This window comes from Pseudonocardia sp. DxW (assembly GCF_058448985.1).
The window spans coordinates 170,856-225,927 of record NZ_JBZFLK010000001.1 but is presented as its reverse complement, the minus strand read 5'-3'; the positions used below and the strand labels follow the sequence as shown (position 1 = coordinate 225,927).

Annotated in this window: 56 protein-coding genes, 1 tRNA gene and 1 pseudogene (1 of these 58 running past the window's edge); 38 read left to right on the top strand and 20 right to left on the bottom strand. The window is 74.9% G+C overall.

The features are described 5' to 3' along the window. The first annotated feature begins 195 nt into the window (after positions 1-195). Positions 196-930 carry a DsbA family protein gene (locus ACVJO7_RS01080; protein WP_491671323.1) on the top strand — a complete coding sequence of 245 codons (735 nt, stop codon included), beginning with the start codon at positions 196-198 and terminating at the stop codon, positions 928-930. A 38-nt stretch (positions 931-968) separates the two neighbouring features. On the opposite strand, the gene yczE is transcribed toward ACVJO7_RS01080, so the two are convergent. Further along, complete coding sequence (gene yczE / locus ACVJO7_RS01075) at positions 969-1,559, bottom strand: membrane protein YczE (protein ID WP_344022812.1); 591 nt, start codon at positions 1,557-1,559, stop codon at positions 969-971. Positions 1,560-1,670: 111 nt separating this feature from the next. Between yczE and yczR the strand changes: the two genes are divergently transcribed. Further along, positions 1,671-3,116, top strand: coding sequence for a MocR-like transcription factor YczR (yczR, locus tag ACVJO7_RS01070; protein ID WP_491671322.1), 1,446 nt, complete (start codon positions 1,671-1,673; stop codon positions 3,114-3,116). A gap of 3 nt (positions 3,117-3,119) precedes the next feature. Here yczR and ACVJO7_RS01065 read toward each other — a convergent pair whose 3' ends face one another. Next, entirely contained in the window at positions 3,120-3,638 is a 519-nt protein-coding gene (locus ACVJO7_RS01065; protein ID WP_491671321.1) for a gluconokinase, read from the bottom strand. Between the two features lie 134 nt (positions 3,639-3,772). On the opposite strand from ACVJO7_RS01065, the gene ACVJO7_RS01060 reads away from it, so the two are divergent. From ACVJO7_RS01060 to ACVJO7_RS01045, 4 genes are all read left to right on the top strand, one after another. Next, a complete protein-coding gene (locus tag ACVJO7_RS01060) occupies positions 3,773-4,507 on the top strand; it encodes a FadR/GntR family transcriptional regulator (protein ID WP_491671320.1) in 735 nt (244 codons plus the stop codon). Between the two features lie 140 nt (positions 4,508-4,647). Beyond that, positions 4,648-5,484, top strand: a complete 837-nt coding sequence (locus ACVJO7_RS01055; RefSeq protein WP_491671319.1) for a TrmB family transcriptional regulator — start codon at positions 4,648-4,650, stop codon at positions 5,482-5,484. A 250-nt stretch (positions 5,485-5,734) separates the two neighbouring features. Then, positions 5,735-5,807, top strand: a tRNA-Ala gene (locus ACVJO7_RS01050). Positions 5,808-6,145: 338 nt separating this feature from the next. Beyond that, positions 6,146-6,502, top strand: coding sequence for a hypothetical protein (locus ACVJO7_RS01045; RefSeq protein ID WP_491671318.1), 357 nt, complete (start codon positions 6,146-6,148; stop codon positions 6,500-6,502). A 70-nt stretch (positions 6,503-6,572) separates the two neighbouring features. Here the strand turns inward: ACVJO7_RS01045 and ACVJO7_RS01040 are convergent, their stop codons facing one another. Then, the gene (locus tag ACVJO7_RS01040) at positions 6,573-7,556 is read right to left on the bottom strand and encodes a glucosyl-3-phosphoglycerate synthase (protein WP_491671317.1); all 984 of its coding nucleotides are present in this window, start codon (positions 7,554-7,556) and stop codon (positions 6,573-6,575) included. A 59-nt stretch (positions 7,557-7,615) separates the two neighbouring features. Next, positions 7,616-9,577 (bottom strand): acetoacetate--CoA ligase, encoded by a 1,962-nt coding sequence (locus ACVJO7_RS01035; protein ID WP_491671316.1) that lies wholly within the window; start codon positions 9,575-9,577, stop codon positions 7,616-7,618. Positions 9,578-9,747: 170 nt separating this feature from the next. Here ACVJO7_RS01035 and ACVJO7_RS01030 point away from each other — a divergent pair, with 170 nt between their 5' ends. Then, entirely contained in the window at positions 9,748-10,737 is a 990-nt protein-coding gene (locus ACVJO7_RS01030) for an LLM class flavin-dependent oxidoreductase (protein WP_344022555.1), read from the top strand. A 31-nt stretch (positions 10,738-10,768) separates the two neighbouring features. Here ACVJO7_RS01030 and ACVJO7_RS01025 read toward each other — a convergent pair whose 3' ends face one another. After that, positions 10,769-12,040 (bottom strand): lipopolysaccharide biosynthesis protein, encoded by a 1,272-nt coding sequence (locus ACVJO7_RS01025; RefSeq protein ID WP_491671315.1) that lies wholly within the window; start codon positions 12,038-12,040, stop codon positions 10,769-10,771. Positions 12,041-12,245: 205 nt separating this feature from the next. Here ACVJO7_RS01025 and ACVJO7_RS01020 point away from each other — a divergent pair, with 205 nt between their 5' ends. The 5 genes and pseudogenes from ACVJO7_RS01020 to ACVJO7_RS01000 all read left to right on the top strand — a co-directional run bounded on the left by ACVJO7_RS01020 (position 12,246) and on the right by ACVJO7_RS01000 (position 16,691). Continuing rightward, complete coding sequence (locus tag ACVJO7_RS01020; RefSeq protein ID WP_491671314.1) at positions 12,246-12,974, top strand: DUF3159 domain-containing protein; 729 nt, start codon at positions 12,246-12,248, stop codon at positions 12,972-12,974. Further along, positions 12,971-14,281: an MFS transporter gene (locus ACVJO7_RS01015; RefSeq protein ID WP_491671313.1), complete on the top strand. Its 1,311-nt coding sequence runs from the start codon at positions 12,971-12,973 to the stop codon at positions 14,279-14,281. The genes ACVJO7_RS01020 and ACVJO7_RS01015 overlap by 4 nt, the downstream gene beginning before the upstream one ends. Before the next feature lie 73 nt (positions 14,282-14,354). Beyond that, a complete protein-coding gene (locus ACVJO7_RS01010) occupies positions 14,355-15,071 on the top strand; it encodes a helix-turn-helix domain-containing protein (RefSeq protein ID WP_491671312.1) in 717 nt (238 codons plus the stop codon). A 71-nt stretch (positions 15,072-15,142) separates the two neighbouring features. Further along, a pseudogene (locus ACVJO7_RS01005) lies at positions 15,143-15,604 on the top strand (ATP-binding protein); the annotation flags it as partial. 148 nt (positions 15,605-15,752) lie between these two features. Further along, a complete protein-coding gene (locus ACVJO7_RS01000; RefSeq protein ID WP_491671311.1) occupies positions 15,753-16,691 on the top strand; it encodes a helix-turn-helix transcriptional regulator in 939 nt (312 codons plus the stop codon). Between the two features lie 13 nt (positions 16,692-16,704). Here the strand turns inward: ACVJO7_RS01000 and ACVJO7_RS00995 are convergent, their stop codons facing one another. Next, positions 16,705-17,058 (bottom strand): nuclear transport factor 2 family protein, encoded by a 354-nt coding sequence (locus ACVJO7_RS00995; protein ID WP_491671310.1) that lies wholly within the window; start codon positions 17,056-17,058, stop codon positions 16,705-16,707. Between the two features lie 195 nt (positions 17,059-17,253). Here ACVJO7_RS00995 and ACVJO7_RS00990 point away from each other — a divergent pair, with 195 nt between their 5' ends. The 8 genes from ACVJO7_RS00990 (at position 17,254) to ACVJO7_RS00955 (ending at position 25,251) form a co-directional block, all read left to right on the top strand. Beyond that, on the top strand, positions 17,254-17,397 hold the full coding sequence (locus ACVJO7_RS00990) for a hypothetical protein (RefSeq protein ID WP_491671309.1): 144 nt from the start codon (positions 17,254-17,256) through the stop codon (positions 17,395-17,397). Beyond that, positions 17,394-18,401, top strand: a complete 1,008-nt coding sequence (locus ACVJO7_RS00985) for a zinc-dependent alcohol dehydrogenase (RefSeq protein WP_491671308.1) — start codon at positions 17,394-17,396, stop codon at positions 18,399-18,401. Before ACVJO7_RS00990 ends, ACVJO7_RS00985 begins: the two co-directional genes overlap by 4 nt. A 109-nt stretch (positions 18,402-18,510) precedes the next feature. Further along, positions 18,511-19,389, top strand: a complete 879-nt coding sequence (locus ACVJO7_RS00980) for an SMP-30/gluconolactonase/LRE family protein (protein WP_491671307.1) — start codon at positions 18,511-18,513, stop codon at positions 19,387-19,389. 58 nt (positions 19,390-19,447) lie between these two features. Further along, positions 19,448-20,641 (top strand): LacI family DNA-binding transcriptional regulator, encoded by a 1,194-nt coding sequence (locus tag ACVJO7_RS00975; RefSeq protein WP_491671306.1) that lies wholly within the window; start codon positions 19,448-19,450, stop codon positions 20,639-20,641. A 351-nt stretch (positions 20,642-20,992) separates the two neighbouring features. Further along, on the top strand, positions 20,993-22,135 hold the full coding sequence (chvE, locus tag ACVJO7_RS00970; protein WP_344022578.1) for a multiple monosaccharide ABC transporter substrate-binding protein: 1,143 nt from the start codon (positions 20,993-20,995) through the stop codon (positions 22,133-22,135). 121 nt (positions 22,136-22,256) lie between these two features. Then, on the top strand, positions 22,257-23,774 hold the full coding sequence (mmsA, locus tag ACVJO7_RS00965; RefSeq protein ID WP_344022814.1) for a multiple monosaccharide ABC transporter ATP-binding protein: 1,518 nt from the start codon (positions 22,257-22,259) through the stop codon (positions 23,772-23,774). Continuing rightward, the gene (mmsB, locus tag ACVJO7_RS00960) at positions 23,771-25,012 is read left to right on the top strand and encodes a multiple monosaccharide ABC transporter permease (RefSeq protein ID WP_344022580.1); all 1,242 of its coding nucleotides are present in this window, start codon (positions 23,771-23,773) and stop codon (positions 25,010-25,012) included. The genes mmsA and mmsB overlap by 4 nt, the downstream gene beginning before the upstream one ends. A gap of 56 nt (positions 25,013-25,068) precedes the next feature. Then, a complete protein-coding gene (locus ACVJO7_RS00955; protein ID WP_344022582.1) occupies positions 25,069-25,251 on the top strand; it encodes a hypothetical protein in 183 nt (60 codons plus the stop codon). Positions 25,252-25,275: 24 nt separating this feature from the next. Here the strand turns inward: ACVJO7_RS00955 and ACVJO7_RS00950 are convergent, their stop codons facing one another. Together ACVJO7_RS00950 and ACVJO7_RS00945 are read right to left on the bottom strand one after the other, a co-directional pair. Next, the gene (locus ACVJO7_RS00950) at positions 25,276-26,448 is read right to left on the bottom strand and encodes an acetyl-CoA hydrolase/transferase C-terminal domain-containing protein (protein ID WP_491671305.1); all 1,173 of its coding nucleotides are present in this window, start codon (positions 26,446-26,448) and stop codon (positions 25,276-25,278) included. A 37-nt stretch (positions 26,449-26,485) separates the two neighbouring features. Continuing rightward, the gene (locus ACVJO7_RS00945) at positions 26,486-26,917 is read right to left on the bottom strand and encodes an ATP-binding protein (RefSeq protein WP_344022584.1); all 432 of its coding nucleotides are present in this window, start codon (positions 26,915-26,917) and stop codon (positions 26,486-26,488) included. 142 nt (positions 26,918-27,059) lie between these two features. Here ACVJO7_RS00945 and ACVJO7_RS00940 point away from each other — a divergent pair, with 142 nt between their 5' ends. The 7 genes from ACVJO7_RS00940 (at position 27,060) to ACVJO7_RS00910 (ending at position 32,281) form a co-directional block, all read left to right on the top strand. Continuing rightward, complete coding sequence (locus tag ACVJO7_RS00940; RefSeq protein ID WP_491671304.1) at positions 27,060-27,899, top strand: SigB/SigF/SigG family RNA polymerase sigma factor; 840 nt, start codon at positions 27,060-27,062, stop codon at positions 27,897-27,899. A gap of 217 nt (positions 27,900-28,116) precedes the next feature. Beyond that, positions 28,117-28,593, top strand: a complete 477-nt coding sequence (locus tag ACVJO7_RS00935) for a hypothetical protein (RefSeq protein WP_491671303.1) — start codon at positions 28,117-28,119, stop codon at positions 28,591-28,593. Positions 28,594-28,785: 192 nt separating this feature from the next. Then, a complete protein-coding gene (locus ACVJO7_RS00930) occupies positions 28,786-29,487 on the top strand; it encodes an energy-coupling factor ABC transporter permease (RefSeq protein ID WP_344022590.1) in 702 nt (233 codons plus the stop codon). Continuing rightward, entirely contained in the window at positions 29,484-29,786 is a 303-nt protein-coding gene (locus ACVJO7_RS00925) for an energy-coupling factor ABC transporter substrate-binding protein (RefSeq protein WP_344022592.1), read from the top strand. Before ACVJO7_RS00930 ends, ACVJO7_RS00925 begins: the two co-directional genes overlap by 4 nt. Beyond that, positions 29,786-30,517 carry a cobalt ECF transporter T component CbiQ gene (cbiQ, locus tag ACVJO7_RS00920; protein ID WP_491671302.1) on the top strand — a complete coding sequence of 244 codons (732 nt, stop codon included), beginning with the start codon at positions 29,786-29,788 and terminating at the stop codon, positions 30,515-30,517. The genes ACVJO7_RS00925 and cbiQ overlap by 1 nt, the downstream gene beginning before the upstream one ends. Further along, positions 30,514-31,398: an energy-coupling factor ABC transporter ATP-binding protein gene (locus ACVJO7_RS00915; RefSeq protein WP_491671301.1), complete on the top strand. Its 885-nt coding sequence runs from the start codon at positions 30,514-30,516 to the stop codon at positions 31,396-31,398. Before cbiQ ends, ACVJO7_RS00915 begins: the two co-directional genes overlap by 4 nt. A gap of 67 nt (positions 31,399-31,465) precedes the next feature. Then, complete coding sequence (locus ACVJO7_RS00910) at positions 31,466-32,281, top strand: SAM-dependent methyltransferase (protein WP_491671300.1); 816 nt, start codon at positions 31,466-31,468, stop codon at positions 32,279-32,281. Here ACVJO7_RS00910 and ACVJO7_RS00905 read toward each other — a convergent pair. Continuing rightward, positions 32,269-33,078, bottom strand: coding sequence for a crotonase/enoyl-CoA hydratase family protein (locus tag ACVJO7_RS00905; protein ID WP_491671299.1), 810 nt, complete (start codon positions 33,076-33,078; stop codon positions 32,269-32,271). The two genes, ACVJO7_RS00910 and ACVJO7_RS00905, sit on opposite strands and share 13 nt — an antisense overlap. A 79-nt stretch (positions 33,079-33,157) precedes the next feature. Between ACVJO7_RS00905 and ACVJO7_RS00900 the strand changes: the two genes are divergently transcribed. From ACVJO7_RS00900 to ACVJO7_RS00875, 6 genes are all read left to right on the top strand, one after another. Then, positions 33,158-34,339 carry an MFS transporter gene (locus ACVJO7_RS00900; RefSeq protein ID WP_491671298.1) on the top strand — a complete coding sequence of 394 codons (1,182 nt, stop codon included), beginning with the start codon at positions 33,158-33,160 and terminating at the stop codon, positions 34,337-34,339. Positions 34,340-34,369: 30 nt separating this feature from the next. Beyond that, positions 34,370-35,173: a TrmH family RNA methyltransferase gene (locus tag ACVJO7_RS00895; protein WP_491671297.1), complete on the top strand. Its 804-nt coding sequence runs from the start codon at positions 34,370-34,372 to the stop codon at positions 35,171-35,173. A gap of 36 nt (positions 35,174-35,209) precedes the next feature. After that, entirely contained in the window at positions 35,210-36,304 is a 1,095-nt protein-coding gene (locus ACVJO7_RS00890; protein WP_491671296.1) for a sensor histidine kinase, read from the top strand. After that, positions 36,301-36,969, top strand: coding sequence for a response regulator (locus ACVJO7_RS00885; protein WP_491671295.1), 669 nt, complete (start codon positions 36,301-36,303; stop codon positions 36,967-36,969). Before ACVJO7_RS00890 ends, ACVJO7_RS00885 begins: the two co-directional genes overlap by 4 nt. Before the next feature lie 121 nt (positions 36,970-37,090). Beyond that, positions 37,091-38,590: a multicopper oxidase family protein gene (locus ACVJO7_RS00880; protein ID WP_491671294.1), complete on the top strand. Its 1,500-nt coding sequence runs from the start codon at positions 37,091-37,093 to the stop codon at positions 38,588-38,590. Continuing rightward, positions 38,583-39,005 (top strand): hypothetical protein, encoded by a 423-nt coding sequence (locus tag ACVJO7_RS00875; protein WP_491671293.1) that lies wholly within the window; start codon positions 38,583-38,585, stop codon positions 39,003-39,005. Before ACVJO7_RS00880 ends, ACVJO7_RS00875 begins: the two co-directional genes overlap by 8 nt. A 30-nt stretch (positions 39,006-39,035) precedes the next feature. Here the strand turns inward: ACVJO7_RS00875 and ACVJO7_RS00870 are convergent, their stop codons facing one another. Then, positions 39,036-40,265 (bottom strand): MFS transporter, encoded by a 1,230-nt coding sequence (locus ACVJO7_RS00870; protein ID WP_491671292.1) that lies wholly within the window; start codon positions 40,263-40,265, stop codon positions 39,036-39,038. A 45-nt stretch (positions 40,266-40,310) separates the two neighbouring features. Here ACVJO7_RS00870 and ACVJO7_RS00865 point away from each other — a divergent pair, with 45 nt between their 5' ends. Further along, a complete protein-coding gene (locus ACVJO7_RS00865) occupies positions 40,311-41,495 on the top strand; it encodes an ROK family transcriptional regulator (RefSeq protein WP_491671291.1) in 1,185 nt (394 codons plus the stop codon). A gap of 614 nt (positions 41,496-42,109) precedes the next feature. Next, positions 42,110-42,265 (top strand): hypothetical protein, encoded by a 156-nt coding sequence (locus ACVJO7_RS00860; protein ID WP_085913989.1) that lies wholly within the window; start codon positions 42,110-42,112, stop codon positions 42,263-42,265. A 194-nt stretch (positions 42,266-42,459) separates the two neighbouring features. Here ACVJO7_RS00860 and ACVJO7_RS00855 read toward each other — a convergent pair whose 3' ends face one another. Next, entirely contained in the window at positions 42,460-43,356 is an 897-nt protein-coding gene (locus ACVJO7_RS00855) for a beta-keto acid cleavage family enzyme (protein ID WP_491671290.1), read from the bottom strand. A 76-nt stretch (positions 43,357-43,432) separates the two neighbouring features. Here ACVJO7_RS00855 and ACVJO7_RS00850 point away from each other — a divergent pair, with 76 nt between their 5' ends. The 3 genes from ACVJO7_RS00850 to ACVJO7_RS00840 all read left to right on the top strand — a co-directional run bounded on the left by ACVJO7_RS00850 (position 43,433) and on the right by ACVJO7_RS00840 (position 45,947). After that, the gene (locus ACVJO7_RS00850) at positions 43,433-44,056 is read left to right on the top strand and encodes a chorismate mutase family protein (RefSeq protein ID WP_491671289.1); all 624 of its coding nucleotides are present in this window, start codon (positions 43,433-43,435) and stop codon (positions 44,054-44,056) included. 98 nt (positions 44,057-44,154) lie between these two features. Beyond that, the gene (locus tag ACVJO7_RS00845; protein WP_491671288.1) at positions 44,155-45,201 is read left to right on the top strand and encodes a 2,5-dihydroxypyridine 5,6-dioxygenase NicX family protein; all 1,047 of its coding nucleotides are present in this window, start codon (positions 44,155-44,157) and stop codon (positions 45,199-45,201) included. Further along, positions 45,198-45,947: a maleate cis-trans isomerase family protein gene (locus ACVJO7_RS00840; RefSeq protein ID WP_344022628.1), complete on the top strand. Its 750-nt coding sequence runs from the start codon at positions 45,198-45,200 to the stop codon at positions 45,945-45,947. Before ACVJO7_RS00845 ends, ACVJO7_RS00840 begins: the two co-directional genes overlap by 4 nt. Before the next feature lie 136 nt (positions 45,948-46,083). Here ACVJO7_RS00840 and ACVJO7_RS00835 read toward each other — a convergent pair whose 3' ends face one another. From ACVJO7_RS00835 to ACVJO7_RS00795, 9 genes are all read right to left on the bottom strand, one after another. After that, complete coding sequence (locus ACVJO7_RS00835; protein WP_491671287.1) at positions 46,084-47,682, bottom strand: monocarboxylic acid transporter; 1,599 nt, start codon at positions 47,680-47,682, stop codon at positions 46,084-46,086. Beyond that, positions 47,679-48,047, bottom strand: a complete 369-nt coding sequence (locus ACVJO7_RS00830) for a DUF485 domain-containing protein (RefSeq protein ID WP_344022632.1) — start codon at positions 48,045-48,047, stop codon at positions 47,679-47,681. Before ACVJO7_RS00830 ends, ACVJO7_RS00835 begins: the two co-directional genes overlap by 4 nt. Before the next feature lie 403 nt (positions 48,048-48,450). Then, positions 48,451-49,302 (bottom strand): alpha/beta fold hydrolase, encoded by an 852-nt coding sequence (locus tag ACVJO7_RS00825; RefSeq protein ID WP_491671286.1) that lies wholly within the window; start codon positions 49,300-49,302, stop codon positions 48,451-48,453. Continuing rightward, positions 49,299-49,952, bottom strand: a complete 654-nt coding sequence (locus ACVJO7_RS00820) for an isochorismatase family protein (protein WP_491671285.1) — start codon at positions 49,950-49,952, stop codon at positions 49,299-49,301. Before ACVJO7_RS00820 ends, ACVJO7_RS00825 begins: the two co-directional genes overlap by 4 nt. Beyond that, on the bottom strand, positions 49,949-50,494 hold the full coding sequence (locus ACVJO7_RS00815) for a (2Fe-2S)-binding protein (protein WP_491671284.1): 546 nt from the start codon (positions 50,492-50,494) through the stop codon (positions 49,949-49,951). Before ACVJO7_RS00815 ends, ACVJO7_RS00820 begins: the two co-directional genes overlap by 4 nt. Further along, a complete protein-coding gene (locus ACVJO7_RS00810; RefSeq protein ID WP_491671283.1) occupies positions 50,491-52,845 on the bottom strand; it encodes a xanthine dehydrogenase family protein molybdopterin-binding subunit in 2,355 nt (784 codons plus the stop codon). The genes ACVJO7_RS00815 and ACVJO7_RS00810 overlap by 4 nt, the downstream gene beginning before the upstream one ends. Beyond that, complete coding sequence (locus ACVJO7_RS00805) at positions 52,838-53,653, bottom strand: FAD binding domain-containing protein (protein ID WP_491671282.1); 816 nt, start codon at positions 53,651-53,653, stop codon at positions 52,838-52,840. Before ACVJO7_RS00805 ends, ACVJO7_RS00810 begins: the two co-directional genes overlap by 8 nt. Next, positions 53,650-55,059 (bottom strand): MFS transporter, encoded by a 1,410-nt coding sequence (locus tag ACVJO7_RS00800; RefSeq protein WP_491671281.1) that lies wholly within the window; start codon positions 55,057-55,059, stop codon positions 53,650-53,652. Before ACVJO7_RS00800 ends, ACVJO7_RS00805 begins: the two co-directional genes overlap by 4 nt. 12 nt (positions 55,060-55,071) lie before the next feature. Then, position 55,072 carries a 1-nt sliver of an FAD-dependent monooxygenase gene (locus tag ACVJO7_RS00795; RefSeq protein WP_491671280.1) on the bottom strand. 1,268 nt of this gene lie beyond the right edge of the window, so just 1 of its 1,269 coding nucleotides falls inside the window; the start codon falls outside the window, past its right edge — the gene reads right to left on this strand; only part of the stop codon is in view: it crosses the right edge, with 1 base visible at position 55,072.

The window sequence follows — 55,072 nt, the reverse complement described above, 5'->3', positions numbered from 1 at the left end:
GGGCAGAGCAGAGCCGGTAGGTGAGCAGAGCCGGTGGGACGCCGGTGGGTCCGGGAGCGGCGGGCGCGGTACCGGCCCGGTGGTGAGCAGAGCAGGAGCGGGTCCGGACCGGAACCGGGCGGGGGACCCCGACCGGCCGGCCCCCGGGACCGGTGACACGTCCGGTGCGAACCGGCGGCACGAAGGGGAACAGCGATGGGACAGTCGGAGCGGGAGCGGCGGGCAGCCGCACAGGCACGGCTGCAGGCGGCCGGGATCACCCCGCCGAAGAAGTCCGGCGGCGCCACCCGCGGCCTGGTGATCGGCGCCGTGGTCCTGGTGTTCGCGGTGGTCACGGGCCTCTACCTGGCGTGGCAGAGCTACACCGCCGGTGCCGAGCCCGCGTACCCGGTCGCCCGGGACGGCGCCGTGGTCAGGGCGGGCGACCAGGCCGCGCCGGTCACCGTCGACGTCTACGAGGACTACCTCTGCCCGACCTGCCAGCAGTTCGAGCGCATCTACCGCGACCAGCTCACCCGGGCCATGAACGACGGCACGATCAAGGTCAACTATCACACGATCGCCATCCTGGACGACCGCTCGACACCCCCCGGCTACTCCACCCGGGCCGGCAACGCGGCGCTCTGCGCGGTCGACGCCGGGATCTACCCGGCGTACCACTCCCGGCTCTACGTCGACCAGCCGCGCCAGGGCACCGCGGGCCTGTCGGTCGAGCAGCTGACCGCACTCGGCACCGAGCTGGGCGCGACCGGGGACTTCGGCGGATGTGTCGCGGGCCAGGCGGGGACGCAGTCGATCGTCGACGCGACGGAGGCGGCGATCGCGAACCCGGCGGCGGCCCCCGGTGGCCGGTTCGCCACCCCGACCGTGCTGGTGGACGGCCGGATGGCCGATCTCACCAACTCCGACTGGCTGTCGAACATCACCTGACCGTCACCCGCCCGACACCGGCCACCGGCTGACGCCGCTCACCGGGACGTCCGGACGGTGAACCAGGGCAGGAACCACTGGACCAGCGGTCCGACACCGAGCGCGTAGGCCACGGTCACCACGCCGAAGGTGCCACCGAGCAGCCATCCCGTGAGCACCACCGTCACCTCGATCCCGGTCCGCACCGCGCGCACCGAGCGCCCGGTGCGGGCCGCGAGGCCGGTCATCAGGCCGTCCCGCGGGCCGGCCCCGAGGCCGACCCCGATGTAGGCGGCCGTCGCGGCGGCGTTCAGCACGATCCCGGTGACCGCGAGCCCGGCCCGCGCCCAGAGCCCGTCCACCACCGGCACGACGGCGAGCGCGCCGTCGACCGCCAGCGCGATCACGACGACGTTGGCGAGGGTCCCGATACCCGGCCGCTCCCGCAGCGGGATCCACAGCAGCAGCACGACCACCCCGGTCACGGCGACGACGACACCGATCGAGAGGCCGGTGCGCAGCGCCAGGCCCTGGTGCAGCACGTCCCACGGCATCGAGCCCAGACCGGCGCGCATCATCAACGCCATCGAGAGCGCGTACCCGACCAGCCCGAGCACGAGCTGCACCAGCCGCCGGCGTCGCCGGGGCATCCGCAGCGACCACCGCGTGCCGCCCTTCCGTCCGATCGTCACGTCACGGCATCCTGCCCCTGAATTGGCGTGCCGTCTGCGATCCAATCGAGCAGAAGTGGACTGAAGAAGATGGACGGAATCGGGGCGGCCGCGCTGGCCGAGCTGTGCGGCGAGGTCCGGGGCGGGCGCGGGCCGGCGTACCGCACGCTCGCCGACGCGATCCGGGTCCTGGTCGGCGACGGACGGCTGCCGGCCGGCACCCGGCTCCCTGCCGAGCGGGCGTTCGCCGAACGGCTGCGGGTCAGCCGGGTCACCGTCACGCACGCCTACCGCGAGCTGCGCGAGGAGGGCTGGGCGGACGCGCGGCAGGGATCGGGCACCTGGGTCCGGCTCCCGGACGGCCCGGCCGGCGTCGACGGGGCCTGGGTGCCCGGCCCGCCCCGCGGCGGTGTCATCGACCTGGCGCACGCCGCCCCGGCCGCCCCGCCGGGCATGTCCGGGCTGGTGCAGCGGGCCGTGCGGCGGCTCGACGGCGAGCTGGCCGGGCACGGGTACGGCCCGGACGGCCTGCCCGAGCTGCGCGAGCGGATCGCCGCCCGGTTCACCGCCCGCGGCGTGCCCACCGATCCGGACCGGATCGTCGTCACCGGCGGCGCGCTGCACGCGATCGGGATCGCGGTCGCGGAGCTGACCGGCGCCGGCGACCGGGTGCTGGTCGAGCACCCGACCTACCCCTCCGCGCTGGACGTCCTCGCCGACGCCGGCGTCCGGCCGGTCCCGGTCGCGCCCGGGCCCGGCATCGAGGACGCGTTGCCGCGGGCCGCCCGGCAGACGGCCGCGCGGGCGGCGTACCTGATGGCGGACTTCCAGAACCCGACCGGCCGGCTGCTCGGCGACGACAGCCGCGCCCGGCTGCTGCACCGGCTCGCCCGGCAGGGGACCGTGGCGATCGTCGACGAGACGTTCGCCGAGCTGGACCTGCGGGAGGGGGTGCGCTCACCGCTGCCGTGCGCGGCGCACGCGCTGCGCGACGACGACGTCGTCACCGTCGGCGGGGCCAGCAAGATCGCCTGGGGCGGGTTGCGGCTGGGCTGGATCCGGGCGGCCCGGGAGCCCGCCGCGCGGATGCGGCGGCGGCTGGCCCGCGCCCAGATCGCGCAGCCCGTGCTCGAGCAGATGATCGCGGTCGAGGTGCTGGACGCGATCGACGGCATCCGGGCCGAGCGGACCGCCGAGCTGCGCCGGCGCCGGGACCGGCTGGTCGGCGAGCTCGCCGCGGTGCTGCCCGAGTGGCGCCCGGCCGTCCCCGACGGTGGTCTGGTGCTCTGGTGTGACCTCGGCGCGGAGCTGTCGACGGCGTTGACGGCCGTCGCGCCGCGGCACGGCCTGACGCTGGCGCCGGGCCCGAGGTTCGGCACCGGCCACGCTTTCGAGGACCGGCTCCGGCTGCCCTTCACCCATCCCGGGCCGGTGCTCGCCGAGGCGGTCCGGCGGCTCCGCCGGGCACACGACGAGATCGCCGGGACGTCCGCCGGTGCCGGACGTCCGGCCGGGCCGGCACCCGTCGTCGTGTAGCGGTCAGCCCAGGTCCGCGGCGCCGGCCTCGACCAGCTCGCCGACCGGGGCGTCGATGTCCAGGGTGGTGCCCGCCTCCCCGGCGGCGAGCGGCTCGAGCGTGTCGAGCTGGGAGGTGAGCAGTCCAGGCGGCATGAAGTGCCCGGCGCGCCCGCCCATCCGGGCGGTGAGGACCTCGCGCCCGCCCACCAGGTGCAGGAAGGCGGTGCGCGGGGCGTGCGCCCGGATCCGGTCCCGGTAGCTGCGGCGCAGCGCCGAGCAGGCGACGACCAGCCCGTCGTCGTCGTGGCCGGCCAGCTCGGCGCCGACGGCGTCCAGCCAGGGCCACCGGTCGTCGTCGGTGAGCGGGATACCGGAGCTCATCTTCGCGACGTTCGCCGGGGGGTGCAGGCCGTCGGCGTCGGTGAAGGCGAGGCAGAGCCGCTCGGCGAGCGCGGCGCCGACCGTGGACTTGCCCGATCCCGACACCCCCATCACCACGATCAACGGTGGTCGCTGGACGTCCTGCGGCTGGTGCGTCACTGCAGCGGCTCCTCGGGGTACGGCACCGGACGCGAGCCGGACTGCCCGGCCGGTACCGACCAGCCTGCGTCATAAGTAGTACTTATTCAAGATCGTATCGATTCAGATATGTTGAATGTGCGAGCATGCGGTGGATGATCGACGGGCGCGAGATCGGTGCGGGTCTGCACGCCGACGTCGTCGACCGGCTCGGGGCGCGCGTCGCGGGTGGCGGGATCCCGCCGGGCACCGTCCTGCGGGCCGACGAGCTGGGCGAACGCTACGGGGTCTCGCGGACCGTCGTGCGCGAGGCCGTGCGGGTCCTCGAGTCGATGGGACTGGTGCAGAGCCGCCGCCGGGTCGGGACGACGGTCGCCCCCCGCGAGCACTGGAACGTGCTCGATCCGCGGGTGATCCGCTGGCGGCTGGACGGGGCGGAGCGGGCCGGGCAGCTGCGCTCGCTGTCCGAGCTGCGGCACGGGATCGAGCCGGTCGCGGCGCTGCTCGCGGCCACCCGGGCGACCCCCGAGCAGTGCGGCGAGCTGGTCGGTGCGGTGATGGACATGACGGTGCACGGCCGCAGCGGCGATCTCGCCGCGTATCTGGGCGCCGACGTCCGGTTCCACCGGACCCTGCTCGCCGCGTCCGGCAACGAGATGCTCGCGGCGCTGGGCGACACGGTCGCGGAGGTGCTCGCCGGCCGGACCCGGCACCACCTGATGCCCGACCGGCCGGAGCCGGCGGCGATCCGGCTGCACGGCGACGTCGCCGACGCGGTCCGGTGCGGCGACGGCGCCGCCGCGGAGACGGCGATGCGGGCGATCCTGACCGAGGCCGCGTCGGCGATGAGGACGGACGGCATGGACAGCGGGGCGGCGCCGGATCAATGATTGTGATGAAGGGGAGCAGCGCCCGTAGCATTCGATCGTTCACGATCGATTCATTCGCGGGCCCTGCGTGCCGGGGCCGCGTCGCGGTGATGGCACCGGACGCACGACGGCGTCGAACGATTGATTGAGATGATCCCGCAATGTCCGTGCAGCACGTGACCGGAGAGCTGCAACGCCTCGGCATGTCCGGCTACGAGGCCAAGGCCTACGTGGCGCTGGTCCTCGCCGCCGAGCCGGTCAACGGCTACGAGGTGGCCAAGCGCTCCGGGGTTCCCCGGAGCACCGTGTACGAGACCCTCGGCAAGCTCGTCGGGCGCGGCGCGGCGTACGAGGTGCGCACCGACGACGACTCGGTCGGCTACGTCCCGCTCCCGCCGCGCTCGCTGCTGGAGCGGATGCGCCGCGAGTTCGACCGCACCATCCAGGTCCTGGAGGACGAGCTGCCCCGGCTGGCGACGCCGCCGCCGGTCCGGCTGGTGCACTCCCTCGCCGAGCGCAGCACCCTGCTCGAGCGGGCCGAGGACGTCGTCACCGCGGCCGAGGGCGAGCTGTACATGTCCGGCTGGCCCGACGACCTCGACGCGCTCACCCCGGGCGCCCGTCGCGCCGAGGAGCGCGGCGTCGCCGTGCGCCGGGTGGTGTTCGGTGACGACGGCGACCCGGTCGGCTGGACCACCGAGCACCGCTACTCCAGCCCGGAGGCGGTCGAGGAGAACCTGGGGCAGCGGCTGCTGGTCGTCGTCGCGGACCGCAGTCAGGCGGTGATCGGCGGACTGACCGCCGACCGCACCTGGGGGCTGTACACCGACGACCCGGCGGCCGTCCTGCTCGCCGTCGACTACGTGCGGCACGACATCGCGATGCACGTCGTGGCCGACCGCTACGCCGATCACGGGTTCGACGAGTTCTGGACCGGTGACCAGGCGCTGCGGCGGCTCCGCGGGACCGCCGGCCCGGACCGGGGGTGCACCGGCTGATCCGGTCCGGGCCCGCGGTTCCCGCCGACGACGTCGGGGCCGGCGCCGGCCTCCCGGCGCCGGGGGACCGGCCCGGGGCCGGAGTGTCACCGGCGACCGCCGGGCCGTCCGGGGAGGCCGCGGGGAGCGGGGGTGGACGGTCGTCCGAGGTCGGAGCGCGGTGGTGGCGGCACGCCGGCGGGCCCCCGCGGAACAGGCACCCCCCTGTCCGGGGCCGGGACGGCACCGTGTACTGTTCTGCATGTCGCAAGGGGCTGTGGCGCAGCTGGTAGCGCACTTGACTGGCAGTCAAGGGGTCAGGGGTTCGAATCCCCTCAGCTCCACCCTGATCGCAGGCCGGAACCAGCTCGATGGTTCCGGCCTCTGTGTTTCCGGCCCGTCCCGTGATTCCGGCCGGGGTGCCCGTCGGCGCCGGGTGTCGGCGGTGGTCCCGCGCCGGAGTGCTGACCGTCACGGCCGACGGGCTGAGCTTCGATCCGAGCGGGGCGGAGGCGTGGCTGCGCGCCGAACCGGTCCGGGTCCCTGCTGGCGACGTGCGGCGGTGGAGCCGGAGCCGGAACCTCCGCCGGCCCACGACATGGGGCGTGCACCGGGCGTGGCGCAAAGCGCGCGAGCAGTTCCGGACCTGGCTGTCGTCGCTGCATGTCCTCGGCATGTCGCTGTGGCTCCGCCGTCTTTCGGCCCGGTCCTGCTCTGGGACGACCAGCCGATCGGCACCGGCCGGATCGTCCTCGGCACCATCTTCACGGAGCCCGATTTCCGTGACTGCGCGCTGAACCGCTCCTCCGCCGACACCCGTTCCGGGAGCCCGAAGGACCTGGCCGTCACGAAGTTCCGCTCCTGGCTGCACGCGCTGTCCCGCGAGCCGGTGACGGAGCTCGGCGTCGACGATCCCGATCAGCTCGTCGCCCAGCTGGTGCTGCTGTTCGACAGCGCGAACGTCGCCGCGAACACCGGCTCCACCCGCACGGCCACCGGCTGCGCGAAGGCGATCGCGGAGGTGATCCTGCCCGGCTGACCCGCAGACGACCACCGGGCCGGCTCGCGCAGGTGCTGCGCGCGGTGCGGGCGTCCGGGGTCGCGTACTCCTACGAGGAGATGACGGTCGGCGCGGTCCCGGTGGCCGCTCCGGTGCCCGACGGCCGGAGATCGCACATCGGGGGCCGATCGGTGCCGTCCACCCGGTGCTCCTGCGGAACCCACCGGTCCCCGGACCGGCCGAACTGGACGATGCTCGGCGCACCCCCCGGCGCGCCGGTCCCGTCGCGGCGCAGCACCGTGTCGACGATCTGCCGGGCCATCACCCCGAGCTCGAGCAACGTCCGGTTCCGGTGCTTCCGCACGCCGAGATCGACCTGCGCGATGGCGTCCAGCCCGCGCCGGCGCAGGGTGTCGATCAGCAGGCCGATCTCGACGCCGTAGCCGGCCGCGAACGGCAACGACTCCAGCAGCTCGCGGGTGGCCGCGTACTCGCCGCCGAGCGGCTGGACCACCCCGGCCAGATCGGGCTGCAGGGCGGCCAGCAGCGGGCGCACGGTGAGCTCGGTGACCCGGCCGCCGCCGGTCGCGGCCTCGGTCCCCGCCAGCCGCAGCGGGCGCCGGTAGAAGCCCTTGACCAGGGCGATCCGGTCGTCCTGGAACAGCGGTTCGAGCAGCGAGCCGACGAGTGCGGCCGGGTCGGCCTCGACCAGGTCGGAGTCGACGAACACCAGGACGTCACCGGTGGTCGCGGCCAGCGAACGCCAGAGCACCTCGCCCTTGCCGGGGCGGACCGGCACGTCCGGCAGCGCCTCCTCACGGGTGACCACCCGGGCACCGGCGGCGGCCGCGACCTCGCGGGTGCGGTCGGTGGAGCCGGAGTCGACGACGACCACCTCGCCGACCAGCGGATCCGGGCCGCGGGTCAGCGGCACCAGCCCGGCGACGAGCGCGCCGACCGTGGCCTCCTCGTCGAGCGCCGGCAGCACCACCGAGACGGTCCGGCGGTGCCGGGACGCCCGCAGCCGGTCGACCGGCATCCCCGAGTCGTGCCAGGTCCGGCGGCTGAACCAGCTCCGGACGTGGTCGTCCACCGTGCAGTCCTCCTGGACGGGATGACGGGAGGGACGACGATCGTATCGGCGCGCGCCGCTCAGCCCGTCCGCCGGGCCCGGCGCCGGGCGAACCCGGCGTACCAGCGCAGGGTGTCCGGGTCGTCGACGGAGGCGATGTTCGCGGCCTTCTCCAGTGGCCGCCCGGCCAGCAGCTTCTTGATCGGGACCTCGAGCCGCTTGCCGCTGAGCGTGTGCGGCACGCCGGGCGCCTCGATGATCTCGTCCGGGACGTGCCGCGGGGTGAGCCGGGACCGCAGGGTGTCCACGACGGTGGCCCGCAGCGCGTCGTCGAGCACGTGCCCCTCGGCCGGGACGACGAACAGGCCGAGCCAGTAGCCGTCGTCGGGCTCCTCGACGCCGACGACCAGGGTCTCGGCGATCTCCGGGAGCGTCTCCAGCACGTCGTAGAAGTCGCTGCTGCCCAGCCGTACACCCTGCCGGTTCAGGGTGGAGTCGGACCGGCCGTGGATGGACACGTCGCCCTCGGGATGGAAGGTCACCCAGTCCCCGTGCCGCCAGACCCCGGGCCAGGTGTCGAAGTAGGACTCGGTGTAGCGCACCGCGTCCGGGTCGTTCCACAGGTACACCGGCATCGACGGCAGCGGCTGGGTGAGGACGAGGTCCCCGACCGTGCCGACCACCGGCCGCCCGTCCTCGTCCCAGGCGGCGCAGTCGACGCCGGCCAGCCGCCCGCCGATCCGGCCGACCCGCACCGGGGCGTACTCGTTGCCGCCGACGAACGCGCCGGAGATGTCGGTGCCGCCGCTGGTGGAGTCGATCCGCACGTGCGGGCCGACGTGCTCGAGGATCCAGTGGTAGCCCGCCGACGGCAGCGCCGAGCCGCTGACCATGACGTGCCGCAGCCGGCCCAGGTCGTGCTCGGACCGGGGCGACACCCCGGTGTTCGCGGTCGCGGTGACCACGGCGGCGCCGAGCAGCAGGAGGTCTGCGCGGGTGCGGGCGGCGACCTCGAACACGGCGCCCGCCGGGTGACCGGGGCTGCCCTCGTACAGCACGATCGTCGCGCCCCGGGTGAGCGCGCCGAGCTGCATGTTCCACAGTGCCCAGCCGGTGGAGGTGAAGGCGAACATCCGCTCGCCCTCGCGCAGGCCGCAGTACAGCCCGGCCCACCGGAGGCCCTCCAGGGTGATCCCGCCGTGCCCGTGCACCAGGCCCTTGGGCAGCCCCGTGGTGCCGGAGGTGAACAGCACCCAGAGCGGGTGCGAGAACTCGACCTGCGCGAACTCGAGCGGGGCGGGTTCGGCGAGCAGCTCGGCCCACGGCGTGCTGCCGTCCGGGGCGGGCCGGTCGGACAGGTACGGGACGTGCACCACGTGCCGGACCGTGGGCAGGTTCGCCCGCAGCTGCGCGACGACGTCGCCGCGGTCGATCTCGCGGCCGTTCCAGTGGTACCCGTCGGCGGCGACGAGCACGGTCGGCTCCAGCTGGGCCAGCCGCCCGATCGTCCCGTCGGCGCCGAAGTCGGGGGAGCAGCACGCCCACACCGCCCCGACGGCGGCCGTGGCGAGCACGCCGATCACCGCGTGCTCGGTGTCGGGCAGGTAGGCGGCGACCCGGTCCCCGGGCCGCACCCCGGCCCGGCGCAGCCAGGCCGCGGCCGCGGCGACCGAGCCGCGCAGCTCGCCCCAGGTGATCTCCCGGGCGGGCCCGCCGCCCTCCTGCACGCACACCAGCGCGGCGGCGTCGTCGGCCCCGTGGCGCAGCGCGTGCCGCGCCCAGTTCAGCCGGGCCCCGGTGAACCAGCGGGTGTGCGGCATCGGATCGGCGGTCCGCACCTGCGTCCACGGCGTGGACAGCTCGACCCGGTAGTACTCGACGACGGTGGCCCAGAACCGGTCGACGTCCGCGACCGACCACTCCCAGAGGGCGTCGTGGTCGGGGAAGTCCCGGCCCTCGCGCTCCTGCAGCCAGTCGAGGAATCCGCGCAGCGCGGACGACTCGACGCGGGCGTCGGACGGGCTCCACAGGATGTCGGTCATCCTCGGAACATAGGGCTGCGACGCCGTCCGACGGCCCCGGTTGAGAAAGCGTTGAGATCCACATGACGCGGGGTTGAGCGGACCGCGGGAAGGTCGGACCTGCATCCGCGTGCGCCGGTCCCGCAGGCCCGGACCGGGCGCCGACGACGACGTGTCGAGGGGACCGACCGATGAAGCTCGCTCTCTACCTGCCCAACTTCCGCGACCACGTCACGGTGAAGGAGCTGGAGGACCTGACCGTCCTCGCCGAGGACCTGGACTTCGACTCGGTCTGGACGCTGGACCGGATCATCGTCCCGGAGAGCTCGGACCGCCTGGAGCTGCAGTACCCGTTCGGCATGATGGACGACCTGCCCAGGGGGCTGCCGGTGGTCGCGGCCGGCAAGTGGTTCCAGGGCATGACGCTGATCCCGTGGCTCGCCGCGAAGACCGAGAAGGTCCGGATCGGCATGAGCATCATCGACACCCCCTACCGCTCGCCGGGCGTGCTGGCCGCCGAGCTCGCCACCCAGGACCACCTCGCGAACGGCAGGCTGAACGTCGGCGTCGGCTCCGGCTGGATGCCCGAGGAGTTCGCCGCCGCCAGCGCCGCGCACCTGTTCCCGCGCCGGCACGCGCACGTCCGCGAGACGATCGAGATCATGCAGGGCATCTGGTCGAACGAGCTGTTCGAGTACCACGGCGAGTTCGCCGACTTCCCGCTGTCCGGCTTCGGCCACAAGCCGGTCCAGCAGCCCGGGCCGCCGATCTTCTTCTCCGGCCTGAAGGACCCGAAGCGCTCGGCGAAGCGGATCGCCAAGTACGGCCTGCAGGGCTGGATCGGCATCCAGGACTCACCCGAGGACATCCGCCGCTGGAAGGGCGAGATGGAGCGCGAGCTGGGCGAGCTCGGCCGCGGCTTCCCGGACGGCTTCGAGATGTGCAGCATGATCTGGTTCGTCATCACCGACGAGCCGATGGACCAGACCCCGGCGGGCAAGGCGACGAACCTGCTGGCCGGCAACGCCCAGCAGATCGAGGACATGCTGAAGCGCTACAAGGAGGCCGGGATGACGATGCCGCTGCTGTGGCCGCCGTTCCGCGACGTCCCGACCAGCAAGACCCTCGACGACCTCAAGCGGCTGAACGAGGAGATCCTGCCGAAGGTCAACGCGAGCTGAGCACCGGCCTCGCAGCGGCCGGCGGGGTGGCTCACCGGAGCCCCCGCCGGCCGACCAGGATCGCGAACACCGCCTGGACGACGACGTAGCCGACGACGAACGGCAGCATCACCAGCGCCGGGTGCGCCGTGCCGGGATCGGGCAGCGGCACCAGCCAGGCGAAGCCGACGACCAGGCCCGAGTTGAGCAGCGAGAGCCGCGCGTAGCCGAACCCGTCGCCGTCGGCCTGGCGCCGGGCGAGCTCGAACACCACCATCAGCCGGAACAGCACGCCGACCAGCAGCGCCGCGAGGACCGGCGCGCCGACGGTGTAGCCCTCGCCGAGCACCCGCAACACCGGCCACCCGAGTGCCGCGCCGAGCACGAGCAGCGGGACGAACACCGTCAGCATCCGGCGGCGGGTGGACCGGGCGAGGTCGGCGGCCCGGTGCGGCTCGCGGGCGGTCTGCACGGCCAGCGAGTTCGTGAAGAACACCGCGGCGGTGTCGACGACGACGGTCGCCTGCCAGGCGATGAAGAAGACCGCGCCGATCTCGTTGCCCATCCGGAAGTTCGCGAGCAGCGGGATCTGGTTGTAGAGCAGCACCGCGCCGAACTGGGCCACCGCGGTCGGCGCGAGGAACGCGGCCATCGAGGCCCGGTCCGGCAGGGTCCCCGCGTCGCCCGCGGCGGCGAACCGGCGCACCACGAACCAGAGCACGACGGTGCCCACGGCGATCCACAGCACCACCGGGACCACCCAGGACAGCACCATCCCCTGCGCGGCGAGGCCGCCGCCGAGCGCGGCCAGCAGCCCGATCCGGGCGATCGCGAAGGTGCCGCTGCGCCAGACCGCGAGCCACGGCCGGCCGACAGCGACCAGCACGAAGTCGTGGACGACGAACACGCCCCAGCCGGCGCAGCCGAGCACGAGCAGCAGCAGTCCCCAGCCGAACGGGGCGTCACCGGCGGCGATCTCGGCGACCCGCGGGACGACGAGCCCGTAACCGAGGCCCACCAGCCCGGACAGCGGCATGATCAGGAGCAGGCTGCCGAACACCAGGCGGACCGACCTGCGCCCGGCGCCCGGGAGCCAGCGCATGAGCCCGATCCCGAGGTTGAGCTGGGCGGCGCCGCCGATCAGCTGCATCGCCGAGACGAACTCGGTGGCCCGGCCGACCTCGTCCTGCGGCATCAGCCAGGCGGCGATCACGAAGCCGAGCAGCCCGGCGACGGAGTTGAACGCCGACGTCAGGGTCAGGGCGAGCGAGTCACCGGGCCCGCCGCCGCCGCGCTGCTCGACGGCCGGGGGCGGGGGAGGCACGGAGCGTGACGCTACGGGAGGGCGCGGGACCGCGACCGTGACCCCGCGGCGGTGTGCGCCGGTCCCGCCCCGCCCGGCCCGGCCGGGGAGCGCGCACCCGGCCCGCACGCGTCGGTGACCTGGGTCACTGGCGGTTGAGTGTGCCGCGACGGCATCGACTCTCCTGGTTCCCGGATCACCGCGACGAAGGGGAGGACGAATGTCCATGACCGGACGACAGGACGACACACGGCCGGACGACGAGGCCGGCACGGGACCGCTGCCCGTCGTCGGGCAGGCGGGTCAGGCCGGGCAGAGCCGGCCGGGCGGCCGGGCCGGGGCGAAGGACCCGGCCGAGATGACCCTGCTCGACCACATGGGCGGCCCGATGGGGTTCGTCTACTCGGCGATCCCGGTCGTCGTGTTCGTCACCGCGAACGCGTTCCTGTCGCTGTCGCTGACGATCGGGATCTCGGTCGGATCGGGCCTGGCGCTGTTCGGCTACCGGCTGCTGCGCGGTGAGCGCTTCGCGCAGGCCGTCGGCAGCCTGCTCGGGGTCGTGCTCGCCTCCGCGCTGGTCGCGGTCACCGGATCGGCACGGGACTTCTTCGCGATCGGGATCTGGGTCTCGCTCGCCGGTTTCGTGTTCACCCTCGGGACCGTGCTGGCCCGGCGGCCGATCACCGGGGTGGTGTGGAACCTGGTGCACGGCGGCACCCACGACTGGCGGGCCGACCGGCCCACCCTGCGCGCACACGACATCGCGACGCTGGCCGCGGCGCTCGTCCTCGGCTCCCGGTTCGCGATCCAGCAGTGGCTCTACGTCACCGAGGCCACGACCGGGCTGGGCGTCGCCCGGGTGGTGATGGGCACCCCGCTGACGATCGTGGCCGCACTCGTCGTCGTGTGGGCGTTCCGGCGTAGCACCAAGCGCCTCGTCCCGTCCGGCCGATGAGCGTCGCCGGTGTCCGGCGCAGCCCGGCGGTGTGGCTGACCTCGTACGGGCTGTCGTTGCTGGGCAGGGGCATCGCCGCGGTGGTGCTGCCCCTGCTGGTGCTCGACCGCACCGGCGACGTGCTCGCCGCGGGCGTGCTGGCATCGGTGTCGACGGCCGCGTCCGCGCTGACCGGGCTGGTCTCCGGGCTGCTGGTGGACCGGGTCGACCGGCGGACGGTGGCGGTGGCGTCGGACCTGCTCGCCGCGCTCGCGTTGGCCGCGCTGCCGCTGGTGGACCTGATGTGGGGGCTGAACCTGGCCTGGTTCCTGGTGTTCGGGGTGCTGCTCGCGATGATCCGGATACCGGGGATGACCGCCCAGGAGACGCTGCTGCCCGCACTGGTGCGGCTCGGCGGCACCGCCCCCGGCCGGCTGGAGCGGTGGATCGCGATCCGGGAGAACCTCGGCAACGTGCTGCTGCTCGCCGGGCCCGGCGCCGGTGGGCTGCTGATCGCGCTGCTCGGCCCGGCGCCGTCGGTGCTGTGGGTGACGGCCGTGTCGAGCGTGCTCGCCGCGGCGACGACGCTGCTGCTGGACCCGCGGGCCGGCCGGATCGCCGGCCGGGCCCGGCAGGCCGCGCGCGGCGCGCTGCGCGGGGCGATGTCGGACCTGGTCGCGTCGTGGCGGTTCCTCGCCCGCACCCGGCTGGTGCTCGGCACCACGCTGGTGTCGGCGGCGCTGGTGGCGGTGCTCGCGTCGCTGCAGACGACGGTGCTGCCCGCCTACTTCGTCGAGATGGACCTGCCCGCGCTGACCGGGCTGACGCTGAGCGCGCTGGCCGGCGGCGGCGTCGTCGGGTCGGCGCTGTACGCCGCGCTGGCCGGACGGGTGCCGCGCCGGGTGTGGTTCGTCGTCGGGATGATCGGGTTCGGTGTCGGGTTCGGGCTGGTCGGGAGCCTGGCCGCGCCCTGGCTGGTGCTCGCCGCCGCCGCGCTGGTGGGGCTCACCAACGCCCCGGTCGCCGCCATCCTGGGCGTGCTGACGATCGAGGCGACCCCGGACCCGATGCGCGGCCGGGTGCTGGGCGCCCAGAACACCCTGGTGCTGGCGGCGCCCGCGCTGACCGGTGCGCCGGTCGCCGCGGTCGCCTCGTTCGCCGGGCTGGGCGTCGCCGGGATCGTGCTGGCCGCCGTCGCGGCCGTCACCGCGGTGGTCGCGCTGGTCGCGCCGGCCTTCCGGCGGCTGGACGACCTGCCGGACCCGGACGACGCCGCGCCGGGCCCGGACGCGGGCACCGTTCCCCCGGTCCCGGCCGCGGGTTCCTGACGGCGGCCGCGGTACGCCGCCGTGCGCGCGCGGGCTTGACCATGCCGTCGGGGCACGGTGTGGGGTGGTGTCCATGGCCTGGAGCACCCGTGAGATCGCAGACCTGGCCGGCACCAGCCTCCGGGCGGTTCGGCACTACCACGAGGTCGGGCTCCTCGCCGAACCCGAGCGGCTCTCGAACGGCTACAAGCAGTACGGCGTCGTGCACCTGGTCCGGCTGCTGCGCATCAAGCGGCTCGTCGACCTGGGCTTCTCGCTCGGTCAGATCGCCGGGATGGGCGACGACGACCACCATCCCGCGCATGCGCTGCGCACCCTGGACGCCGAGCTCGCCTCGACCATCGAGCAGCTGCAGCGGGCCCGCGTCGAGCTCGCCCTGATCCTGCGCCACCGCACCTCCACCGATCTGCCGCCCGGGCTCGTCCCGACGGCCGGGATGTCCGAGGCGGACCGGTCGCTCGTCGCCGTCATGAGCCGGGTGCTCGGGTCGCAACGGCTGGACGCGTACACCGAGCTGCTGCGCTCCGCGACCTCCGACCCGACCGACGGCGAGTTCGACGAACTCCCCGCCGACGCCGACGCCGACGTCCGCAGCGATCTCGCCCGCCGGATGGCCCCGCACATCCGGCGGATCCGGAAGGAGCATCCGGGGGTCGGCGCACCGCTGTCCGGGGACCGGCCCGAGGACCGGCTGGCCGCGCGGACCGCGGCGACGGCGATGCAGGAGCTCTACAACCCGGCCCAGCTCGACGTGCTGCGCCGGGTCCGCGAGCTGATCGAGGACGCCTGACGCGGCCGGTGGTGGCTCCCCGCCCGGCTGGTGATGAGACGTGACCTGCACGGACGGTAGCTTCCCCGGTCGTGCGGCTGCGCGGCCGGACGACCGAGCTCCGAGCCTTGTCCCGGCTCCTGGACGCGGCCCGCGCCGGCACGAGCGGGGTCCTCGTCCTGCGCGGCGAGCCCGGGATCGGCAAGACCGCACTGCTGGACGCGGCGGTCGCCGCCGCCACCGGCATGCGGGTGCTCACCGTCACCGGGGTGGAGTCGGAGCGGGCGCTGGGCAACGGCGCGCTGCACCGGCTGACCGCCGGGCTCCTGGACCGCAGGCAGATCCTGCGCGAGCCGCAGCGGGCGGCCCTCGACGCCGCGCTCGGCCTGAGCCCTGGCCGGTCCGACCGCTTCCTGGTGTGCCTGGCGGTGCCGACGCTGCTCACCGACGCGGCGGGCGACGTCCCGCTGCTGTGCGTGTGCGACGACGCCCAGTGGCTCGATCACGAGTCGCTGCAGACGCTGACCTTCCTGGCCCGGCGGCTCGACGCCGACCCGGTTGTGCTGCTGTTCGGGGTGCGGGACACCGATCCGGCCGCCGGGGACCGGGTCCCGGAGCTGGACGGCCTCCCGGCGTTGCGGATCGGCGCGCTGCCCCCGGCGGAGGCCAGGGAGCTGGCCGTCGAGGCGGCGCAGCGCACTGGTGTCCCGCGCGCTGACCGAGACGCTCGCCGGCCGGCTGGACGACGCCGAGGTGCACCACGGGGAGGCGGGCGAGGTCGCCGCGGTCACCGGGGGAGCGCCCGACCTGCGCCGGGCGCACGACGCGCTGCTGCGGGCCCGGCGGGACGACGGCGCCGGGGTGCTCCGGGCCGCCGGCGCGCTCCCGCCCGCCGAGGGGGCACCGGTGGGCGGCGCCCAGGTGCAGCTGGTCCGGACCGCCCGGGCGGTGCTCGCGCTGGGGGCGGGCCGCTACGCGGACGCGGCGGCCGCGGCGCTCGAGGTCTACCGGGACGACCCGCCGTACTGGGGCCATCTCGCGCTGCCCGACCTGGTGGAGGGCGCCGTGCGCGGCGGGGACCGGGACGCCGCCCGCGCCGCGCTGGACCGGTTCGCGGTCCGGGCCCGCGGCACCGGGACGCCGTGGGCGCTGGGGCTGCTGGCCCGCAGCGCGGCGCTGCTCGCGGCGGCCGGTGACGCGGAGGCGCTGTACCGGGAGGCGGTGGACCGGCTGCGCGGCACCGTGGTGCGCACCGATCTCGCCCGGGCGCACCTGCTGTACGGCGAGTGGCTGCGGCGCAGGCGCCGGCGCACCGACGCCCGGCGCGAGCTGGCCGCCGCGCACGCGCTGTTCACGCAGATGGGGGCGCCGCGGTTCGCCGAGCGCGCCCGCACCGAGCTGGCCGCGGCCGGGGCGGCCACCCGGCCCGCCGCGGACCGGCCGGCCGCCGGACGCCCGGAGCCAACCCCGCAGGAGCACCGGATCGCCCGGCTGGCGGCGGCCGGGTCGACGAACTCGGAGGTCGCCGCTGAGCTGGTGATCAGCGCGAACACCGTCGAGTACCACCTGAGGAAGGTATTCGGGAAGATCGGCGTGCGGTCCCGCCGGGAGCTCGGGGCGGCCGGGTTCGGGAGCCCGTGAGCGGGCCGCCGGATCAGCCGCCGAGCAGGGTGTACAGCGCGCTGATCCGGCCGTCGGAGACCAGCACGACGTCGGTCCCGGTGACGACCGGATCGCCGCCCTCGGGGCCGAACCGCCAGTCGAGCACGCTCAGCCCGCCGGGGTTCTCGCGGACCTGCGCCAGGGCGAACCGGAACCCGGGCGCCCCGTCGAGCAGCGCGCCGGCCTTGGCTACGACGGCGGCGGGCCCGCGGACGGTCCCCTCGGGATCGTGGAAGGCCACGTCGGCGGTGTAGATCTCGTCGCCGGCCCGGGCCCGCGCGGCGGGATCGCGCTCGTCGAAGACCTCGAACAGGTTGCGCTGGGCGAGCTCGGCTGCGGAGGTCATGACGGTTCCCCTCGGTCGGCGGGCACCCTGGGCGGCGTGACCGGGCCGCACCATCCCAGGGCCGCGGCGGCCCGGTGTCAAGCGCCTCACCCGACCGAGCCTGTTAGCGTAAACATCCGGTGGTCACGGGGCCCGCCGGGACCTCGTCAAGGCGGTTGACTCAATACCTCTGCGAACGGCGAGGTCGTTGACACGATGAGTGTGAGCGCTAACAATCAAGCCCGGGCCGCCGCTCCGGCACGGTCCGGCAGCGGACGGCGACACGACGACGAGGTGGTGGGCGTGCACGAGCTCAGGGACTTCCCGCGCCGGGAGAAGCGGGCGGGCGCCACCCCGTGAGCGGCGTGCGGGCGCTGGTCGTCGAGCGACCCGGTGAGCTGCGGGTGGCCGACGCCGGCCGGGCCGGGCCGCTCGACCACGGCGAGGCCCTGGTGCGGGTCGCGTACGCCGGGATCTGCGGCTCGGACCGGGAGATCCTGGCCGGGACGCGGGCCCCCGGCTACGTCCGGTACCCGGTGGTGCCCGGGCACGAGTGGTCCGGGACCGTCATCGAGCTCGGGCCGGGGACCGATCCCCGGCTGCTCGGGCGCCGGGTCGTCGGCGAGGGCTTCCGCTACTGCGGCACCTGCGACGCCTGCCGCCGCGGCGAGACCAACCTGTGCCTGAGCGGGTACGACGAGACCGGCTTCACCCGCCCCGGCGCCTGCGCCGACGAGCTGCGGCTCCCGGCCCGGCTGCTGCACGTGCTGCCCGACGACGCCGACCTGCGCGGCGCCGCGCTCATCGAGCCCGCGGCCTGTATGGCCGAGGCGGTGCTCCAGGCCGCGCCGCTGCCCGGCGAGCGCGTCGCGGTGGTCGGCGGCGGGACGCTGGGACTGCTCGCCGTCCAGCTGCTGGCCGCGCACTCGCCGTCCGAGCTGCTGGTCGTCGATCCGCGGCCGCGCCCGGCGGCCGCCGCGGCCGGCGCGACCGGGGTCTGCCCGCCGGACCGGGCGGACGCCCGCGCCGGGACGTTCGACGTGGTCCTGGAGGCGGCCGGGGCCCGCGGGGCCGGCCGGCTGGCGGTCGGCCTCACCCGGCGCGGCGGCCGGGTGGTGCTGAGCGGGCTGCACGGCGGCGCCGACGACCTGCTGTCGCCGGCCGGGCTGGTCGAGGCCGCGGTGACGGTGCGTACGGTGTTCGGCGCGCCGTCGCGGGCTTGGTCGTACGCGGTCGCCGCGTTCGCCGACGGGCGGCTGCGGCCGGCGCCGCTGATCAGTGACGAGCTGGTGCTGGAGGACGCGGTGCGGGCGCTCGGCCCGTCCGCTCCGCTGCCGACCGGAAAGGTGTTGCTGCACCCGTGATGCCCGTGCCCGCACCCACCCGGCCCCCGCCCACCCGGCCCGCGCCCACCCGGCCGGCGCGCCGCATCGCCCCGGCCCGTGCCGCGGCGCCGGCGCACGGCGGGACGTCGTGACCCGCGAGCTGGTCGCCGAGCAGGTGACCGGCCCGGTGGCCGAGCACGGCGAGGGCCCGGTGTGGCACCCGTCGTTCGCCGGGGTGCGCTGGGTCGACATGCTCGCCGGCGACATCCTGGAGCTCGCCGGCGGCCGGGTGGGACGCACCCGCGTCGGCTCGGTCGCGGCGGCGTTCCGGCCGCGCCGCGACGGCGGCCTGGTGCTCGCCGACGAGCGCGGCTTCGTGCTGCTCGATCGCGAGCTGCGGGTGCAGCGGCGGCTCGGCGACCTGTGGGACGACCCCGGGCTCCGGATGAACGAGGGCGGCTGCGACCCGTCCGGCGCGTTCTGGTGCGGCTCGATGGCCTACGACACCCGGCCCGGCGCGGGCACCCTGTACCGGCTCGGGCCGGACCTGGCCGTCGAGCCCGCGCTGACCGGCGTCACGATCTCCAACGGGCTCGCGTTCACCCCGGACGGCAGGCGCGCCTACTACGTCGACACCCCGACCGGGCGGGTCGACGTGTTCGACGTCGATCCGTCCGCCGGTGCCGCCGGGCTGCACGACCGTCGGCCCGCCGCCGTCGTCGATCCGGCGGCCGGCCTGCCCGACGGCCTGGCCGTCGACTCCACCGGCGCCCTGTGGGTGGCGCTGTGGGGCGGCTCCGCGGTGCACCGCTACACGCCGGACGGGGTGCTGGACACCGTCGTCCGGCTCCCGGTGAGCCGGGTGACCGCGTGCACGTTCGGCGATCCCGATCTCGGCACGCTGTTCGTGACGACGTCGCGCCAGGCGCTCACCGCCGACGAGCTCGCCGCCCAGCCGGCGGCCGGGGCGCTGTTCGCGGTGCGCCCGGGGACGACCGGCACGCCGGTGGCCGAGTTCAGCGGCTGAGGCCGATCACGGGTCGCTACCCTCCGTCGGGGCGGCAGCGGGCGAGGAGGAACGGGCGATGGGTGAGCGGACCCGGCGCGGCCCGTCCATGTTCGACGTCGCCCGGGTCGCCGGGGTGTCGCACCAGACCGTGTCCCGGGTGCTGAACGCGCACCCGAACGTCCGCGAGGTGACCCGCACCCGGGTGCTCTCCGCGATCGACGAGCTCGGGTACCGGCCGAACCGGGCCGCCCGGACGCTGGTCACCGGCCGGGACCGGGTGCTCGGCGTCGTCGCCCCCGGCTCGACGCTGTTCGGCCCGGTCTCGCTGCTCGCCGCGTTCGAGGAGCAGGCGGTCAACGCCGGCTTCGGGGTCAGCGTGGTGCGGATCCGCACGCTGGACGGCACCTCGGTGCGCGAGGCCGTCGACCGGCACCTCGACGGCCAGGTCTCGGGCATCGTGGTGATCGCCCCGGTGGCGCCGGTGGCCGCCGCGCTCGACGAGCTGCCTCGGACCGTCCCGCTGGTCACGGTGGACGGCGACCCGGCCCGCCCGGGCGCGATGGCCACCGTCGACCAGGTCGAGGGCGGCCGGGTGGCGACCCGGCGGCTGCTGGAGGCCGGGCACCGCACCGTCTGGCACATCTCCGGGCCGCCGGACTGGTTCGACGCGGCCGGCCGGGCCGCAGGCTGGGAGGCCGAGCTGCGGGCCGCGGGCTGCGAGGTGCCGCCGGTGGTGCCGGGGGACTGGAGCCCGGACGCCGGGTACCGGGCCGGGCAGTTCCTCGGCCGGATGCCCGAGGTGACCGCGGTGTTCGCGGCGAACGACGCGATGGCCACCGGTCTGCTGCACGCCCTGCACGAGCGTGGCCGGTCGGTGCCCGGCGACATCAGCGTCGTCGGGTTCGACGACGTGCCGTCCTCGGCGCACCTCATCCCGCCGCTGACCACGGTCCGTCCGGACTTCGAGGCCGTGGCGCGGGCGGCGCTGGAGCTGCTGGTCGCCGGGGCCGACGGGGCCGCCGGTGCAGGTGGCGCCGGTGGTGCGGCGGGCGGCGGCGGTGCCGGTTCGGCCGGGGCCGACGGTCCCGGCGGCGCGCGCGACGTGGCCGGTGCTGCGGGCGCCGGTGCTGCGGGCGTCGGTGCTGCGGGCGCTGGTGCTGCGGCGGGCGCCGGTGACGCGCGCCGGGGCCCGGGCGGGGAGGCGGTCGCGCACCGCGGGGTGGTCCCGGTGCTGGTGGACCGGGACAGCGTCGGCCCGCCACCGGACTGAGCCCGGGCCGGAACGGCCTGCGGCGCGGGCCGGGTGGGCGTGAACCCGGCCGGCCCCGAACCTGCCGGCGCGACCCTCTCGCCCGCGTGGCCCCGGTTGCCTACTCTGGGGTACCGCCGCGCGCCCGCCCCCCGTCCCCGACACCGTTAGCGCTCACCCCGCCGACCCGCTGGAGCCGCGACGGCATTCGGTGCTGTCCAGCTTCCGGCGCATCTCACCTGCCTAGATCCACTTCGAAATTCGGTGATTCCCATCTCACGCGGTCTTTGTTAACGTTCACAGTCGACGAGCTGGAAGGCCAGCCGCCCGGCGCTCATCGCGCCGGGCGACATCTCGAAGAGGAGATCGCCCGTGTGGAAGAGAGTGCGCGCCGTCGCCGTCGGCGCTCTGCTGGTTGTGGGTCTGGCCGCGTGCGGCGGGGAGGGCGCCTCCGGTGGCGGGGGCGCGGGGACCGGTGCCTCCGCCGAGGACCTGCTGGTCGGCGTCGCGATGCCGACCCAGACCTCGGAGCGCTGGATCGCCGACGGCAACTCCGTGCGTGACCAGCTGAGCGAGGCCGGCTACCAGGTCGACCTGCAGTTCGCGAACGACGACATCCCGACCCAGTCGCAGCAGATCGACCAGATGATCACCCGCGGGGCCGATCTGCTGGTCGTCGCCGCGATCGACGGCACCGCGCTGTCCGGCCAGCTGCAGGCGGCCGCCGACGCCGGCATCCCGGTCATCTCCTACGACCGGCTGATCCGGGACACCGAGAACGTCGACTTCTACGTCACCTTCGACAACTTCCAGGTCGGCGTCGCCCAGGCGAACGCCCTGCTCACCGGCCTGGGCCTGCAGAACGAGGACGGCACGCCGGGCCCGGAGACCGGCCCGTTCGTGGTGGAGCTGTTCGCCGGCTCGCTGGACGACAACAACGCCTTCTTCTTCTACGACGGTGCGATGTCGGTGCTGCAGCCGCTGATCGACGACGGCACCCTGGTCGTCCGCAGCGGCCAGACCACCATCGAGCAGATCGCCACCCTGCGCTGGGCGCAGGAGACCGCGCAGCGCCGGATGGAGGACCTGCTCACCTCCGCCTACAGCGACGGGACGCCGGTCGCCGGCGTGCTCTCGCCCTACGACGGCATCTCCCGCGGCATCATCACCGCGCTGCAGAACGCCGGCTACGGCGGCCCGGACCGGCCGCTGCCGGTCGTCACCGGGCAGGACGCCGAGATCGCGTCGGTGAACCTGATCAGCCGCGGGGTGCAGAACTCGACGATCTTCAAGGACACCCGCGAGCTCGCCGCACAGGCCGTCGTCGCGGCCCAGGCATTCCTCGAGGGCGGTGTCCCGGAGGCCAACGACACCACCACCTACGACAACGGCGTCAAGGTCGTCCCGTCGTACCTGCTCCCGGTGCAGACGGTGTACCAGGAGAACATCCAGCAGGTGCTCGTCGACTCGGGGTACTACACCGCCGAGGACGTCGAGCGCGGCCAGCAGGGCTGATCCCGATCCCGGGTGCCCGGGCCGACACCCTCCCCGGCCCGGGCACCCGTCACCACGAAGCACGGAGGACCTCGTGCCCGATCACGAGCCGGCCGGTGAGCAGCCGGACACGATTCTCGAGATGCGCTCGATCACCAAGACCTTCCCCGGCGTCACGGCGCTGTCCGAGGTCTCCCTCGCGGTGCGCCGCGGCGAGATCCACGCGATCTGCGGGGAGAACGGAGCGGGCAAGTCGACCCTGATGAAGGTGCTGTCCGGGGTGCACCCGGCGGGGAGCTACGAGGGCGAGATCGTCCTCGACGGGCGGACCGCCCGGTTCTCCGGCATCCGGGACAGCGAGTCCGACGGCGTGGTGATCATCCACCAGGAGCTGGCCCTGATCCCGCACCTGTCGATCGCCGAGAACATCTTCCTCGGCAACGAGCGGCGCGGCCGGTTCGGGCTGGTCGACTGGGCCCGCACGCACCGCGAGGCGGCGGCGCTGCTCGGCGAGGTCGGGCTGGACGAGAGCCCGTCCACCCCGGTCGGCCGGCTCGGCGTCGGCAAGCAGCAGCTCGTCGAGATCGTCAAGGCGATGGCGAAGGACGTCCGGCTGCTGATCCTGGACGAGCCGACCGCCGCGCTGAACGACACCGACTCGGCGCACCTGCTGGACCTGCTGCGCCGGTTCCGGGACAGCGGCATCACCGCGATCATCATCTCGCACAAGCTCGACGAGATCGTCCAGATCGCCGACCGCACCACGGTGATCCGGGACGGGCACAGTGTCGAGACCTTCACCATCGCCGACGAGCCCGCCCCGCGGAACCGGATCATCCGCGGGATGGTCGGGCGGGACCTGGCGTCGTTCTACCCGGACCGGGAGTCCCGGCCGGGGGAGGAGATGCTGCGGATCTCGGACTGGACGGTCCGCCACCCCACCCAGGACCGGACGGTGGTGCACTCGGCGTCGCTGTCGGTCCGGGCCGGGGAGGTCGTCGGGATCGCCGGGCTGATGGGCGCCGGGCGCACCGAGCTCGCGATGAGCGTGTTCGGCCGGTCCTGGGGCCGCGACATCAGCGGCCGGCTGTTCGTCGGCGGCCGGGAGGTCCGGGCCCGGACGGTGGACGAGGCGATCCGGGCCGGGATCGCCTACGTCACCGAGGACCGCAAGCACTACGGCCTGAACCTGGTGGAGGACATCCGCCGCAACGTCTCGGCGGCCGGGCTGTCCCGGCTCGCCCGGCGGGGCTGGGTGGACGCCGACCGGGAGCACCGGGTCGCCGAGGACTACCGGCGTGACCTGGGCATCCGCACCGCCGGTGTGACGAGCGGGGTCGGCACCCTCTCCGGCGGGAACCAGCAGAAGGTCGTGCTGGCGAAGTGGCTGTTCACCGAGCCGGAGGTGCTGATCCTCGACGAGCCGACCCGCGGCATCGACGTGGGCGCCCGCTACGAGATCTACGTGATCATCAACCGGCTGGTGGAGGCCGGGAAGGCGGTCCTGGTCATCTCCTCCGAGCTGCCGGAGCTGCTCGGCATCTGCGACCGCATCTACACCCTGTCCGCCGGCCGGATCACCGGAGAGGTGCCGGTCGCCGAGGCCACCCAGGAGGGCCTGATGGCCCTCATGACCGAGGAGTCGGAGTCTGCCGCATGACCAGCACCCTCAAGCGGGACCCGGCCGGCGAGAGCGGCGCCGCCGCCGCCCTGCACACCGGGACGAACAACCTGCGGACGCTGCTCACCCGCAACCTGCGCCAGAGCGGCATCGTGATCGCCTTCGTCGCGATCGTGGCGCTGTTCGCGGTGCTCACCGGCGGCGTCTCGCTGAGCCCCGGCAACATCACCAACATCGTCCTGCAGTACTCCTACATCCTGGTGCTCGCGATCGGCATGGTGATCGTGATCGTCGGCGGGCACATCGACCTGTCGGTCGGCTCGGTGGTCGCGCTGACCGGCGCGATCGCCGCGGTGCTGGTGATCGGCGGCGGCCTGCCCTGGTGGGTCGGGATCGCGGCCGCGATCGGCACCGGCGTGCTGGTCGGCGCCTGGCACGGGTTCTGGGTCGCCTACGTCGGCATCCCGGCGTTCATCGTGACCCTGGCCGGGATGCTGCTGTTCCGCGGCCTGACCCTGCAGGTGCTCGGCAACATCTCGCTCTCGCCGTTCCCGGCCGAGTACCAGATGGTCGCGGGCGGCTTCGTCAACGGCCTGATCGGCGGGCAGGGCTTCGACGCGTTCACCATGCTGATCGCCGCGGTCGGCGTCGCCGGGTACGCGGCGTTCGCCTACCGCTCGCGGATCGCGAAGGTCCTCGACCTGCAGCAGGTCGAGTCGTTCCCGCTGTTCGCCTGCCGGATCGCGCTGGTCGGCGTCGTCGTGCTGGCCTTCGCCTGGCAGCTGGCCACCTCCCGCGGGCTGCCGGTGGTGCTGGTGATCCTCAGCGTGCTGGTGCTGGCCTACGGCCTGATCACCCGGCGCACCGTGTTCGGCAGGCACGTCTACGCGATCGGCGGGAACCTGGCCGCGGCCCGGCTGTCCGGTGTGAAGGCCAGGGCCGTCACGTTCTGGATCTTCGTGAACATGGGCTTCCTGGCCGGCATCGCCGGGGTCATCTACTCGGCCCGGTCCAACGGCGCCCAGCCCGCGGCCGGGACGATGTTCGAGCTGGACGCGATCGCCGCCGCCTTCATCGGCGGCGCGGCGGTGACCGGCGGCGTCGGCACCGTGGTCGGCGCGCTGGTCGGCGGGCTGATCATGGCGGTGATGAGCAACGGCATGCAGCTGATGGGCGTCGACCAGTCGATGCAGTCGGTCGTCAAGGGGCTGGTGCTGCTGCTGGCGGTCGCGTTCGACGTCTGGAACAAGCGCCGCGCGCGCGGCACCGGGTCGTAACCCACCCGTCAGCCGGGAGCGGTGTGGACGGAACACGGGCCGGGCACAGTGCAGGTATGAGTGAGAGCAGCAACCAGCACGCCGACGTCTCCTGGCCGCACCCGGGCAGCGAGTCCGCCCGCCTCGGCGGGCACTACGCCCCGGCCGACGGTGCCGCCGACCGGTCCGCCCGCGAGCACGACGGGCGGCCGGCCGGCGACCGGTCCGGCCGTGCGGTCCGGCCCGGGGCGCGCGGCTGACCGGCCGGTCCGTCCCCGGCACCCTCAGCCGGTCACGCCGTCCCACAGCGCCAGCAGGGCGCTCCGGCGCTCGGCCCGGTCCAGGCCGCGCAGGTCGGCGGTGCCGCGCTCGGTCACGACCACGTCGACGTCCTGGGACGGGGTGCTGACCGGCCGGGACAGCCGCCGCACCAGCGTCGGCGCGCCGCGGTGGGCCGAGGCGAGCGCGATCACCGACAGGCCGTCGCCGCGCACCCCGGCCGCGGCGAAGTCCGGGTGCCCGCCGATCATCCCGGCCGCCGAGCGGCCCAGACCCTCGACGTTGACCTGCCCGTCGACGTCGATCTCCAGCGCCGCGTTCAGCGCGATCAGCGGCGGCGCCCCGGCCGCGGAGAGCCGGCCGATGTCGTGCGTGTGCTCGACCGGGTGCAGCAGCGCCCGCCCGTCCGCCCAGTCGTAGAGCCGCCGGGTCCCGGCCAGGTAGGTGCTGACCGGCCGGTCCAGCAGCAGCCCGCGGGCGTCCAGGTCGACCACCGGATCGGGCAGCAGGCCGGAGTCGAGCCGCACCGGGACCTCGATCGCGGCGGCCATCGCGGCGGCGAGCCGGCCGGGGCCGACCTGGATCCGGGCCCCGGGCGGGACGAGCGCGGCGACCCGGCGGGCGATCGCCCCGTCGTCCGCGGTGGGCGGCGGGACGGTGAGCTCGGCCGGGCCGTCGCCGCTCTCCGCGACGACGGTCACCGCGTCCGCGGGCAGCGCGGGCCCGGCGTCGGCGCACGGGCTGCCGTGCGACAGCACCGCCGCGACCGGCACCCCGGCCGCCACCAGGCCGCGCAGGTAGCCGACCTCGGCGCCGAACCGCAGGCCGCCGTCCGGGCCGCGGACCACGGACGCGACCAGCACGTCGGGGCGCAGCGGACCGCGCAGCAGCGCCGGCACCGCCGACAGCCGGGCCGGGACGAGGTGCGCGGCGCCGGACTCGACCGCCGCCCGGGTGCCGGGCCCGCCCATCACGACCCGGACGTCGTCGAACGCGGCCGGATCGAGATCCGGCGCCGGCGCCGGATGCCAGCCCAGCACGACCGACACGCCGCGGCCGGCGGCGACCCGGGACAGCGGCCCGTGCAGCGCCCGCGGGGTGCCGCAGCCGTCGGCCAGCGCGACCCGGCTGCCGGGGCGGACCAGTGCGGCGAGTGCGGACTCCGGACCGTGCATCATGGGAGCAGCATCGGCCACCGGGCGCCGGGGCCCGCGGTCAGGTCGTGCAGACGCCCGGGCAGCGGCCGAGCGTGCGGTGCAGCGTGACGGTGGTGCCGTCGGCGCCGGGCCGCACGGAGACGTCCTCGGCACAGGCGGTGATCATCAGCAGTCCGCGGCCGCGGTGGCCGTTGTCCTCCGGCGGGTCCCGCCAGCAGCCGTGGTCGGACACCTGGACGCGGACCCGCGGGCCCGGCCGCTGCACCTCGGCGCGCAGCGTGACGGTGCCGTCGGCGCCCAGCGGGTCGTCGCCGTAGGCGTGCTCGACGCTGTTGGACACCGCCTCGTTCACCGCCAGCACCAGGTCCGACGCCGTCTCGCAGGCGTGCTCCGCGCCGCACAGCGACGCCAGCCACCGGCCGACCTCCCGGCGGGCGCGGCTCGCGGCGCGCGGCTCGGCGGTCAGTTCCAGGACGAGGTGCGCGGCCATGGGTCGGCGTACCCCGCCGGGCGCCCGGCAACGCGTCCGTTGCGGGACGGGGTGCATCACATCCGTTCGACTCGCGGGCCGCGGGGCGTGGGCATACCGTCGCAAACGATGGGTACCTATCGTCGCCGCCGCGGGGAGCGGCATGGCTGAGGCCGATACCGGGGCCGGGACCGTGGGCCGCGACGACGCCTACGCGCACCTCGAGGCCCCGCTGCGCGCCTTCGCCGCCGCCGCCCCGGACGATCCCGACCGCGACCGGCTGCGCGACGAGCTGGTGCGCGGGTTCCAGCCGGTCGTCACGCACATCGCGAACCGGTACCGGCAGCGCGGCGAGCCCGTCGACGACCTGGAGCAGGTCGGCGCGATCGGCATGATCAACGCGCTGGACCGGTTCGATCCGGCCCAGGGCACCCCGTTCCTGGCGTTCGCGGTCCCCACCGTCACCGGCGAGATCCGCCGGCACTTCCGGGACCGCACCTGGTCGATGCGGGTGCCGCGGCGGCTCAAGGACGTCCAGGCCCGGCTGGGCCGGGCCCAGGAGGAGCTGTCGTCGCGGCTGGGCCGCGCGCCGCGGGTCTCCGAGCTCGCCGAGCACCTCGGGATCGGCCGCGAGGAGGTCATCGAGAGCCTGCAGGCGCGGGAGGGCTACCGGGCCGACTCGCTGGACCAGCTGGTGGGGCAGACCGACAGCCCGCTGGGTGACGTCGTCGGCGGGATCGACACCGGCCTGGACGCCGTCGACGCCCGCGAGTCGCTGCGCCCGGCCCTGCGCAAGCTCCCGGAACGCGAGCGCACGATCCTCATGCTGCGCTTCTTCGGCAACCGCACGCAGACCCAGATCGCCGAGCAGGTCGGGCTGTCCCAGATGCACGTCTCGCGGCTGCTCGCGCGCACCCTGGTCACGCTGCGCGGGCATCTCGCCGAGGAACCGGCGGCGGACGCCGGCGGCCGGGACCGGCCACGGCTCCCGGAGGCCGGCTGACCGGATCGGGTGCCGTGTTTCGGCGCGGTGACCGTGGGTACTCTCCCGAGTTCCACGCACGTCGCCGTCCGTTCGTCAGCGCGGCCGGTCGTGCCATACCGAGTTGGTCCGTGCCGGAGTGCCGAGCGCGCCGCCGACCCGGCGGTACCGGCCCCGGTCCGGCACCGCCGGCGCGTCGCCGCGCCCGGCCCCGGCGTCGGAGCAGGGGAGGACCGTGATGGCCAAGAAGGCAGACAAGAACAAGAAGGCCGAGAAGGACAAGAAGAGCAAGAAGATCGAGTCCGTGAAGAAGGACGTGAAGAAGGCCCGCCGCGCGGAGGAGAAGAAGGCCGAGCAGGCCGTCCGCGACGCCGCCAAGGCTGAGACGAAGGCCAAGGAGAAGGCCAAGGAGCAGCGCAAGGAGCAGGAGCGCGCCGCGAAGGCCGAGAAGAAGGCGGCGAAGAAGGCCAAGGCCGCCCGGCTGGAGAAGGTCGCCAGCGCGAAGGCCGCGGAGAAGGCCGAGCGCAAGGCCGCCGAGAAGGCGAGCGAGAAGGTCGTCGCGGAGAAGCCGGGCACCGGCGTGGGCACCCCGGAGACGGACCCGTCGGCGAAGGAGGCCCGCCGCCGCGAGGCCGAGGCCGCCGCCGCCCGCATCGCCGAGGCGGTCAGCAGGAAGGTCAACGGCAGCCGGCCCGCGAAGGCCGGAAAGGCCTGATCAGGCTCGGAAAGGCCCGGAAAGGTCCGGGCCGCACCGGTACCGGCGCGCCCGGGTCCGCACGAGCGGGCCCGGGCGCGTCGGCGTCCGGGTGATCTTGCGCGGCCAAACGCATGAGTAGATGTTCAGTCTTGCACCTTTACATCTCGCAGTCGTAGCGTTCCCTCGTCCGAGCCCACGAGGAGAACTGCCGTGCACATCGCCGAGGGATACCTGCCACCGCTGCACGCGGCGGCCTGGACCGTGGTCGCCGCCCCGTTCGTGGTGCACGGCGCACGCGCCGTCGTCGTACGGGTGCGCGAGGACCCGGACGCCAAGCTGCTCCTCGGCGCCGCCGGGGCGTTCACCTTCGTGCTGTCCGCGCTGAAGATCCCCTCGGTGACCGGCTCGTCGTCGCACCCGACCGGCACCGGGCTGGGGGCGGTGCTGTTCCGGCCCCCGGTGATGGCGCTGATCGGCACGGTGGTGCTGGTCTTCCAGGCCCTGCTGCTCGCGCACGGCGGGCTCACCACGCTCGGCGCGAACGCGTTCTCGCTGGCCGTCGCCGGTCCGTGGATCGCCTACGGCTCCTACCTGGCGGTCCGCCGGCTGGGCGGCACGCTGGGGCCTGCGGTGTTCGTCGCGGCGTTCCTGGCCGATCTCGGCACCTACACCGTCACCAGCGCGCAGCTGGCACTCGCCTTCCCGGACCCGACGTCCGGCTTCGGCGGCGCGTTCCTGACCTTCGCCTCGATCTTCTCGATCACCCAGATCCCGCTGGCCGTCGCCGAGGGCCTGCTGACCGTGCTGGTGGTCCGGCTGCTGGTCCGGATCACCCCAGACGAGCTGCGCAGGCTCGGCGTGCTGCGCCCGCGCGACACCACCGGAACCGAGCCGACGGAGGCCACGGCGTGAAGCGTTCGACACTGGTCAATCTGCTGCTCGTGGTCGCCGTCGTGGCGCTGTTCGCGATCCCGGCGCTGTTCGTGCCCGGCGAGTACTCCGGCGCCGACGGCCAGGCGGGCGACGCGATCGACGCCACCGGGTACGAGCCCTGGTTCGAGCCGGTCTGGGAGCCGCCGTCCGGCGAGATCGAGTCGGGCATCTTCGCGATCCAGGCCGCCGCCGGCGCGGGCGTGCTCGGCTACTGCCTCGGCGTCGCCCGGACCCGCTCGCGGCAGCGCAGCGGCTCCGCGCCCGCCGCCGAGAGCTGATGCTGCTGATCGACGAGACCGCGTACGCCGGCCGCTGGCGCTCCCGGCACCCGGGGGAGAAGGCGTTCCTGGCGCTCGGCCTGCTCGCGCTGGCGGTGCTGCTCCCGCCCTGGCCCGGCGCCCTGCTCTGCGGGGCCGCCGCGCTCGGCCTGCTGCTCGCCGGCGCCCGGATCCCGCTGCGCACGGTCGGCAGGCTGCTCCGGCTGCCGCTCGGGTTCGTGCTGGTGGGGGCGCTGCCGCTGCTCGTGACGGTCTGCGGCGACCCGTGGCTCGCCCCGGCGCCGGGCGGCCCGCTGCGCGCCGCCGAGCTCGTCGGCCGGGCGATGGCCGCGGTCGGCTGCCTGATCCTGTTCGCCGCGACCACCCCGATCGCGGACACCCTTCCGCGGCTGCGATGGCTGCCGCGGGCGGTCACCGAGATCGCCCTGCTGATCTACCGGATGCTGTTCCTGCTGCTCGACTCACTGCGCGCGGTCCGCGAGGCGCAGACCCTGCGGATGGGGTTCCGCACCCGCCGGGCGACGTTCCGGTCGCTGGCCGGGCAGGGCGGCGCGGTGTTCGTCCGGGCGTTCGACCGGGCCCGCAGGCTGGAGGCCGGGCTGGCCGTCCGCGGCTACGACGGCGAGCTGGCCGTGCGGGTCACCTCCCGGCCGGTGTCGCGGGCGTTCGTCGCCGCGAGCGCGGTGCTGCTCGCCGGGATCGTCGCCGCCACCGTGGTGGTGCTGCGGTGACCGCGCCGGTGCTCGAGGCCCGCGATCTGGTGTTCGGCTACCGCGGCGGCCCCCCGGTGCTCGACGGCGCCGATCTCGCCGTGTGCCCGGACCGCAGGCTCGCCGTGCTCGGCCCGAACGGCGGCGGCAAGACGACGCTGTTCCGGCTGCTGCTCGGGCTGCTCCGGCCGCACAGCGGGGAGGTGCTGCTCGACGGCGAGCCGCTGGACCGCAGCCGGCGCGGGCTGGTCCGGCTGCGGGAGAGCGTGCAGCTCGTCCTGCAGGACCCCGACGACCAGCTGTTCGCCGCCGACGTCGGGCAGGACGTCTCGTTCGGCCCGCTCAATCTCGGGCTCGACGACGACGAGGTGGCCCGCCGGGTGGCCGGCGCGCTGGCCGCGGTCGGCGCCACCGAGCTGGTCGACCGGCCCACCCACCAGCTCTCGTTCGGGCAGCGCAAGCGGGTCGCGATCGCCGGTGCGCTGGCGGTGCGGCCGCGGGTGCTGGTGCTCGACGAGCCGACCGCCGGGCTGGACCCGGCCGGCGTCGAGGAGCTGGTCGCCGTGCTGGCCCGGCTGCACCGCGACGGGACCGCCGTCGTGCTGTCCACCCACGACGTCGACCTGGCCCACCGGTGGGCCGACGACGTCGCCGTCGTCGCCGGGGGCCGGGTCCGGACCGGTCCGGCGGACCAGGCGCTGGGGGACACCGCGCTGCTCGCCGGGGCCCGGCTCGGGCCGGCCTGGGCGCCCGCGGTCGCCCGGCTGCTCGCCGAGCTCGGCCACGACGGGCCGCCGCCGCGTACCGCCGCGGAGCTGCACGAGCTGCTCGACGGTCCGGCCGGGCGCGCGGGGCGGGCGGAGCGCAGTGCCGCGGACGGACGGCCGGCCACCGGGCGGTGATCCGGGGCGCCCCGCCGCGAGCTGCTCCGGTTGCGTGGTGAGGTGTTCGGGCGAGAGGGTGACGCAGGTGAGCGTCCCGGAGTCGGCCGATGAGCCGGACCTCAGCCTCCCCAGCTCCGCCCGGATCTACGACTTCCTGCTCGGCGGCGGGCACAACTTCGCCGTCGACCGGCAGCTGGCCGAGCGGATCCTGCAGGTGGTGCCCGCCGCCCGGGACACCGCGGTGGCCAACCGGGCGTTCCTCGGCCGGGCCGTGCGGGCCTGCCTGGACCGCGGCTGCCGGCAGTTCCTCGATCTCGGGTCCGGCATCCCGACGGTCGAGGCGGTGCACGAGACCGCCCAGCGGTACGACCCGTCCGCCCGGGTCGCCTACGTCGACACCGATCCGGTCGCGGTGGCGATCTCCCGCGACGTGCTCGCCGGCTCCGATCGCGCGACGGTCACCGCGGCGGACCTGACCGACCCGGACGCGGTGCTGTCCGCGCCCGGCGTCGCCGGCCTGCTCGATCCCGCGGAGCCGACCGCCGTGCTCGCCGTCTCGGTGCTGCACTACGTCGCCGACGACGACCTGGTGGCCCGGCTGATCGGGCGCTACTGCTCCGCGTTCGGCCCGGGCAGCATGCTGGTGCTCTCGCACGGCAGCACCGACGTCGACGATCCGGCGGCGGTCGCCGGGACGGTGGGCATGCAGCAGCTGGCCCGGGACAGCGGCCATCCGCTGGTGCTCCGGGACCGGGGCGTCCTGCGCCGGGTCACCGCGGGGGTGGACCCGCTCGAACCGGGCCTGGTCGACATCACCCGCTGGCGCTGCGACGAACCGGTCCCGGGGCCCGTCCTCGGGATGTACGCGCTGGTCGGGACGGTGCGCGCTCAGTCCCGGTAGACCCCGGGGCGCTTCTCCAGGAACGCGGTGACCGCCTCCTGCAGGTCCGCCGAGACCAGCGCGCCGCTGTTGGCGATCTGGTCGAGACCGTCGGCGATCGAGTGGTCCCGGGCGTAGGTGATCGCGTGCTTGGTGCCGCGCAGCGCCAACGGCGACTTCGCGGCCAGCTCGGCGGCCAGCGCGGTGACGCCCTGCTCGAGTGCGTCGGCGTCGTCGAACAGGCCGTTGACCAGCCGCAGCTGCTGCGCCTCGGTGCCGGACACCGGGCGGCAGGTGTAGGCCATCTCCCGGGCGACGCCCTCGCCGACGATCCGCGGCAGCCGCTGCAGGACGCCGACGTCGGCGGCCAGCCCCATGTCCACCTCCTTCAGTACGAACGACGCGTCGGCCGTCGCGTACCGCAGGTCGCAGGCCACGGCCAGGTCGAGACCGGCGCCGAGGCAGACGCCGTGCACCGCGGCGAGCACCGGCTTGCGGCAGCGCTCGACGGCGGTCAGGCAGTCCTGCAGGTCCAGGATGGTCCGGCGCAGCTTCTCCGCGCCGTGTCCCGGGGAGGGATCGGACGCGGTCTCCTTCAGCCCGCCGAGCATCGCGACGTCGATCCCGGAGCAGAAGTGCCTGCCGTTCCCGCTGATCACGACCACCCGGGCGGACGGGTCGGCGTCCAGCTCGTGCATCGCGTCGCGCAGCCCGGACCACATCGGCCCGTGCAGCGCGTTCGCCGCCTCCGGCCGGTCCAGGCGCACCCGCGCGATCCCCTCGGTCACCTCGACCGCGATCCCCGTCGGCTCGCCCATGGAGTGCACTCCCTCGTGTCCGGTGTCGGTTCCGGGCCGAGGCTACCGCGGAGTAACCCGCGACTGACAGGATGCGCTGGTGCAACGGGGCAGCGCGGCCGGCCGGCCGGACCGGATGTGGTGGGTGGCCTGCGGGCTGTTGTTCGCGACCGCGTTCGGCACCAACGTGCCGACCCCGTTGCTGCTGGTCTACCGGGTCGAGCTGGATCTCGCACCGAGCACCCTGGCCGCGATCTTCGGGGTCTACGCGCTCGGGCTCGCGCCGTCGCTGCTGCTCGGCGGGCCCGCCTCGGACCGGTACGGCCGGACCCGGGTGCTGCTGCCCGCCGCGGTCGGCGTGGCCGGGGCGTCGCTGCTGTTCCTCGGCGGCGCGTCCGCGCTGTGGCTGCTGTTCGCCGCCCGGTTCGTGCAGGGCCTGGCGTCCGGCGCGATCTTCTCGGTGGGCAGCGCCTGGCTGCAGGACCAGGCCGGGACGGCGGGCGCCGCGCGCGCGGCCCGGGCCGCGTCGGTCGCGCAGAGCGCGGGATTCTGCCTGGGCCCGCTGTGCTCCGGGCTGATCGCCGCCTACGGGCCGTGGCCGCTCACCCTGCCCTACCTGGTGCACGTCGCGCTGCTGGTGCCCGCGGCCGGTGCGGTGCTGCTGGTCGCCGGTGTCACCCGCCCGGTCGGCGACGGGCCGCGGCGCGGGCTGCTGCCCCGCCCAGGCCTGGCCGCCCCGGCCCGGCGGACGTTCGTCCGGGTCGTCGTGCCGACCGCGGTGTGCGTGTACGCGTTCCCGTCGGTGGCGGTCACCGTGCTGCCGCTGCTGCTGCCCGGGATCACCGGGCTGGTCGCCTTCACCGGGCTGCTCGCCGCGCTCACCCTCGGCACCGGCACGCTGGTGCAGCCGTTCGCGCACCGGCTCGGCGCCCGCACCGGGCCGGTCGGTGCCGCGCTCGGCGCGCTCGGGTTCGGCGTCGGGGCGCTCGCCGCGCCCACCGGATCGGTGCTCGCCGTCGCGGTCGCCGGGGTGCTGCTCGGCGCCGGCGGCGGACTGTGCCTCAACGCCGGGCTGACCCTGGTCGGGCGGCTGGCCCCGGCGTCCGGCCGGGGCGCGGCGAACGGGGTGTTCTACACCGCCGCCTACGTCGGGTTCGCGATGCCGTTCCTGGCGACCGCGTTCGTCGGGGTGGACGCGCTGATGTGGCCGCTGCTGGTGCTCGGCACCGCGGCCGCGGCGACGGCCGGCTGGCTGGCGCTGCGGATGCGCGCCGCCTGCTGAGCGGGCGGCACCGCGTCCTACCCTCGTCGGGTGCCCGACCTGACCAGCACCGCCAACCCGCGCGTCAAGAACCTGGTCCGGCTGCGCACCCGCCGGCACCGCGACGCCGCGGGCGTCACCCTGATCGAGGGGCACGACGAGCTGGCACTCGCGCTCGACGCCGGCGTCCGGCCGGCCGAGGTGTACTGGGCGCCCGACCTGGTCGCCGATCCCGGGCTGCTGGACCGGATGCCCGGCGCCCGGACGTTCTCGGTCAGCCCCGAGGTGTTCGCCCGGATCGCCTACCGGGAGTCCCCGGACGGCTGGCTCGCCGTCGCCGAGGCCCCCGGCCGCCCGCTGGACGCGCTGGAACTGCGCCCGGACGCGCTGGTGCTGGTCGCGGAAGGGATCGAGAAGCCGGGGAACGTGGGCGCGATGCTGCGCACCGCCGAGGCGTGCGGGGTGGACGCGGTCGTGATCGCGACCGCGGACCGGGCCGGGACCGACTTCGCGAACCCGAACGTGGTGCGGGCCTCGAAGGGGACGGTCTTCGCGGTGCCGGTCGCCTCGGCGTCCTCGGAGGAGGTGCTCGACTGGCTGCGCCGGCGCGGGCTGCGGGTGCTCGTGACGACCCCGGCCGGCCGCACCGAGCTGGGCGCCGCCGATCTCACCGGGCCGTCCGCGCTGGTCATCGGCACCGAGGCGACCGGCGTCACCGAGCTGTGGCACGACGGCGCCGACGAGACCGTGGTGATCCCGATGCAGGGCACCGTCAACTCGCTGAACGCCTCGATCGCCGCCGCGGTGGTGCTGTTCGAGGCCGTCCGGCAGCGCCGGGGTACGTCGGCGCGATGACGCGCCGGGCCCTCCCCGCTGCGTAGCCTGCGCGGCATGCCGACCGCGCGCGATGTGCTGGTGGCGGCGGTCACCGCCGCCGTGGCGGTCACCGGTGCGCTGCTCGGCGACCCGTCCGGGCGGCCGCTGCTGCCCTGGGGGATCGTCCTGATCGGGGCCGCGACGGTGGCACTGTGCTGGCGCAGCCGGTTCCCGGTGCCGGTGCTCGGCGCCGTGATGGTGCCGACGGCGCTCTACTACTGGCTCGACCATCCCGACGGGCCCGCGTCGCTGCTCGTCGCGGTCGCGGTCTATACGGTCGCCAGCCGGGTGAGCTGGCCGCGCGCCGTGCTGACCGGGCTGATCGTGGTGCTGGCCTGGGCGGGCACCGAGGTGCTCGTCGTACGGAACCCCCCTGATCCGGTCGACCACTACGGGTGGATCGCCGTGACGGTCGCGCTCGGCGTCGCGGTCGGCGCGGTCCGCCGCGCCGCGGAGCTGTCCGCGGAGCAGACCGAGGAACGGCTCGCGCGCCGCGTCGAGCAGGAGCGGCTGCGGATCGCCAGGGACGTGCACGACGTCGTCTCGCACAGCCTGTCCATGATCGTCGTGCAGGCCGGCGTCGGTGCGCACGTCGCGGCCCGGCGGCCGGAGGAGGCGGTGGCGGCGCTGCTCCGCATCCGGGACGCCGGCACCGACGCGCTGCGCGAGCTGCGCGGCACCCTGGAACTGCTGCGTGAGGGCCCCGAGCCGCCCGCCGACCCGTCTGCGCACGGTCTCGACCGGCTCGACGAGGTCATCAGCGCAGGCCGGTCGGCCGGGCTGGACGTCACCGTCACCGGCGACCCCGGACCGCTGCCCGACGGCGCGGACCGCACGGTGTTCGCGATCGTCCGGGAGGCGGTCACCAACACCGTGCGGCACGCGCCGGTGGCGTCCCGGGTGGAGGTGTCGATCACCCGCGACGCCGGCCTGCTGCATGTGCGCGTCGCCGACGACGGCGGGCCGCCCGGGCGCCCGGCCCGTCCACCCGGCCAGGGCCTGCGCGGTCTCGCCGAGCGGGCCGAGGCGTTGGGCGGGCGGGTGCGGGCCGCGCCCGCCGCGGAGGGATTCGTCGTCGAGGCGGAGCTGCCGGACGGGAGCCGGGCGTGACCGGGGACGTCCGGGTGCTGCTCGCCGACGACCAGCCGCTGATCCGCGCCGGACTGCGGGTGCTGCTGGAGACCGAACCCGGCTACGCGGTCGCCGGCGAGGCCGCGGACGGCGCGGAGGCGATCCGGCTGGCCCGGGCGCACCGGCCGGACGTGGTGATGATGGACGTCCGGATGCCCGGCACGGACGGCCTGGACGCCCTCGAGGCGATCGCCGCGGATCCCGCGCTGGCCGGTACCCGGGTGGTCGTGCTGACGACCTTCGACCTGGACGTCTACGTGTACCGGGCGCTGCGTGCCGGGGCCAGCGGCTTCCTGCTCAAGGACACCGAACCAGTGGCGCTGCTGCGCGCGATCGACCTGGTGCACGCCGGCGAGGCGCTGCTCGCACCGTCGGTGACCCGGCGGCTGATCACCGAGTTCGCCCGGCACGGCCCCGCGGCGCCACCGGGCGAGGATCGGCTCGCGGTCCTGACCCGCCGGGAACGGGAGGTGCTCGCCCTCGTCGGCACCGGCCGGACCAACGGCGAGATCGCCGCCCAGCTGGTGATCAGCCCGGCCACCGCGCGCACCCACGTCGGGCGGCTGCTGACCAAGCTGGACGCCCGGGACCGGGTGCAGCTCGTGGTGATCGCGCACGAGGCCGGGCTGGTCGGCCGCCGCTGACGCGCCCGGCGGGTGGGGCGATCCCCGGGGCCGGCCCCGGGGTCGTACGTCGGTGCGGGTAGCGGTGGGTGACGTCGTCGCGCCGACGCGCCGGACCGGTGCTGCGGCGAGGCTCGTCGCCATGACCCGACGGATCGGACGCCGTGGCTTCCTCGGCCTCGCCTGCGCCGCCGCGGGCGGAGTGGTGCTGGGCGGCTGCGCAGGCGTTCCGGCATCGCCGCTGCCCGTGCCGGCGCCCCGCCCGCTGGCGATCCCGCCGCTCGCCCCCTCGACCACCCGCGACGGCGTCCGCACGTTCGCGCTGACCGCTGCGCCCGGGACGAGTGCGTTCCACCCCGGTGTGCGGACCCCCACCTGGGGCTACGGCGTGGCGTTCGGCGGACCCACGATTCGCGCGTCCCGCGGTGAGCGGGTACGCGTCCACGTCACCAACGGCCTGCCGGAGACCACCTCCACGCACTGGCACGGCATGACGCTGCCCGCCGAGCACGACGGTGGACCGCACGCCCCGATCGAGCCCGGCGCCACCTGGAGCCCCGAGTGGACGATCGAGCAGCCGGCCGCGACCCTCTGGTACCACCCGCACCCGCACGGCGTCACCGAGCGGCACGTCCACCGGGGGCTGGCCGGACTGTTCCTCGTTGACGAACCGGATGGTGCCTCCCCGCTCCCGCATCGTTACGGCGTCGACGACATCCCGCTCGTCGTGACCGACCGGACCTTCACCGCGGACGGGGAGTTCGAGACCCGCCGGCGCAGCGCGCACGGCCTGGTCGGGGACACGCTGCTGGTGAACGGGACCGTCACGCCGTACCTGGCGGCGTCGTCGTCCCGGATCCGGTTGCGGGTGCTCAACGCGTCACCGGCCCGCTGCTACCGGTTCGCCCGGTCCGACGACCGCCCGATGGTGCTGGTCGGGACCGACTCCGGGCTGCTGGCGGCTCCTCGGACGGTCGGCTCTGCTCTGCTCACCCCCGGTGAGCGGGCCGAGCTGCTGCTCGATCTCGACCCCGGCCGCCCGGTGACGCTGCGGTCGCTGCCGCAGGATCTCGGTGCGGTGTCCGGCACGGAGCGCTCGATCGGTGCCATGGACACCCTCGACGTCCTGCGGATCCGGCCGGCCGGTGTGCTCGAGCCGTCGGCACCGCTGCCCGGCGCGCTGCCGCACGAACCGGGTCCCGACGAATCCGCGGCGAGCCGGGTACGCCGCTTCGAGCTCGGCAACGACGTGATCAACGGCCGGGCGATGGACATGACCCGGATCGACGAGATCGTGCACGTCGGCGCCACCGAGGTCTGGGAACTCGCCAACGTGCACTCCCGTCCGCACAACATGCACGTGCACGACGCGCGCGGCCAGGTGGTCGAGGCGGACGGGCGGGCGGTCCCACCGGCGCAGCGGAGCTGGAAGGACACCTTCTACGTCCCGCCGCGGACGGTGGTGCGGGTGCTCCTGCGGTTCGGCAGGCACCCGGACCCGGCCCGGCCGTTCATGTACCACTGCCACCTGCTGTACCACGAGGACCAGGGGATGATGGGCCAGTTCGTGCTCGTCCCGGAGGGCACCGATCCCGGTTCGGTGCCGCGCACCCCGGTCACCCACGGTGGGGATCATGGGTGAGCGCGCCCGCCTGCTCGCGACCCTTCCGTTCCGGGTGTGGGCGGTGCTGCACGCGGTGCTGGTGCTGGCCCAGGTCGGCCTGGCCGGGGCACTGCTCGACGCGGCGCTCGGCGCGCTGGCCTGGCACGGCGGGATCGGCGGCTCGCTGATCCTGATGGCGACGGTGCAGACCGCGCTCGCGGTGCCGGCCGCGTGGCCGGGCCGGATGCCGGGATGGCCGGTCGCCGTGAGCGCGGTCCTCGTCGTCGCCGACACCGCGCAGGTTGCCGTCGGGCACCTCGGTCTGCTGGTGGTGCACGTGCCGCTGGGGGTGGCGATCGTCGTCGCCCAGGTGGTTGTCGCGGCACGGGCCCTGCTGCCCGCCGACCGCCGAGATGCGCGCCGGCGTCCGGAAACGATCTCTGCGGGACACTGACGCGCATCTCAGCGGTGCCGGACGCGGGGATCAGCCGGTGCGGGCCGGGATCCGGTGCTGGGTGGCGAGTTCGGTGCGCTCCATCCGGACGGCGACGTACAGCGCGGCCAGCCCGAGCAGCGGCAGCACGGTCGCGACGGCGGCGGGCGAGGTCCAGCCCCAGCCGGCGGCCAGGACCAGGCCGCCCAGCGCGGCGCCGAGCGCGTTCGCGACGTTGAACGCCGCGTGGTGCAGGGCGGCGCCCAGCGTCGGGCCCTCCCGGCCGGCGTCCATCAGCCGGGTGGCCAGCGCGGGGGTGGTCGCGGTCGTGGTGAACGCCAGGGTGAACAGCGCGACCAGCGCCATCACCGCCGACGACGCCGTCGCCGCGAACACCGTCATCGACACCGCGGCCGAGCCGAGACCGGCGGCGATGGTGCGCACCGGGGCGATCTCGGCGAGCCGCCCGCCGACCTGGTTGCCCAGCGTCATGCCGATGCCGAACACCGCGAGCGCCACCGGCACCGCGGCCTCGGCCAGCCCGGACACCTCGGTGAGTACCGGCGTGATGTAGCTGTAGACGGCGAACGAGCCGCCGAAGCCGGTCGCGATGACCGCCATCGTGATCCACACCTGGCCGCGGCGCAGCGCCGACAGCTCGCCGAGCACCGAGCCGCGACGCTCGTCGCGCACGTCGGGCACCAGCCACCAGACCGCGGCCATGGTGACGACGGCGATCGCGCCGGTCGCCAGGTACGCGGCGGGCCAGCCGGCGGCCTGGCCGAGCCAGGTCGCGCCCGGGACACCGACCACGTTCGCGATCATCAGGCCGCTCATCACGGTGGCGATGGCGCGCGGGCGGCGCTCGCGCGGCACCAGCGAGGCGGCGAGCACCGACGCCGTCCCGAAGTAGGCGCCGTGCGGGAGCCCGGCCAGGAACCGGGTGGCGACGAAGGTGCCGAACGTCGGCGCGAACGCCGAGGCGATGTTGGTCAGCGCCAGCGCGCCCGCGAGTGCGAGCACCAGGTGCTTGCGCGGCCATCGGGCGCCGAGCACGGCGAGCACCGGCGCGCCGACCACGACCCCGAGCGCGTAGGCGCTGATCGCGGTGCCGGCCTGCGGCACCGTCGCGCCGAGGTCCGCGGCGAACGCCGGCAGCAGACCCATCGAGGCGAACTCGGTGGTGCCGATGGCGAGCCCGCCCAGCGCCATCGCGAACAGCGCGGGGCCGGGCTTTCCGGTGGTGGGAGAGTGGTGGGAGGGTGTGGCCTGAGTTTTCATCGCCCCACGAGAATAAAGAGCGCGGGCCAGGAGGTGTCAAACGAGATGGCGTCGGTGTCAGCCGATTCACGTCCCGGTCGCGCCGAGACCGACCGCTGGCGGGCCAGCGCCGAGGTGCTCGCCGAGATCCGCCGCGAGCCCGGCCTGACCCGGGTCGAGCTGGCCCGGCGGCTGCGGCTGGCCGGCGGATCGGCCACCGAGATCACCGCGCGACTGCGCGAGCTGGGCTGGGTCACCGAGGAACGGGCGCCCTGCGGCGGACGCGGCCGCCCGACGACCCGGCTGGTCCCGAACCGCGCCGGACCGGCGGTCGTCGCCGTCGACGTCCGGTTCGAGGGCTGGCGGGCCGGTCTCGTCGGGCTGGACGGCGAGCCGGTCGCGGTGCGGTCCGGCCGGCACGCGCGCCGGGAGCCGGACGCCGTCGCCGCCGAGCTGGACGGGATCGTCGGGACGCTGGTCGCCGAGCACTCCGGCCCGGTCGCCGCGGTCGGGATCGGGGTGGCGGCGACGCTGCTCGACGAGCACCTCGCCCAGGCCGCCGGGCAGGGCTGGAGCCCGCTCGACGTCCGCCGGATCGGCGCCGGGCAGGGGCTGCCGGTGCTCGCCGGCAACGACGCGAACCTGGCCGGGGTGGCCGAGGTCCGCGACGGCGCCGCGGCGGGCGCCGGGACAGCGCTGTACCTGACCGTCGAGGTCGGGATCGGCGGTGCCCTGCTGCTGCGCGGCCGGCCGCAGTCCGGGTCGCGGGGCGCGGCCGGGGAGTTCGGCCACCTGCCCTTCGGCGATCCCGGCCGGGACTGCCCGTGCGGGGCCCGCGGCTGCTGGAACTCCGAGGTCGACGGCCGCGCGCTCGCCCGGATGCTCGGCGAGCCGGAGCCCGACGACCCGCACGGCTCGGCGGTCGCCGTGCTGGACCGCGCCGCGGCGGGGGAGGAGCCCGCGGCCCGCGCCGTCGCGCACGCCGCCGCCCGGCTCGCCGCCGGGACCGCCGGCCTCGTCAACGCGCACGACCCGGAGATCGTGGTGCTCGGCGGGCTCGGGACGGCGCTGCGCGGGGCCGCGCCGGACCGCTTCGCGCAGGCGTACCGGGCCGGGCTGATGACCTTCCACCGGGAGGATCCGCCGCCGGTCGTCGACGCCGCGCACGTCACCGACGGGGTGCTGCGCGGGGCCGGGGCGATCGCGCTGGACCATGCGACATCGGCGGCCGGGCTGGCGGCGCGGGCGTAGGCCGGGCCGCCTCGCGCCCGGGGAATCGCGCCTCGCCGGGGGAATCGCAGGTCGCATCGCGCACGGCTGGGGGGCGCGCCCCGCGGGGGAGCGCAGGTCGCGGAGGGCGTCGCGCCGTGCGGAGGGGGTCGCGCCGTGCGGAGGGGGTCGCGCCGTGCGGAGGGCATCGCACCCTGCGGAGGGGATCGCACCCCCGCGGAGGCACCGCACCCCGTCGGACCTGTTCGCACCCGGTGGCGTCGCCGCACCCCGGCCATGTCGCCGCACCTGCTGTACACGGTGCGGGGCCGGTGACGGGGTGCGCTGTTGTGCGGCCCGGTGGTGGGCTCGCACCCGGTCGTGACGTCGCACCCCGTTTCGGATGTCGCACCGTGTACAGCAGGTGCGATGACTCCGCCGGATGCGCCGCCGCAGGGTCGCCGGACGCTGCTCGGGTGCACCGCCGCGGCAGGGGTGCGCCGCCGCGCCCACCCCGCCCCCGGCGACCGCTCGCCGACGGAGTCCCGGAAAACCCGGACCGAATGTCACGATCCGACCATCGGAACCGTTCCCCGTGCTGCGCGCCGGGCCCGCCCCGGGTACTTTTCTCCCACATTCTCGGGAGGGAACTGGAAATGATCATTCTCGGCATCATTCTGCTGCTGGTGGGCTACTTCACCAGTATTCCGCTGGTCACCACGATCGGCACGATCCTGGTCGTCGTCGGCGTCGTCCTGCTCATCCTCGGGGCGATCGGCCGGCCGGTCGGTGGTCGCAAGGCCTGGTTCTGACCAGGCCGGTCGCGACCGGAGGGCGGCGCCCGACCGCCCGCGGGAGCAGACCGGCAGCGCAGCCGCACAAGGGGTGCGGCCCCGGACCGACCGGGGTCGCACCCCTTGTTGCGTATCGGCTCGAAAACATCACCCGAATCAATGTTTCGGCCCGGCCCGAGTGGGTACCGCACCGGATTTCCGGGAAATCCGGATCATGAATTCCCGGCGTCCGTCGGAAGACCGAGGATGCGACGTGCAGTAACCGGGTCCGCAGGGGTCGCGCCGACCCGGTCGAGCAGCCGCAGCGCGTCCTCCAGGAGCTCCCGGTTCGACGGCGTCGCGGGCCCCGCGTAGTCCTCCAGGCCCACCCGCAGGTGCCCGCCGCGGCGCACCGCCAGCTCGGCCAGTCCGGACGCCACCACGTCCCCGCCGAGCACCGCGACCGACCACGGCAGCCCGGACGGCTCGAGCAGCTCCAGGTACGCCTCCAGCGCGGCCGGGGTCGGCGGCAGGCCGAACTGCAGCCGATCGGCGAAGTACAGCTTGACGATCGCGCCCGGCGGCACCCGGCCGTGCCGGTGCAGGGTCAGCGTGGTCCGCAGGAAGCCCGGCTCGAAGATCGAGATGCTCGGACCGGCCGCCAGCTCGGCGGTGCGCGCGAACATGTACTCCGTGTCGGCGAACGAGTTCTGGTAGGGCTCCGGCGCCGCGGCGTCGGGGCAGCTGCCGTCGTCGAGAAGGCCGACGTTCACCGAGCCCGGATCGACCAGCGTCAGCCCGCCCATCCGGCGTCGCGCCAGCTCCTCGACGTGCGCCCACCGGCGCCGCACCGGGATGTCGCGGGCGCCGGCCGCCATCGTCGGGTACAGCAGCGCCGCCGGGTGCCGGTCGAGCACCGGCTGCCACGCCGTCAGGTACGGCTCGACGGCGTGCACCCCGTCGATGGTGAACATCGGCTCGTCGTTGTGGTTGTGCACGATCGCCGCACCGCGGCCGAGCACGTCCAGCGCCTGCTCGGTGATCTCCCCGGGTGCCCGCGGGACGTGCGGGTTCCGGTCGCGGGTGGTGGTGCCGTTGAGCGCCACTTCGAGGATCACCGTCGAGTCCACCCGGCCAGCATCGCCGGATCCGGGCCCGGGCGCACCTCCTCCGGCGGCCCGGCAGCCGGGTCGTAGGCTCGTGATCGTGAGTGGCACCCCCCGGTCGAGCCGTGCCCGACGCCGCGCCGGCGCCGCAACCCTCGCCGCCGCGCTGGTGCTGCTGGCCGGCTGCGCCGACCAGCCGGGGCCGCTCAGCGAGGGGCCTCCCGGGGCCACTCCGGCCGACGGGCTGGCCCGGATCGCCGAGCTCACCGCGCAGCGGGCCACGCTCGCCGGGCAGCTCGCCCTCGCTGAGCCCGGGTCCGAGTCCGAGTCTGCGCGCGAGCCGGAGCCCGGGCCGGCCGCCGGAGCCGACGCCCGTGCCGCGGCGGAGCGGGCGGGTGTCGATCCGGAGTGGGCGGCCCGCGTCCTCACCGACCAGGCCGCGGCGGCCGACCAGGTGCGTGACGGCCTGCTCCGCCGGTGGGCCGAGCAGCCGGACACCCGGCCGGCCGAGCGGCCCGATCCGGCGCAGCTGCGCTCCGAACTGGCGACCGTCGACGGCGAGCTGGTCGCCGCCCTGCGGGTCGCGGCGCCGGCCCGCACCCACGAGGACTGCCCGACGTCGCTGGCCCAGGCCGCCGTCGCCCGCGCCGAGGGCCTCGACGACCTGCACCGGGCGGCGCTCGGCCGCGGCCTGATGTCGGTCTGCGACGGCACCCCGGACTGACCGGCGCCGCGTGACAGTCGTGTTTCCGTCGCCGCCAGGTATTGCGTACCCGGATAGTACGTGCTCGGATTAATAGCCGAGTCATGGAGGTGGCCGCGATGGACCAGAACCTGTTCAACGACATCTGCCTGCAGCAACTGACGCTGTCCGGGGTGCACGAGGGCGAGACCGTGGTCGTCCTGACCCGCGGCGCCGAGCGCGGCGCGTACGCCGACGCGTTCCTCTGGGCGATCCAGCGCCTCGGTGCGACCGGGTACCACATGCGGCTGCCGCCGCCGGCGAGCGCGAGCGGGGCGTGGGCGGTCGGCGACTCCGGCCTGGGGGACATCCCGCTCGCCGTGGACGCGCTCAAGGCCGTCGACATGGTCGTGGACTGCACGTTCCTGCTGTTCTCGCCCGAGCAGTTCGCGATCCAGCACGCCGGTACCCGGATCCTCACCGCCGTCGAGCCGCCCGAGCTGCTGGCCCGGCTGATGCCGACCACCGAGCTGCGCGAGCGCGTCGAGACCGGCGCCGAGCTGCTGGCCAAGGCGTCGTCGATGCGGATCACCAGCCCGCACGGCACCGACGTGACCTACCAGCTCGGCATGTACCCGACCATGTCGGAGTACGGCTACACCGACACCCCCGGCCGCTGGGACCACTGGCCGGCCGCGTTCGTCTTCACCGGCGGGTCCGACACCGGCGTCGACGGGAGGATCGTGCTCGCGCCCGGCGACGTGCTGCTGCCGTTCAACACCTACGTGCAGACCCCGGTGGAGATCACCATCGAGGAGGGCTTCATCCGCGACATCCGCGGCGACGCCGGCAGCAGCGGGCTGGACGCCGATCTGCTGCGGTCCTACATCGAGAGCTTCGACGACCCGCGCGGCTACGGCATGAGCCACGTCGGCTGGGGCCTCGACGAGCGCGCGCACTGGCACGGCCTGACCCAGTTCCCCGGCGGGATGGGGATGGAGCTGCGCAGCTTCTACGGCAACGTGATGTTCTCGATCGGCCCGAACAACGAGCTCGGCGGGCCGAACGACACCGCCTGCCACTTCGACATCCCGATGCGCGGGAACTCGCTGTACCTCGACGACGAGCTGATCGTCGACGCCGGCGAGCTGACCGTCCCGGAGATGAAGCCGGTGGACCGCCGATGAGCCGGGACCATCATGTCGGGATGATCGTCCCGTCGTCGAACCTGACGATGGAGACCGAGCTCCCGCGGATGCTCGCCGCGCGCGAGGCGGAGATCCCCGGCGAGCGGTTCGTCTTCCACTCCGCCCGGGCCCGGATGCAGCACGTGACGCCCGAGCAGCTGCGCGCGATGAACGCCCAGGCCCAGCGGGCCGCGGCCGAGCTGGCCGACGCCCGCCCGGACGTCGTCGCCACCGCCTGCCTGGTGGCGATCATGGCGCAGGGCCCCGGCTACCACTGCACCGCCGAGGACGACATCACCGCGGCGCTGCGGGCCGAGGGTTCGGACGCGCCGGTGGTGTCCAGCGCGGGCGCGCTGCTGTCCGGGATCGCCGCGCTCGGGGCGCGCCGGGTCGCGATCATCACGCCGTACCTGGAGCCGCTGACCAAGGCCGTCGCGGACTACCTCGAGGACGCGGGCGTGGAGGTCGTCGACTCGCTGTCGCTGCAGGTGCCCGACAACCTGGCCGTCGCCCGGCTCGATCCGGCCGACCTGCGTGAGCACCACCGCAAGCTCGACCTGACCCGGGCCGACGCGCTTGTGCTGAGCGCCTGCGTGCAGATGCCGTCGCTGCCGTCGATCCAGCCGGTGCAGGACGAGATCGGCATCCCGGTGCTGTCCGCGGCGACCGCGACGACCCACCGGATCCTCACCGAGCTGGGCCTGCAGCCGCGGGTCCCGGGCGCCGGGGCGCTGCTGGCCGGCTGACCGCCCCGGGGGGAGGGACTGGACCCGCGCCCACACCCTCCCGGGCGCGGGTCCGGTCTGCTGTCCGCACGCCGATGATCCCTGCCCCGGGAGTGCCGGAGGCCGTCGGACGCTCCAGCACCCCCCGGGACGCGGGTCAGCGGCGGGGGGCGCCGGGGACCGGGCGCTGCAGCCCGGCGCCGGTCAGCGCCCGGACCGACATCTGCGCGTGCCCGGCGACGTCGGGACGCTCGCGGCCCAGCACCGACCCGAGGTAGCCGAGCAGGAAGCCGGCGGGCACCGACACCAGGCCGGGATTGGACAGCGGGAACCAGGCGAAGTCCACGCCGGGCAGCATCGACGTCGGGGATCCGGACACCGCCGGGGAGAACACGATCAGCGCGAGGGTGACGGTGAGCCCGCCGTAGATGCTCCACAGCGCCCCGGTGGTGGTGAACCCCTTCCAGAACAGCGAGTACAGCAGCGTCGGCAGGTTCGCCGAGGCGGCCATCGCGAACGTCAGGGCGGCCAGGAAGGCGATGTTCTGCCCGTTCGCCAGGATCCCGCCGGCGATGCCGACGAACCCGATCACGATCGTGGTGCGCCGCGCGACCCGGACCTCCTCGGCGGCGGTCGCCCGGCCGCGCCGGACCAGCTGCGCGTAGACGTCGTGCGCGAACGCCGCCGCCGCGGTGATCATCAGGCCGGCGACGACCGCGACAATCGTCGCGAACGCCACCGCCGCGACCAGCGCGAGCATCACCGGCCCGCCGATCTGCAGGGCCAGCAGCGGCGCCGCCGAGTTCACCCCGCCGGGCGCGGCCATGATCGCCTCCGGCCCGACGAGCGCGGTGGCGCCGTAGCCGAGCACCAGCACCAGCAGGAAGAACGCGCCGATCAGCCAGATCGCCCAGACCACCGACTTCCGGGCCTGGCGGGCGTCCGGCACGGTGTAGAAGCGCATCAGGATGTGCGGCAGCCCGGCCACGCCGAGCACCCCGCCGAGGGCCAGCGAGATCAGGTCGAGGTTCGCGGTGAGGCTGCCGCCGTAGAGCAGCCCGGGCGCCAGCATCGCGTCGCCGCGCGGGTGGTTCTCGACGGCGGCGGTGATCAGTGCGGGCAGGCTCAGCCCGGACGTGCCGAGCACGAACGCCGCCATCGCCAGTCCGGTGGCCAGCAGCAGGCAGGCCTTGACGATCTGGATCCAGGTGGTGCCGCTCATCCCGCCGACCAGCACGTAGCCGATCACGACGGCGCCGACGCCGGCGATCATCGCGGACTGCCCGGCCCGGTCGGTGATGTTGAGCAGTAGCGCGAGCAGGCCGCCCGCGCCGGCGAGCTGGCCGAGCAGGTAGAGCGTGGAGATGACCACCGCGGAGGTCGCGGCCGCCGCGCGCACCGGGCGCTGGCGCAGCCGGTAGCTGAGCACGTCGGCCATCGTGTAGCGGCCGGTGTTGCGCAGCAGCTCGGCGACGAAGAACAGCGCCACCAGCCAGCCGACGAAGGCGATCACGGCGTAGAGGAAGCCGTCGGGGCCGGCGACCGCGACCGCGCCGACGATGCCGAGGAAGGTCGCGGCGGACAGGAAGTCGCCGGACAGGGCCAGGCCGTTCTCCGGGCCGGTGAACCCGCTGCCCGCGGTGTAGTAGTCCCGCTCGGACGCCGACCGCCGGCGCACCCGCAGCACGAGCAGGAAGGCGAACACGACGAACGCGGAGAAGACCAGGATGTTGAGGACCGGGTCGCCGGGGGTCACCGGCGGATCCCCTCGAGACGCTCGCGGATCTCGTCGGCGAGCGGATCGAGCCGGCGGTCCGCGTAGCGCACGTATGCGGCGGTGATCGCGAAGGTCGACGCGAACTGGCCGATGGCCAGCAGGACCACCAGGGTGAGATCGCCGAGCACCCGGGTGCCGAGCAGCCCGGGCGCCCAGGCGTTGAGCGCGATGAACAGGAAGAACCAGCTCAGGAAGCCGGCCGTGGCGGGGATCAGGAAGCGTCGCTGGCGGGACCGGAGCTCGGCGAACTCGGGGCTCCGCGCCGCGGCGGTCCACACGTCCGGTCCGGTCGCGACGTCGCCGCGCTGCGGCGATCCGGTGACGGGCAGGGGGGTCGGCGTCATTGCCGGCGGCATTTTCACACTCTCCGTAACGAAACGATGCGATCGGAGTTACGTAGAGTCGTTGGCGACACCTGATCGCAGCAGCGGCGTGGAGCGCTTCCCCGGGTGCACCGGCCGACTCACTCGGTGAGGCGGTTTCCTTGGCGCTCCGGGACGCCCGACCTAGCTTCGGGGGGTACCGAGCGGTGCCGCCGGGACACGGATCCGCTGGTCGCGAGCGTGCGGCCGGTGCGGAACGGGTCCGGCGCGCACCGCGTCCCGACTCTGAGGAGCAATGCGGCTCATGGTCTACGACCTGGTGATCCGCGGCGGATCGGTGGTCGACGGGACCGGGGCACCACCCCGGACCGCCGACGTCGCAGCCGCGCCCGACCTGAGCGGCGGGTGCCCGGCCGGGCCGCGCTCAGCGCACCAGCGGCTCCAGCGCGCCGCGCAGCAGCGCGCGCGCCCCGGCCGGGTCGTCCCAGAAGATCATGTGCCCGGTGCCGGGCACCCGCACCAGCTCGGCCCGCGAATTGGCGGCGGCGATCTCCGCGGCACCGTCGGCGGTCACCACCGGCGAGTCCGCGCCGTAGAGCACGGTGCTCGGCGCCGGCACCGACGGCCAGGCGTCGAAGAAGTCCTCGTTCTCGAACCCGGCGTGGGTGGCCCGGATCGCCGTCTCGTCGCACGACGACAGCCAGCGCGCCCGCAGCGCCTGCTCGGCCCGCGGCCAGCGCGGCCAGGCCCGGGCGACCTCGTCGGCGTCGGTGCCGCGGACGGCCTCGGCGAGCTGGCCGAGGAACGCGTCCAGGGTGGTCGGGTAGGGCCCGCGGCCGGGACCGGACAGCGGCGGATCGACCAGCACGGTGCCGCGCAGCGGCCTGCGCAGCGCGGTGACGGCGGCGATCCGGGCGCCCATCGAGTGCCCGAGCAGCACCGGCTCGGAACCCAGGTCCAGTTCGGACAGCACGGCGAGCACGTCGGAGGCGTAGTCGTCGAGCGTCCAGGAGGTGCCGGAGTCGGACAGCCCGCGGCCGCGGACGTCGAGCACCAGCGGGCGGCAGAGGTCGTTCAGCTCGCGGGCGACGAAGTCCATCGTGATCGCCGGGCTGGTGATGCCGGGCAGGATCAGCACCGGGGTGCCGGTGCCCTCGTAGTCGAGCACGTGCAGCCGCAGGTCGCCGTTGCGGACCCAGCGGGAGACGGCCTGCACGTCGGCGAGATCGGCCAGCGCGTCCTGCCGGACCTGGCGGGTGGTGAGCGTGCCGGTCACAGGAGTCCCTTCAGGTAGCCGACGGCGTCGTCGAGGTCGATCACGTCGCCGTACTTGGCCTCGATGTCGAACAGGTTCGCGTCGTGCGGCCCGGCCGCGCGGTCGCCGACGCAGTCCCGCGGCACCAGCACGCCGAAGCCGGACTGCACGGCGTCGACCACGGTGGCGCGCACGCAGCCGCTGGTCGTCGCGCCGCAGACCAGCACGGTGTCCACCCGGGCCGCGGTGAGGAACGAGGCGAGCCCGGTGTCGAAGAACGCCGACGCGCCCTTCTTGGTGATCAGGTTGTCGGCCGGGTCCACCGGCAGCCGGGTGTCCAGCGCGACGGCCGCCGAGCCCTCGGCGAGCCCGCGCAGGCCGGGCGCCTTCGCCGGCCACGGCAGCGTGTCCAGCTCGGCCGGGTGGTAGGAGACCGTCGTCCAGACGACCGGGGCGCCCGCCGCGCGGGCCGCCCCGACCAGTGTGGACGTCGCGGCGACGACGTCGGTGAGATCGGCGCCGGTCGGGTACTGCGGGTCGGTGAACCCGTTGCTCAGGTCGACCACGACGATCGCCGGCCGGTCGCCGCGCCGGGCCCGGCCGCCGAACCCGGCACGCAGGTAGGTCGCGTCGGTCTCGGCGCCGTGCAGGCCGGTGTCGTGCGTGCTCATGCGGTGCTCCTGGGATCGGCTCGGGTGGCGGCGGCCGGCACCGGGTCCAGTGCGGCCTGCAGGGCGGCGCGGCGGCGGGACGCGCAGTCGTCCACCGCGTCGATGATGGTCTCGTAGCCGGTGCAGCGGCACAGGTTCGAGGCGACCACCTCACGGATCTCCGCGCGGGTCGGGTCCGGCTCCTCGGCCAGGAAGCCCTCGGCGAGCATCAGGAACCCGGGCGTGCAGAAGCCGCACTGCAGGCCGTGGTGCTCGCCGAAGCAGCGTTGCAGGTCCGACAGCTCGCCGTCCGGCCCGGCCAGCGACTCGACGGTGCTGATCGCGGCGTTCTCCACCTGCGCGGCGAACAGCAGGCAGGCCCGCGCCGGGGCGCCGTCGACGAGCACCGTGCAGGCCCCGCAGATGCCGTGCTCGCAGCCGAGGTGGGTGCCGGTCAGCCCCAGGTCGTGGCGCAGCACGTCGGCGAGCGTGCGCCGGGGCGGGATCGCCAGGTCGTGGCGCTCCCCGTTGACGGTCAGCTCGACCAGCTGCACGTCGGTCACGATGCCTCCCGGTTGAGTGCGGCGTACAGGTCCGCCCGCGCCAGCGGGGTGTGGTCCAGCTCGACGCCGGTGTGCCGCAGCGCGTCGTTCACCGCGTTGAGCACGGCCGCCGGGGCGCCGATGGTGCCGCCCTCGCCGGCGCCCTTCGCGCCGTTCGCGGTGAACGCGCAGGGCGTCTCCAGGTGCTCGATCCGCACGTCCGGGATCTCGGCGGCGGTCGGCACCTTGTACTCCATGAAGCTCGGCGCCAGCGGCTGGCCGAGCTCGTCGTAGGTGACCTGCTCGAACAGTGCGCCCGCGATGCCCTGCGCGATGCCGCCGCGGGCCTGCCCCTCGACCACCCGCGGATGGATCGCGACGCCGCAGTCCTCGACGCAGACGTAGCGCAGGATCTCGACGCCGCCGGTGCCCGGATCGAGCGCGACGACGCAGCCGTGGGTGGCGTTGGAGAAGGTGCCGTCGCCGGCGACGTCGAAGGACGCGGTGGCGGTGAGCCCGGGCCCGACGTCCTTGGGCAGCAGGTGCGCGCGCAGGTACGCGACGTCGGCCAGCTCGGTGAACGGCAGCGTGCGGTCCCCGGCCCGGACCCCGCCCGCGCCGTCCAGCTCGCAGGCGTCGGCGTCGACCCCGGCGAGGTGCGCGGCCAGCGCGCACAGCTGCTCGCCCAGCTTGTCGGTCGCGGCGGCGGCCGCGGACCCGCCGATGGTCACCGAGCGGGACGCGAACGAGCCCCAGCCGTAGGTGATCCGGTCGGTGTCGCCCTGCACGATGGTGACCTTGTCGTAGCCGATGCCGAGCCGGTCGGCGACGATCTGGGCGAACGTCGTCTCGTGGCTCTGGCCGTGCGACAGGGTGCCGGTGGTGACCGTGACGGTGCCGTCGAGGTCCATCGTGATCTGCGAGATGTCGAACCCGGGGACGACCTGCATCCGCCGCTGGGCGAACGCGCCGGAGCCGTAGCCGGTGCGCTCGGAGAAGCAGGCGTAACCGATCCCGACGATCCGGCCGTCGTCCGGCGCGCGGCCGGGCCAGCCCTCGTCGCGCAGCACCTGCTCGCACAGGTCGAGGGACTCCCGGTAGGAGCCGGGATCGTAGGTGACGCCGTTGATCCCGCGGTACGGGAACTCGGTGATCAGGTTGCGCCGCCGGACGTCCAGCGCGTCCAGCCCGAGCGTCCGGGCGGCGCGCTCCATCAGCCGTTCCATCACCATCACGTACTGCGGCCGGGACACCCCGCGGTACGGCGCGGTGGGCGCCTTGTTCGTGGTGATCGCCCGGCCGCGCACCCGGTAAGCGGGCACCCGGTAGACGCTCGGCATCTCGGCCGACGCCATCAGCGGCTCGATGCCGGCGGTGAACGGGTAGCAGGAGTAGGCGCCCATGTCGCAGACGACGTCGGCGTCCAGGGCCAGGATCTCGCCGTCGTGGGAGAACGCGGCCCGCGCGGTGTAGTGCTGCTCGCGGGCGAGGAAGCTCGCGGTGAGCGCCTCCCGCCGGTCCTCGATCCACTTGACCGGGCGGCGCAGCAGCCGGGCGGCGGCCGCGGCGGCGATCTCCTCCCGGCCGACGACGCACTTCTGCCCGAACCCGCCGCCCATGTCCGGCACGGTGACCCGGACCTGCCGCTCGGCCAGCCCGGCGCACCGGGCCAGCACGGTGCGGACCTGGTGCGGGACCTGGGTGCAGGTGCGCACCACGAGCTGGTCGTCGCGGTCGTCCCAGTCGGCGACGACGCCGCGGGTCTCCAGCGGCAGCGCGTTCTGCCGTCCGGTGCGGGTCTCCACGGTGACCACGGTGTGCGCGGCGGCGAAGATGTCGTCGATGCCGTCGGTGGCGAACAGCGACACGTCGACGAGCACGTTGCCGGGCGCCTCGTCGTGCACCGGCGGGCCGTCCGCGGCCAGCGCGGCGGCCTCGGTGACGACCGGCGGCAGCGGCTCGAGCTCGACCAGCGCGGCCTCCACGCCGTCCTCGGCGGCGTAGGGGTCGGTGGCGAGCACGATCGCGACCGGCTCGCCGGCGAACCGGATCCGGTCCCGGGCGAGCACCGGCATCGCGGTCGGCGTGAACTCCTCGGCCGGCCGGTCGAGCAGCGCGGTGATGTCGCCGAGCCCGAGATCGGCGGCGTCGAACGCGGCGACGACGCCGGGCACCGCGCGGGCCCCGGCCAGGTCGACCGAGGTGAGCAGGGCATGCGCCTCGGTGCCGCGGACGAACGCGGCGTGCAGCATCCGGGGCAGCGTGATGTCGTCGACGAACCGCCCGCGCCCGGTGAGCAGCCGCGGGTCCTCCCGGCGCGGCACGGACGCGCCGACCCAGGTGCCGTCGCGGCGCAGGCCCGGCTCACCCATCGAGGGCCCCCGTCCCGGCCGGGCCGGGCGCGCCGGCCGCGGCGCGGGCCCTGGCGACCAGGGTGCGGACCAGCCCGCGCCGGTAGGACGCCGGTGCGCCGGGCTCGTCGCGCACGTCGAGCGCGTCCGCGATCGCGGCCGGCGATCCCGCGTCGCGGACCAGCACCGGGACGGTTCCGACGCCGCCGAGCACGACCGATCCGGTGTCCAGGTCGACCCCGGCGGCGACGACGGCGAAGTCGCCGCGCCGGTCGGCGTACTCGGTCAGCGCCGCCCGCGGTGCGGGGCGGGGGAACACGATCTCCACGATCACCTCGTCGGGGTCCAGCGCGGTGGTGAAGGGCCCGAGGAAGAACTCCCCGGCGGCGATCTCCCGCCGGCCGGCGGGCCCCTCGGCGACGACGACGGCGTCCAGCAGCGTCGCGAGCAGGCACCACTCGGCGGTGGCGTCGGCGTGCGCGATCGAGCCGCCGACCGTGCCGCGGGTCCGGATCGGCAGGTGCCCGACCCAGCGCATCGCGTCCGACAGCACCCGGAAGTCCGGGCCGAGATCGGCCTTCTCCACGGCCCGGTGCGTGGTGAGCGCGCCGATCCGCAGCGCGTCGCCGTCGCGCCGGATGCCGGCCAGCCCGGGCACGTGCGTGATGTCGACCAGATGGCCCGGGCGGGCCATCCGGAAGTTCATCATGGCGACCAGGCTCTGCCCGCCGGCGAGCACCTTGGGGTCGTCGTCGGCCAGCTCACCGAGCAGGGTCACCGCGTCGCGCACCGAGGACGCCCGGTGGTAGGTGAACGCGGCGGGCTTCACGTCTTCTCCACCGCCGGGCCGGCTGCGGGCCGGTCGATCTGCTGCTCGGTGCCGGTGATCCGGTCCAGCTCCAGGCCCTTGGTCTCCGGCGCGCAGAGCGCCATGAAGATCACCGCGGCGACGACCAGCAGGGCCATCACGGTGAAGGTCAGCGGCAGGCCGAGCACCGGCCAGAGCAGCGTGCCGAAGATCAGCGGGACGAACCCGGTGACCGCCCGGCTGGACGACGACGCCCAGCCGAATCCGGAGGCGCGCAGCTCGGTCGGGTACAGCTCGGAGACGTAGGCGTACATCACCGGGATGACCACGAGGGCGAAGAAGCCGAACACCGCGATCGTCGCGATCGACGCCGCCGCCGACTCCATGACCAGCGAGAACACGACCAGCGACAGCGCGGCCAGCGGTGCCGCGACGCCGATCACCCACTTGCGCCCGACCAGCTCGACCAGCAGCACCGAGGTGATGACGCCGAGGATGCCGACCGCATTCATGATCGTGGTGGAGGCGAACGCGGCCACGTCGTCCATGCCCTGCGAGCGCAGGATCGACGGCATCCAGGACAGGGCGGCGTAGTAGACGACCATCACCGAGATGAACAGCGACCAGGCGACGCCGGTGATCCGCGGCGAGAACGCCCAGACCATCGTGAGCTGCTCGCCCAGCGCGGCGAGCCCCTTCTTGCGCGATGTCGTCGCCTCGGGCGCGGCGGTGGTGATGACGTAGGTCTCGGGTGTCGCGCCGGTGCGCCGCACCATGTCGTCGATGACCTCGCGGGCCTCGGCCTCACGGCCGGTGCGGGCCAGGTAGATCGGGGACTCGGGCACGCCGCGGCGGACCCAGAACAGCAGCAGCGCGGGCAGCACCATCAGCGAGAGCATCCAGCGCCAGTTGCCCTCGACCGGGACGAGCAGGGTGGCGGACACCCCGGCCATGGTGGCGCCGATCGGCCACCAGCCGTCCATCGCGGCGAGGATCTTGCCGCGCAGCTTCCTCGGTGAGAACTCGCTGACGATCGCGTAGTCCACCGGGATGCATCCGCCGAGGCCGAGGCCGGCGATGAAGCGCAGCAGCAGGAAGATCTCCCAGTTCGGGGAGAGCGCGCCGAGCACGGAGAACAGCGCGAAGATCAGCAGGGTGATGCTGAAGACCTTCTTGCGGCCCATCCGGTCGGCGATCGTGCCGAACGCGACGGCACCCACCGCCATGCCGATCAGGTTGGCGGTGGCGACCAGCCCGCGCTGACCGGTGGAGAGCCCGAACTCGAGTCCGAGCAGCGGGGTGAGGAAGCCGTTGAGGGCGACGTCCCAGGCGTCGAACATGTAGCCGAGGCCGCCGATGATGAAGATCTTGCCCTGGACCCTCCACCGCCAGGGCAGGTCCTGGACGACCTGGTCTCCGGTACGCATCGTGAGTGCTCCT

Excerpts from the sequence above, each read along its gene's own strand:
- mmsB (WP_344022580.1), top strand. The coding sequence starts at position 23,771 with ATGACCAGCACCCTCAAGCGGGACCCGGCCGGCGAGAGCGGCGCCGCC.
- ACVJO7_RS00860 (WP_085913989.1), top strand. The coding sequence starts at position 42,110 with ATGATCATTCTCGGCATCATTCTGCTGCTGGTGGGCTACTTCACCAGT.
- ACVJO7_RS00945 (WP_344022584.1), bottom strand. The coding sequence starts at position 26,917 with ATGGCCGCGCACCTCGTCCTGGAACTGACCGCCGAGCCGCGCGCCGCG.
- ACVJO7_RS00810 (WP_491671283.1), bottom strand. The coding sequence starts at position 52,845 with ATGGGTGAGCCGGGCCTGCGCCGCGACGGCACCTGGGTCGGCGCGTCC.
- ACVJO7_RS00875 (WP_491671293.1), top strand. The coding sequence starts at position 38,583 with ATGGGTGAGCGCGCCCGCCTGCTCGCGACCCTTCCGTTCCGGGTGTGG.
- ACVJO7_RS00940 (WP_491671304.1), top strand. The coding sequence starts at position 27,060 with ATGGCTGAGGCCGATACCGGGGCCGGGACCGTGGGCCGCGACGACGCC.
- ACVJO7_RS00890 (WP_491671296.1), top strand. The coding sequence starts at position 35,210 with ATGCCGACCGCGCGCGATGTGCTGGTGGCGGCGGTCACCGCCGCCGTG.
- ACVJO7_RS00845 (WP_491671288.1), top strand. The coding sequence starts at position 44,155 with ATGGACCAGAACCTGTTCAACGACATCTGCCTGCAGCAACTGACGCTG.
- ACVJO7_RS01010 (WP_491671312.1), top strand. The coding sequence starts at position 14,355 with ATGGCCTGGAGCACCCGTGAGATCGCAGACCTGGCCGGCACCAGCCTC.
- ACVJO7_RS00820 (WP_491671285.1), bottom strand. The coding sequence starts at position 49,952 with ATGAGCACGCACGACACCGGCCTGCACGGCGCCGAGACCGACGCGACC.
- ACVJO7_RS00990 (WP_491671309.1), top strand. The coding sequence starts at position 17,254 with ATGAGTGTGAGCGCTAACAATCAAGCCCGGGCCGCCGCTCCGGCACGG.
- mmsA (WP_344022814.1), top strand. The coding sequence starts at position 22,257 with ATGCGCTCGATCACCAAGACCTTCCCCGGCGTCACGGCGCTGTCCGAG.
- ACVJO7_RS00830 (WP_344022632.1), bottom strand. The coding sequence starts at position 48,047 with ATGACGCCGACCCCCCTGCCCGTCACCGGATCGCCGCAGCGCGGCGAC.
- ACVJO7_RS01060 (WP_491671320.1), top strand. The coding sequence starts at position 3,773 with ATGATCGACGGGCGCGAGATCGGTGCGGGTCTGCACGCCGACGTCGTC.
- ACVJO7_RS00935 (WP_491671303.1), top strand. The coding sequence starts at position 28,117 with ATGGCCAAGAAGGCAGACAAGAACAAGAAGGCCGAGAAGGACAAGAAG.
- ACVJO7_RS01080 (WP_491671323.1), top strand. The coding sequence starts at position 196 with ATGGGACAGTCGGAGCGGGAGCGGCGGGCAGCCGCACAGGCACGGCTG.
- ACVJO7_RS00840 (WP_344022628.1), top strand. The coding sequence starts at position 45,198 with ATGAGCCGGGACCATCATGTCGGGATGATCGTCCCGTCGTCGAACCTG.
- ACVJO7_RS00955 (WP_344022582.1), top strand. The coding sequence starts at position 25,069 with ATGAGTGAGAGCAGCAACCAGCACGCCGACGTCTCCTGGCCGCACCCG.
- ACVJO7_RS01055 (WP_491671319.1), top strand. The coding sequence starts at position 4,648 with ATGTCCGTGCAGCACGTGACCGGAGAGCTGCAACGCCTCGGCATGTCC.
- ACVJO7_RS00880 (WP_491671294.1), top strand. The coding sequence starts at position 37,091 with ATGACCCGACGGATCGGACGCCGTGGCTTCCTCGGCCTCGCCTGCGCC.
- yczE (WP_344022812.1), bottom strand. The coding sequence starts at position 1,559 with ATGCCCCGGCGACGCCGGCGGCTGGTGCAGCTCGTGCTCGGGCTGGTC.
- ACVJO7_RS00865 (WP_491671291.1), top strand. The coding sequence starts at position 40,311 with ATGGCGTCGGTGTCAGCCGATTCACGTCCCGGTCGCGCCGAGACCGAC.
- ACVJO7_RS01030 (WP_344022555.1), top strand. The coding sequence starts at position 9,748 with ATGAAGCTCGCTCTCTACCTGCCCAACTTCCGCGACCACGTCACGGTG.
- ACVJO7_RS01020 (WP_491671314.1), top strand. The coding sequence starts at position 12,246 with ATGACCGGACGACAGGACGACACACGGCCGGACGACGAGGCCGGCACG.
- ACVJO7_RS00950 (WP_491671305.1), bottom strand. The coding sequence starts at position 26,448 with ATGATGCACGGTCCGGAGTCCGCACTCGCCGCACTGGTCCGCCCCGGC.
- yczR (WP_491671322.1), top strand. The coding sequence starts at position 1,671 with ATGGACGGAATCGGGGCGGCCGCGCTGGCCGAGCTGTGCGGCGAGGTC.
- ACVJO7_RS00800 (WP_491671281.1), bottom strand. The coding sequence starts at position 55,059 with ATGCGTACCGGAGACCAGGTCGTCCAGGACCTGCCCTGGCGGTGGAGG.
- ACVJO7_RS01015 (WP_491671313.1), top strand. The coding sequence starts at position 12,971 with ATGAGCGTCGCCGGTGTCCGGCGCAGCCCGGCGGTGTGGCTGACCTCG.
- ACVJO7_RS00870 (WP_491671292.1), bottom strand. The coding sequence starts at position 40,265 with ATGAAAACTCAGGCCACACCCTCCCACCACTCTCCCACCACCGGAAAG.
- ACVJO7_RS00905 (WP_491671299.1), bottom strand. The coding sequence starts at position 33,078 with ATGGGCGAGCCGACGGGGATCGCGGTCGAGGTGACCGAGGGGATCGCG.
- ACVJO7_RS00975 (WP_491671306.1), top strand. The coding sequence starts at position 19,448 with ATGGGTGAGCGGACCCGGCGCGGCCCGTCCATGTTCGACGTCGCCCGG.
- ACVJO7_RS01035 (WP_491671316.1), bottom strand. The coding sequence starts at position 9,577 with ATGACCGACATCCTGTGGAGCCCGTCCGACGCCCGCGTCGAGTCGTCC.
- ACVJO7_RS00995 (WP_491671310.1), bottom strand. The coding sequence starts at position 17,058 with ATGACCTCCGCAGCCGAGCTCGCCCAGCGCAACCTGTTCGAGGTCTTC.
- cbiQ (WP_491671302.1), top strand. The coding sequence starts at position 29,786 with ATGCTGCTGATCGACGAGACCGCGTACGCCGGCCGCTGGCGCTCCCGG.